58 protein-coding genes and 1 pseudogene (2 of these 59 cut by a window edge) are annotated in these 55,728 nt (G+C 64.6%); 37 read left to right on the forward strand and 22 right to left on the reverse strand.

Going from position 1 to position 55,728, the window contains the following annotated elements:
- The 14 genes from IQ35_RS14380 to IQ35_RS14445 all read left to right on the forward strand — a co-directional run.
- On the forward strand, window positions 1-1,466 hold the 3' portion of the coding sequence (locus tag IQ35_RS14380) for a relaxase/mobilization nuclease domain-containing protein (protein ID WP_145074307.1). 295 nt of this gene lie to the left of the window's left edge; the window shows 1,466 of its 1,761 coding nt (coding positions 296-1,761); its start codon lies beyond the left edge, outside the window; its stop codon occupies window positions 1,464-1,466.
- Window positions 1,467-1,481: 15 nt separating this feature from the next.
- On the forward strand, window positions 1,482-3,455 hold the full coding sequence (locus IQ35_RS14385) for a conjugal transfer protein TraG (RefSeq protein WP_145074310.1): 1,974 nt from the start codon (window positions 1,482-1,484) through the stop codon (window positions 3,453-3,455).
- 9 nt (window positions 3,456-3,464) lie between these two features.
- Window positions 3,465-3,890: a ribbon-helix-helix domain-containing protein gene (locus IQ35_RS14390; protein WP_145074313.1), complete on the forward strand. Its 426-nt coding sequence runs from the start codon at window positions 3,465-3,467 to the stop codon at window positions 3,888-3,890.
- Window positions 3,891-4,060: 170 nt separating this feature from the next.
- Complete coding sequence (gene trbB / locus IQ35_RS14395; protein ID WP_145074316.1) at window positions 4,061-5,047, forward strand: P-type conjugative transfer ATPase TrbB; 987 nt, start codon at window positions 4,061-4,063, stop codon at window positions 5,045-5,047.
- Window positions 5,044-5,376, forward strand: a complete 333-nt coding sequence (locus tag IQ35_RS14400; RefSeq protein WP_047866824.1) for a TrbC/VirB2 family type IV secretion system protein — start codon at window positions 5,044-5,046, stop codon at window positions 5,374-5,376. Before trbB ends, IQ35_RS14400 begins: the two co-directional genes overlap by 4 nt.
- Window positions 5,376-5,645, forward strand: a complete 270-nt coding sequence (locus IQ35_RS14405) for a VirB3 family type IV secretion system protein (protein ID WP_133494663.1) — start codon at window positions 5,376-5,378, stop codon at window positions 5,643-5,645. Before IQ35_RS14400 ends, IQ35_RS14405 begins: the two co-directional genes overlap by 1 nt.
- Window positions 5,642-8,131, forward strand: coding sequence for a conjugal transfer protein TrbE (gene trbE / locus IQ35_RS14410; protein WP_145074318.1), 2,490 nt, complete (start codon window positions 5,642-5,644; stop codon window positions 8,129-8,131). The genes IQ35_RS14405 and trbE overlap by 4 nt, the downstream gene beginning before the upstream one ends.
- Window positions 8,128-8,886: a P-type conjugative transfer protein TrbJ gene (gene trbJ / locus IQ35_RS14415; protein ID WP_145074321.1), complete on the forward strand. Its 759-nt coding sequence runs from the start codon at window positions 8,128-8,130 to the stop codon at window positions 8,884-8,886. Before trbE ends, trbJ begins: the two co-directional genes overlap by 4 nt.
- Window positions 8,887-8,891: 5 nt before the next feature.
- Entirely contained in the window at window positions 8,892-9,194 is a 303-nt protein-coding gene (gene trbK-alt, locus IQ35_RS14420; RefSeq protein WP_145074324.1) for a putative entry exclusion protein TrbK-alt, read from the forward strand.
- A gap of 1 nt (window position 9,195) precedes the next feature.
- Window positions 9,196-10,506, forward strand: coding sequence for a P-type conjugative transfer protein TrbL (gene trbL / locus IQ35_RS14425; protein WP_145074327.1), 1,311 nt, complete (start codon window positions 9,196-9,198; stop codon window positions 10,504-10,506).
- Between the two features lie 3 nt (window positions 10,507-10,509).
- Entirely contained in the window at window positions 10,510-11,193 is a 684-nt protein-coding gene (trbF, locus tag IQ35_RS14430) for a conjugal transfer protein TrbF (RefSeq protein WP_145074330.1), read from the forward strand.
- Window positions 11,190-12,206 carry a P-type conjugative transfer protein TrbG gene (gene trbG / locus IQ35_RS14435; protein WP_145074333.1) on the forward strand — a complete coding sequence of 339 codons (1,017 nt, stop codon included), beginning with the start codon at window positions 11,190-11,192 and terminating at the stop codon, window positions 12,204-12,206. Before trbF ends, trbG begins: the two co-directional genes overlap by 4 nt.
- Window positions 12,203-13,414, forward strand: coding sequence for a TraB/TrbI/VirB10 family type IV secretion system protein (locus IQ35_RS14440; RefSeq protein WP_145074336.1), 1,212 nt, complete (start codon window positions 12,203-12,205; stop codon window positions 13,412-13,414). Before trbG ends, IQ35_RS14440 begins: the two co-directional genes overlap by 4 nt.
- The gene (locus IQ35_RS14445) at window positions 13,411-13,635 is read left to right on the forward strand and encodes a DUF2274 domain-containing protein (protein ID WP_145074337.1); all 225 of its coding nucleotides are present in this window, start codon (window positions 13,411-13,413) and stop codon (window positions 13,633-13,635) included. Before IQ35_RS14440 ends, IQ35_RS14445 begins: the two co-directional genes overlap by 4 nt.
- Window positions 13,636-13,649: 14 nt before the next feature.
- Here IQ35_RS14445 and IQ35_RS14450 read toward each other — a convergent pair whose 3' ends face one another.
- From IQ35_RS14450 to IQ35_RS14515, 14 genes are all read right to left on the reverse strand, one after another.
- Window positions 13,650-13,958: a hypothetical protein gene (locus IQ35_RS14450; protein ID WP_145074340.1), complete on the reverse strand. Its 309-nt coding sequence runs from the start codon at window positions 13,956-13,958 to the stop codon at window positions 13,650-13,652.
- A 30-nt stretch (window positions 13,959-13,988) separates the two neighbouring features.
- Window positions 13,989-14,912 carry a LysR family transcriptional regulator gene (locus IQ35_RS14455; RefSeq protein ID WP_145074343.1) on the reverse strand — a complete coding sequence of 308 codons (924 nt, stop codon included), beginning with the start codon at window positions 14,910-14,912 and terminating at the stop codon, window positions 13,989-13,991.
- A gap of 4 nt (window positions 14,913-14,916) precedes the next feature.
- Window positions 14,917-16,251 carry an MFS transporter gene (locus IQ35_RS14460; protein ID WP_145074346.1) on the reverse strand — a complete coding sequence of 445 codons (1,335 nt, stop codon included), beginning with the start codon at window positions 16,249-16,251 and terminating at the stop codon, window positions 14,917-14,919.
- Window positions 16,252-16,307: 56 nt separating this feature from the next.
- On the reverse strand, window positions 16,308-16,961 hold the full coding sequence (locus IQ35_RS14465) for a transmembrane anchor protein (RefSeq protein ID WP_145074349.1): 654 nt from the start codon (window positions 16,959-16,961) through the stop codon (window positions 16,308-16,310).
- Between the two features lie 18 nt (window positions 16,962-16,979).
- A complete protein-coding gene (locus tag IQ35_RS14470; protein WP_446539670.1) occupies window positions 16,980-17,654 on the reverse strand; it encodes a HupE/UreJ family protein in 675 nt (224 codons plus the stop codon).
- Between the two features lie 107 nt (window positions 17,655-17,761).
- The gene (locus IQ35_RS14475) at window positions 17,762-20,968 is read right to left on the reverse strand and encodes an efflux RND transporter permease subunit (RefSeq protein WP_145074355.1); all 3,207 of its coding nucleotides are present in this window, start codon (window positions 20,966-20,968) and stop codon (window positions 17,762-17,764) included.
- Window positions 20,958-22,211, reverse strand: a complete 1,254-nt coding sequence (locus tag IQ35_RS14480; RefSeq protein WP_145074358.1) for an efflux RND transporter periplasmic adaptor subunit — start codon at window positions 22,209-22,211, stop codon at window positions 20,958-20,960. The genes IQ35_RS14475 and IQ35_RS14480 overlap by 11 nt, the downstream gene beginning before the upstream one ends.
- Window positions 22,211-23,491, reverse strand: coding sequence for a TolC family protein (locus tag IQ35_RS14485; RefSeq protein ID WP_145074361.1), 1,281 nt, complete (start codon window positions 23,489-23,491; stop codon window positions 22,211-22,213). Before IQ35_RS14485 ends, IQ35_RS14480 begins: the two co-directional genes overlap by 1 nt.
- Window positions 23,492-23,549: 58 nt before the next feature.
- Window positions 23,550-24,056 (reverse strand): hypothetical protein, encoded by a 507-nt coding sequence (locus IQ35_RS14490; RefSeq protein WP_145074363.1) that lies wholly within the window; start codon window positions 24,054-24,056, stop codon window positions 23,550-23,552.
- Window positions 24,053-24,247 (reverse strand): DUF1289 domain-containing protein, encoded by a 195-nt coding sequence (locus IQ35_RS14495; protein ID WP_145074366.1) that lies wholly within the window; start codon window positions 24,245-24,247, stop codon window positions 24,053-24,055. Before IQ35_RS14495 ends, IQ35_RS14490 begins: the two co-directional genes overlap by 4 nt.
- Window positions 24,244-25,218, reverse strand: a complete 975-nt coding sequence (dmeF, locus tag IQ35_RS14500) for a CDF family Co(II)/Ni(II) efflux transporter DmeF (protein WP_145074369.1) — start codon at window positions 25,216-25,218, stop codon at window positions 24,244-24,246. The genes IQ35_RS14495 and dmeF overlap by 4 nt, the downstream gene beginning before the upstream one ends.
- An 8-nt stretch (window positions 25,219-25,226) precedes the next feature.
- On the reverse strand, window positions 25,227-25,502 hold the full coding sequence (locus IQ35_RS14505; RefSeq protein ID WP_145074373.1) for a metal/formaldehyde-sensitive transcriptional repressor: 276 nt from the start codon (window positions 25,500-25,502) through the stop codon (window positions 25,227-25,229).
- A gap of 309 nt (window positions 25,503-25,811) precedes the next feature.
- Window positions 25,812-26,147, reverse strand: a complete 336-nt coding sequence (locus tag IQ35_RS14510; protein WP_199739963.1) for a recombinase family protein — start codon at window positions 26,145-26,147, stop codon at window positions 25,812-25,814.
- 202 nt (window positions 26,148-26,349) lie between these two features.
- Window positions 26,350-26,832: a hypothetical protein gene (locus tag IQ35_RS14515; RefSeq protein ID WP_145074376.1), complete on the reverse strand. Its 483-nt coding sequence runs from the start codon at window positions 26,830-26,832 to the stop codon at window positions 26,350-26,352.
- Window positions 26,833-26,929: 97 nt separating this feature from the next.
- Between IQ35_RS14515 and IQ35_RS14520 the strand changes: the two genes are divergently transcribed.
- Together IQ35_RS14520 and IQ35_RS14525 are read left to right on the forward strand one after the other, a co-directional pair.
- Entirely contained in the window at window positions 26,930-29,032 is a 2,103-nt protein-coding gene (locus tag IQ35_RS14520) for a TonB-dependent receptor (RefSeq protein WP_235600765.1), read from the forward strand.
- 16 nt (window positions 29,033-29,048) lie between these two features.
- Window positions 29,049-29,549, forward strand: coding sequence for a DUF1440 domain-containing protein (locus tag IQ35_RS14525; RefSeq protein ID WP_066551370.1), 501 nt, complete (start codon window positions 29,049-29,051; stop codon window positions 29,547-29,549).
- A gap of 98 nt (window positions 29,550-29,647) precedes the next feature.
- Here IQ35_RS14525 and IQ35_RS14530 read toward each other — a convergent pair whose 3' ends face one another.
- Window positions 29,648-29,977: a hypothetical protein gene (locus IQ35_RS14530; RefSeq protein WP_125458964.1), complete on the reverse strand. Its 330-nt coding sequence runs from the start codon at window positions 29,975-29,977 to the stop codon at window positions 29,648-29,650.
- A 587-nt stretch (window positions 29,978-30,564) separates the two neighbouring features.
- Between IQ35_RS14530 and IQ35_RS14535 the strand changes: the two genes are divergently transcribed.
- From IQ35_RS14535 to IQ35_RS14575, 9 genes are all read left to right on the forward strand, one after another.
- Window positions 30,565-31,230 carry a DUF1345 domain-containing protein gene (locus IQ35_RS14535; protein WP_145074379.1) on the forward strand — a complete coding sequence of 222 codons (666 nt, stop codon included), beginning with the start codon at window positions 30,565-30,567 and terminating at the stop codon, window positions 31,228-31,230.
- 543 nt (window positions 31,231-31,773) lie between these two features.
- Window positions 31,774-32,058, forward strand: coding sequence for a hypothetical protein (locus IQ35_RS14540; protein WP_030541564.1), 285 nt, complete (start codon window positions 31,774-31,776; stop codon window positions 32,056-32,058).
- Window positions 32,059-32,078: 20 nt separating this feature from the next.
- Complete coding sequence (locus IQ35_RS14545) at window positions 32,079-32,498, forward strand: periplasmic heavy metal sensor (protein ID WP_030541565.1); 420 nt, start codon at window positions 32,079-32,081, stop codon at window positions 32,496-32,498.
- The gene (locus IQ35_RS14550) at window positions 32,495-33,067 is read left to right on the forward strand and encodes an RNA polymerase sigma factor (RefSeq protein WP_004212943.1); all 573 of its coding nucleotides are present in this window, start codon (window positions 32,495-32,497) and stop codon (window positions 33,065-33,067) included. Before IQ35_RS14545 ends, IQ35_RS14550 begins: the two co-directional genes overlap by 4 nt.
- Window positions 33,068-33,162: 95 nt before the next feature.
- Window positions 33,163-35,169, forward strand: coding sequence for a copper resistance system multicopper oxidase (locus IQ35_RS14555; RefSeq protein WP_145074382.1), 2,007 nt, complete (start codon window positions 33,163-33,165; stop codon window positions 35,167-35,169).
- Window positions 35,159-36,457 carry a copper resistance protein B gene (locus IQ35_RS14560; protein WP_145074385.1) on the forward strand — a complete coding sequence of 433 codons (1,299 nt, stop codon included), beginning with the start codon at window positions 35,159-35,161 and terminating at the stop codon, window positions 36,455-36,457. The genes IQ35_RS14555 and IQ35_RS14560 overlap by 11 nt, the downstream gene beginning before the upstream one ends.
- Window positions 36,458-36,544: 87 nt before the next feature.
- Window positions 36,545-36,934 carry a DUF305 domain-containing protein gene (locus IQ35_RS14565; protein ID WP_184204962.1) on the forward strand — a complete coding sequence of 130 codons (390 nt, stop codon included), beginning with the start codon at window positions 36,545-36,547 and terminating at the stop codon, window positions 36,932-36,934.
- A gap of 61 nt (window positions 36,935-36,995) precedes the next feature.
- Window positions 36,996-37,445: a DUF411 domain-containing protein gene (locus IQ35_RS14570; protein WP_004212951.1), complete on the forward strand. Its 450-nt coding sequence runs from the start codon at window positions 36,996-36,998 to the stop codon at window positions 37,443-37,445.
- A 367-nt stretch (window positions 37,446-37,812) separates the two neighbouring features.
- Window positions 37,813-38,349 carry a DUF2231 domain-containing protein gene (locus IQ35_RS14575; RefSeq protein ID WP_030541569.1) on the forward strand — a complete coding sequence of 179 codons (537 nt, stop codon included), beginning with the start codon at window positions 37,813-37,815 and terminating at the stop codon, window positions 38,347-38,349.
- 212 nt (window positions 38,350-38,561) lie between these two features.
- Here IQ35_RS14575 and IQ35_RS21565 read toward each other — a convergent pair.
- Window positions 38,562-38,687, reverse strand: a pseudogene (locus IQ35_RS21565) (DUF305 domain-containing protein); the annotation flags it as partial.
- A 24-nt stretch (window positions 38,688-38,711) separates the two neighbouring features.
- Window positions 38,712-39,695, reverse strand: coding sequence for an NAD(P)/FAD-dependent oxidoreductase (locus tag IQ35_RS14585; RefSeq protein WP_004212954.1), 984 nt, complete (start codon window positions 39,693-39,695; stop codon window positions 38,712-38,714).
- Between the two features lie 227 nt (window positions 39,696-39,922).
- Here IQ35_RS14585 and copC point away from each other — a divergent pair, with 227 nt between their 5' ends.
- From copC to IQ35_RS14605, 4 genes are all read left to right on the forward strand, one after another.
- The gene (copC, locus tag IQ35_RS14590; RefSeq protein ID WP_145074388.1) at window positions 39,923-40,291 is read left to right on the forward strand and encodes a copper homeostasis periplasmic binding protein CopC; all 369 of its coding nucleotides are present in this window, start codon (window positions 39,923-39,925) and stop codon (window positions 40,289-40,291) included.
- Window positions 40,292-40,295: 4 nt separating this feature from the next.
- The gene (gene copD, locus IQ35_RS14595) at window positions 40,296-41,222 is read left to right on the forward strand and encodes a copper homeostasis membrane protein CopD (RefSeq protein WP_145074391.1); all 927 of its coding nucleotides are present in this window, start codon (window positions 40,296-40,298) and stop codon (window positions 41,220-41,222) included.
- 249 nt (window positions 41,223-41,471) lie between these two features.
- A complete protein-coding gene (locus IQ35_RS14600) occupies window positions 41,472-44,156 on the forward strand; it encodes a vitamin K epoxide reductase family protein (RefSeq protein ID WP_037471820.1) in 2,685 nt (894 codons plus the stop codon).
- A 264-nt stretch (window positions 44,157-44,420) separates the two neighbouring features.
- Window positions 44,421-46,355: a cytochrome c/FTR1 family iron permease gene (locus IQ35_RS14605; protein ID WP_058818219.1), complete on the forward strand. Its 1,935-nt coding sequence runs from the start codon at window positions 44,421-44,423 to the stop codon at window positions 46,353-46,355.
- 126 nt (window positions 46,356-46,481) lie between these two features.
- Here the strand turns inward: IQ35_RS14605 and IQ35_RS14610 are convergent, their stop codons facing one another.
- The 3 genes from IQ35_RS14610 to IQ35_RS21930 form a co-directional block, all read right to left on the reverse strand.
- Window positions 46,482-46,817, reverse strand: coding sequence for a four-helix bundle copper-binding protein (locus IQ35_RS14610; RefSeq protein WP_231735705.1), 336 nt, complete (start codon window positions 46,815-46,817; stop codon window positions 46,482-46,484).
- A gap of 69 nt (window positions 46,818-46,886) precedes the next feature.
- Window positions 46,887-48,200 carry a hypothetical protein gene (locus IQ35_RS14615; RefSeq protein WP_004212961.1) on the reverse strand — a complete coding sequence of 438 codons (1,314 nt, stop codon included), beginning with the start codon at window positions 48,198-48,200 and terminating at the stop codon, window positions 46,887-46,889.
- Between the two features lie 108 nt (window positions 48,201-48,308).
- A complete protein-coding gene (locus IQ35_RS21930) occupies window positions 48,309-48,590 on the reverse strand; it encodes an integrase core domain-containing protein (protein ID WP_137405594.1) in 282 nt (93 codons plus the stop codon).
- Window positions 48,591-48,764: 174 nt separating this feature from the next.
- On the opposite strand from IQ35_RS21930, the gene IQ35_RS14625 reads away from it, so the two are divergent.
- The gene (locus tag IQ35_RS14625; protein WP_058818195.1) at window positions 48,765-48,962 is read left to right on the forward strand and encodes a hypothetical protein; all 198 of its coding nucleotides are present in this window, start codon (window positions 48,765-48,767) and stop codon (window positions 48,960-48,962) included.
- 192 nt (window positions 48,963-49,154) lie between these two features.
- On the opposite strand, the gene IQ35_RS14635 is transcribed toward IQ35_RS14625, so the two are convergent.
- The gene (locus IQ35_RS14635; RefSeq protein WP_054725922.1) at window positions 49,155-50,627 is read right to left on the reverse strand and encodes a multicopper oxidase family protein; all 1,473 of its coding nucleotides are present in this window, start codon (window positions 50,625-50,627) and stop codon (window positions 49,155-49,157) included.
- Between the two features lie 224 nt (window positions 50,628-50,851).
- Here IQ35_RS14635 and IQ35_RS14640 point away from each other — a divergent pair, with 224 nt between their 5' ends.
- From IQ35_RS14640 to lgt, 7 genes are read left to right on the forward strand one after another with little or no spacing between them, the layout of a single operon-like run.
- Window positions 50,852-51,193, forward strand: coding sequence for an ArsR/SmtB family transcription factor (locus tag IQ35_RS14640; protein WP_235600759.1), 342 nt, complete (start codon window positions 50,852-50,854; stop codon window positions 51,191-51,193).
- 2 nt (window positions 51,194-51,195) lie between these two features.
- The gene (locus tag IQ35_RS14645; RefSeq protein WP_054725925.1) at window positions 51,196-51,621 is read left to right on the forward strand and encodes a YeeE/YedE family protein; all 426 of its coding nucleotides are present in this window, start codon (window positions 51,196-51,198) and stop codon (window positions 51,619-51,621) included.
- Between the two features lie 4 nt (window positions 51,622-51,625).
- Window positions 51,626-52,069, forward strand: a complete 444-nt coding sequence (locus tag IQ35_RS14650) for a DUF6691 family protein (protein WP_054725928.1) — start codon at window positions 51,626-51,628, stop codon at window positions 52,067-52,069.
- Window positions 52,066-52,845: a sulfite exporter TauE/SafE family protein gene (locus tag IQ35_RS14655; RefSeq protein ID WP_089216930.1), complete on the forward strand. Its 780-nt coding sequence runs from the start codon at window positions 52,066-52,068 to the stop codon at window positions 52,843-52,845. The genes IQ35_RS14650 and IQ35_RS14655 overlap by 4 nt, the downstream gene beginning before the upstream one ends.
- A 19-nt stretch (window positions 52,846-52,864) precedes the next feature.
- Window positions 52,865-53,614 (forward strand): MBL fold metallo-hydrolase, encoded by a 750-nt coding sequence (locus IQ35_RS14660; protein ID WP_054725930.1) that lies wholly within the window; start codon window positions 52,865-52,867, stop codon window positions 53,612-53,614.
- 36 nt (window positions 53,615-53,650) lie between these two features.
- Window positions 53,651-54,037, forward strand: coding sequence for a rhodanese-like domain-containing protein (locus IQ35_RS14665; RefSeq protein ID WP_054725933.1), 387 nt, complete (start codon window positions 53,651-53,653; stop codon window positions 54,035-54,037).
- Between the two features lie 47 nt (window positions 54,038-54,084).
- Window positions 54,085-54,924, forward strand: coding sequence for a prolipoprotein diacylglyceryl transferase (gene lgt, locus IQ35_RS14670; RefSeq protein ID WP_082395462.1), 840 nt, complete (start codon window positions 54,085-54,087; stop codon window positions 54,922-54,924).
- Between the two features lie 391 nt (window positions 54,925-55,315).
- Here lgt and IQ35_RS14675 read toward each other — a convergent pair whose 3' ends face one another.
- Window positions 55,316-55,728, reverse strand: the 3' end of a protein-coding gene (locus IQ35_RS14675) for a recombinase family protein (RefSeq protein WP_158636671.1). The gene runs 445 nt beyond the window's last position; only the last 413 of its 858 coding nucleotides appear in the window; its start codon lies beyond the right edge, outside the window; the stop codon is at window positions 55,316-55,318.

Raw genomic sequence — 55,728 nt, forward strand, 5'->3', positions numbered from 1 at the left:
ACGTCGCTTATTTGAAGCGCGAAGGCGTCACCCGCGACGGCTCGCCTACCCGAATGTTCGACGCGGCCGGCGACAACGCCGACGATCGCGGTTTCGCCGAGCGGTGCAAGGATGACCGGCATCATTTCCGGGTCATCGTGTCGCCCGAGGACGCCGCCGAGCTGACCGACCTGCGCGAATACACGCGCGACCTCATGTGCCAGATGGAGGCGGACCTTGGGACGCGGCTCGATTGGGTCGCGGTCGATCACTGGAACACCGACAATCCGCACGTCCATCTGCTCGTGCGCGGCGTTACCGATCAGGGCGCCGATCTCGTCATCTCCCGCGACTACATCAGCCACAATCTCCGCTCGCGCGCGCAAGACCTGGCCTTCGCCGAGCTTGGGCCGAAGCCCGAACATGAGGTGCAGCGCGCCCTCGACCGTGAGGTGACGGCGGAACGCTGGACCCGGCTCGATACCGAGATCCAGCGTTCCGCCGACGAGCTGGGCGTGATCGACCTGCGCCCCGAGCGCTCCGGCCCGGACGATCCGCGGCTCCGCCGTCTGATGGTCGGGCGCTTGCAGCACCTCGAAACGATGGGGCTCGCAGCCGAAGGGGATACCGGCCAATGGGCGGTCGCGGAAGGTGCGGCGGCGAAGGTGCGCGAGCTGGGCGCGCGCGGCGACATCATCCGCACGATCGGCGCGGCGCTCAAGGACCGCGGGCAGGACCGGCCGCTCGACAGCTACGCCGTCGTGGGCAGCGCGCCCGAGAAGCCGATCGCCGGCCGGCTGATCGACAAGGGGTTGCACGACGAGCTGACCGGCACCGCCTATGCCGTGATCGACGGCACGGACGGGCGCACCCACCATGTTCGCCTGCCGGGCATCGAGTCGCTGGAGCATAGCCCCAAGCTCGGCGGCATCGTCGAGCTGCGCGGCGTCGGCCGGCCCGGCCAGGAGAAGCCGACGCTGGTGCTCGCCACGCGGTCGGACATAGACCTTGCCGCGCAGGTGAAAGCGCCCGGCGCGACCTGGCTTGACCATCGCCTGATCGAGCGTGGCGCCAGCGTTGCGGACGGCGGGTTCGGCGCCGAGGTGCGCCGCGCGATGGACGCGCGCACCGACCATCTTGTCCACGAAGGGCTGGCGCGCCGCTTCGGCGAGCGGACGGTGTTCGAGCGCGGGATGCTCGACACGCTCCGCAAGCGCGAGCTGGACGCGGTTGGGGCGAAGATCGCGGGGGAGACCGGGCTTGCCTATCGCCCCGCCGCGTCCGGCGAGAAGATCGCCGGCGTCGTTCGCCAGCGCCTCGCGCTCGCGTCCGGCCGCTTCGCCATGATCGACGATGGCCTGGGTTTCCGCCTCGTCCCCTGGGCCAGCACCCTCGAACAGCAGCTCGGCCGTCGGGTGTCCGGCGTCGTCCGCGCTGGCGGCGGCATCGACTGGACGCTTGGCCGCAAGCGCGGCCTCGGCATCTGACTCAGGAGAGAACCCATGTCCGCGACCAAGATTTTATGGGGCCAGGTCATTATCGTGTTCCTGATCGTGCTCGCCGGCATATGGGGCGCGACGCAGTGGACCGCCGCCGCGCTCGCCTACCAGCCCGAGTTGGGGCCGCCGTGGATTATGCTCGGCGACTGGCGCATCTATCCGCCGCCGGCCTTCTTCTGGTGGTGGTTCAGCTTCGACGCCTACGCGCCTGACATCTTCAAGACCGGCGCGTTCATCGCCGCGTCGGGCGGGTTCGTGTCGATCGCCGTCGCCATCGGCATGTCGGTGTGGCGTGCGCGCGAGCTGAAGAACGCCGAGACCTACGGTTCGGCGCGCTGGGCGAGCGAGCGGGAGGTGCGCGCGGCCGGGCTGCTCGGGCCGAACGGCGTCGTGCTCGGCAGGCTCGCACGCGACTATCTGCGCCACGATGGCCCCGAGCATGTGCTGTGCTTCGCGCCGACCCGGAGCGGCAAGGGCGTCGGGTTGGTGGTGCCGTCGCTGCTGACCTGGCCGGGAAGCTGTATTGTCCATGACATCAAGGGCGAGAACTGGACGCTGACCGCGGGCTTCCGGGCGCGGCACGGCCGCGTGCTGCTGTTCGATCCGACCAACGCTGCGTCGGCGGCCTATAACCCGCTGTTGGAGGTGCGGCGCGGTCAGTGGGAAGTGCGCGACGTGCAGAATGTCGCCGACGTGCTTGTCGATCCCGAGGGCTCGCTGGAGCGTCGCAATCATTGGGAGAAGACATCCCACTCGCTGCTGGTCGGCGCGATCCTCCACGTCCTCTATGCGGAGACTGACAAGACTTTGGCCGGCGTTGCGGGATTTCTTTCCGATCCGACGCGCACGATCGAGCAGACGTTGGCGGCGATGATGGCGACGCCGCACCTTGGCGAAGCCGGCGTGCATCCGGTCGTCGCTTCGGCCGCGCGCGAGTTGCTGAACAAGTCGGACAACGAGCGATCCGGCGTGCTTTCCACCGCCATGTCGTTCCTTGGCCTCTACCGCGATCCGGTCGTGGCGGAGGTCACGCGCGCCTGCCAGTGGCGCATATCGGATCTGGTTGATGGCGATCGGCCGGCGACGCTCTATCTGGTCGTGCCGCCCAGCGACATATCGCGCACCAAGCCGCTGATCCGCCTCATCCTCAATCAGATCGGTCGCCGGCTGACCGAGGAGCTGACGCCGAACGGCAATCGCCATCGCGTGCTCTTGATGCTCGACGAGTTTCCGGCGCTCGGTCGCCTCGACTTCTTCGAGTCCGCGCTGGCCTTCATGGCCGGCTATGGTCTCAAGGCATTCCTGATCGCGCAATCGCTCAACCAGATCGAGAAGGCTTACGGCCCGAACAACGCGATCCTCGACAATTGCCATGTGCGCGTGAGCTTCGCCACCAACGACGAGCGCACCGCCAAGCGCGTCTCGGACGCGCTCGGCACCGCGACCGAACTGCGCGCGATGAAGAACTATGCGGGTCACAGGCTTTCGCCCTGGCTCGGGCATCTGATGGTGTCGCGGTCAGAGACCGCCCGCCAGCTCCTCACGCCAGGCGAGGTGATGCAGCTCCCGCCTGATGACGAGATCGTCATGGTGGCTGGCGTCCATCCGATCCGGGCGAAGAAAGCGCGTTACTACCGCGACGCGCGGTTCGCCGAGCGGATCATGCCCGCGCCCACCCCGGACGCCGGCCCGGTGCGGCCCGATGACTGGACGGGCCGCGCCGTCGTCGCCGACCCCGCCGCCGTGGCGCGGATCGTCCGTTCGGCAGAGGACGCGGCCAACGGCGGATTGCGCCGCGAACCCGAACTGCCGGAGCATGTCGCCATCGCGCCGGAGACCTCACCGCCGCCCGCGCAGGAGTTTGCGATCGTGGACGACGAACCCGACGATGCCGCGCGACAGGCGGCCCTGCGGCGCCGGATGCAGGGGCTCGCGCGGCAAGCGTCGCTCGACCCCGGCGACGGTATCGAGCTGTAGGCGGCGATCATGCGCGTCCGGCTCAATGTCTATTTTCCGCCAGCGCTCGCCAAGCAGGTCGACGAGCTGGCGATCCGACGCCGAATCTCACGCTCCGCGATCGTGGAGGCAGCGGTGGCGTCCTACCTGTCGCCCGATGGTGCCGATCGTATGGAGGCGGCGTTCGCTCGCCGGCTCGACCGGCTGTCGCGCCAAGTGCAGCGGTTGGAGCGGAACACCGGGCTCTCGACCGAGGCGTTGGCATTGTTCGTCCGCTTCTGGCTATCGGTGACGCCGCCGCTGCCCGACGAGGATCAGGCCGCAGCGCAGGTGAAGGGACGCAAGCGCTACGAAGGGTTCATCGAAACGCTTGGTCGGCGCTACGCCAGCGGCAAGAGCCTTCTCGACGAAATCCCCGAAGATATATGGCCGACCAACCGGCCCGATTCGGTATAATCGGCTCCATGCACGACGTGTTGACAATCGGCTGATCCGCACCCTGCAAGTATATACCGCCGCCTCTACTACGCCCCCAACCAACTGTTGCAGCGGCTGATTTTCTGGCTCTCTTGATGTGCTCCTGACGCCGGGCGGCGGTTCGCCCGGTCCATTGCAGGGGCCAAGTCTTGACCGTCCAGCCAACCCAATCCGAGGCGAGGTCACGCGGCGCGCGGATGCTGCGCACGGCGCTCGGATCGTCGATCGCCGCGTGGCTGGACGATCCCACCGTCATCGAAGTGATGCTGAATCCCGATGGCCGGCTGTGGCTCGATCGGCTCGGCGAGGGGATCAGCGATACGGGCTTGTCGCTCGCGGCGGCCGATGGCGAGCGCATCGTCCGCCTGGTCGCGCATCACGTCGGCGTCGAAGTTCATGCCCGGTCTCCGCGCGTCTCGGCCGAGCTGCCCGATAGCGGAGAGCGGTTCGAGGGGCTGCTGCCGCCCGTCGTCACCGCGCCGGCCTTCGCCATCCGCAAGCCCGCTGTCGCCGTCTTCACGCTTGATCACTATGCGGCGGCGGGCATCATGCGACCGGATGCGGCGATAGCGCTGCGTCAGGGTGTCGAAGCCCGCGCCAACATCCTCGTGGCGGGCGGGACCGGCAGTGGCAAGACCACGCTCGTCAACGCGCTTTTGGCCGAAGTCGCCAAGACGACCGACCGCATCGTCCTGATCGAAGACACGCGCGAACTGCAATGCGCCGCGCCGAACCTCGTCGCCATGCGGACCAAGGATGGCGTCGTTTCGCTCTCCGATCTCGTCCGGTCCTCGCTGCGGCTGCGCCCCGATCGCATCCCCATCGGCGAGGTGCGTGGCGCCGAGGCGCTCGACCTCCTCAAAGCCTGGGGCACCGGACATCCCGGCGGGATCGGCACTATCCACGCCGGAACCGCGCTCGGCGCGCTGCGCCGCATGGAGCAGCTCATTCAGGAGGCCGTCGTGACGGTCCCTCGTGCGCTGCTGGCCGAGACCATCGACATCATCGCCGTCCTGGTCCGCGACGGACACGGCCGCCGCCTCGCCGAGCTGGCCCGCGTCGAAGGGCTCGACGCCGCGACCGGCGACTACCGCCTCACGCCACTGACCACCCCCCAACCCGGAGACCTGCCATGATCCATGCCCTTCGGCATGGCGCACGCCGCGCCATGCTTACCGCCACCGCCAGCGTTATCGCGCTGAGCATTTCCGTTCCGGCCCACGCAGGCGGTTCGTCGATGCCGTGGGAAGCCCCGCTGCAAAGCATCCTCGAATCCATTGAGGGGCCGGTGGCGAAAATCGTCGCGGTCATCATCATCATCGTGACCGGCCTGACGCTGGCGTTCGGCGATACGAGCGGCGGCTTCCGCCGGTTGATCCAGATCGTGTTCGGCCTGTCGATCGCGTTCGCGGCCAGTTCCTTCTTCCTGTCGTTCTTCAGCTTCGGCGGCGGGGCGCTGGTCTGATGGAGAGCGCCGAGCCGATCGCGGGCTTCTATGCCCCCGTCCACCGGGCGTTGACCGAGCCGATCCTGCTCGGCGGTGCCCCGCGCTCGCTCGCCATCGTCAACGGGACGCTGGCGGGCGCGATCGGCCTCGGCCTGCGCCTCTGGATCGCCGGGCTGGTCATCTGGGCCATCGGCCATGCGCTGTCCGTCTGGGCCGCTCGCCGCGACCCGCAATTCGTGGACGTGGCCCGCCGTCACCTCCGTTACCCGAGCTGGATGCAGCCATGATGAGCCTTCGCGAATACCGCAACAAAGCGGCGCATCTCGCCGACTTCCTGCCCTGGGCCGCGCTGGTCGGTGAAGGCGTCGTGCTCAACAAGGACGGTTCGTTCCAGCGCACCGCCCGGTTCCGCGGCCCCGATCTCGACAGCGCGACGCCGGCCGAACTGGTGGCGACCACATCGCGGCTCAACAATTCACTTCGCCGGCTCGGTTCGGGCTGGGCGATCTTCGTCGAAGCGCAGCGGACGCCCGCGCTCGACTATCCCGAGGATGACTTTCCCGATCCCGTGTCGGCGCTGGTCGATATGGAACGGCGCGAACAGTTCCGCGAGGAAGGCGCGCATTTCGAGAGCGCCTATTATCTGACGCTGCTGTGGATGCCGCCCGCCGAGGAAGCCGCGCGGGCTGAAGGTTGGCTCTACGAGGGTCGCTCCACCACCGGCGTCGATCCGTGGGAGCTGCTCAAGGGCTTCACCGACCGCAGCGACCGCGTTCTCAACCTGGTCGAAGGCTTCGTGCCCGAGGTCCGCTGGCTCGATGACGGCGAGACGCTGACCTACCTCCATTCGACAATTTCGACGCGCCGCCAGCGCGTGCGCGTCCCCGAGACGCCGATGCACCTCGACGCGCTGCTGGCCGATGAGCCGCTGACGGGCGGGCTTGAGCCGCGCCTGGGCGACCATCATCTACGGACGCTGACGATCACGGGATTCCCGAGCGTCACATTCCCCGGCCTGCTCGACGAACTGAACCGGCTCGCCTTCGAGTATCGCTGGTCCACCCGCGCGATCATGCTCGACAAGACCGATGCGACCAAGCTGCTGACCAAGATCAGGCGGCAATGGTTCGCCAAACGCAAATCGGTCGCCGCCATCTTGAAAGAGGTGATGACGAACGAGGCGAGCACGTTGCTCGACAGCGATGCCTCGAACAAGGCGGCCGACGCTGACACTGCCTTGCAGGAACTGGGCGCCGACTATGCCGGCATGGCCTATGTCACCGCCAGCGTGACGGTGTGGGACCGCGATCCCGCCATTGCCGCCGAGAAGCTGCGGCTGGTCGAGAAGATCATCCAGGGCCGCGACCTCACCGTCATTCCAGAGGGCATGAACGCGATCGAGGCGTGGCTTGGGAGTCTCCCCGGCCACACCTACGCCAACGTCCGCCAGCCCCCGATTTCCACCCTCAATCTCGCCCACCTGATCCCCCTGTCAGCGGTATGGGCGGGGCCGGAACGGGACGAGCATTTCGGCGCTCCCCCCTTGCTGTATGGCAAGACCGAAGGCTCGACCCCGTTCCGGTTTTCCCTTCACGTCGGCGATGTCGGCCACACGCTGATCGTCGGCCCGACCGGCTCCGGCAAATCGGTGTTGCTCGCACTCATGGCGATGCAGTTCCGCCGCTACGAGAATGCACAGGTCTTCGCCTTCGACTTCGGCGGCAGCATCCGCGCCGCCGCGATCGGCATGGGCGGTGACTGGCAAGATCTCGGCGGGATGCTCGCCGACGAGTCCGGCGATGGCGTGCAGCTCCAGCCGCTCGCCCATATCGACGATCCGGCCGAACGCGCCTGGGCCGCCGAATGGCTGGCGGCCATCCTCGCATCCGAGAATGTGACCGTCGATCCACAGGCCAAGGAGCATATCTGGTCGGCGCTGACATCGCTCGCCACCGCGCCGATCGCGGAACGGACCCTGACTGGCCTCGCCGTCCTGCTCCAGAGTCAACAGCTCAAGCAGGCGCTCGCGCCCTGGTGCGTCGGCGGCGCATGGGGCCGGCTGCTTGATGCCGAAACCGAGCGGCTTGGCGAGGCCACCGTTCAGGTGTTCGAGACCGAAGGCTTGATGGAAAGCGGTGCGGCGCCCGCCGTCCTGTCCTACCTGTTTTACCGCATCGCGGGGCGGCTCGACGGAAGCCCGACGCTCATCATCATCGACGAAGGTTGGCTGGCGCTCGGATCGCCCGCGTTCGCCAAGCAGCTTTCGGAATGGCTGGTGACGCTCCGCAAGAAGAACGCGAGCGTCATCTTCGCCACGCAGTCGCTCGCCCAAATCGAGGGCAGCACCATCGCGCCCGCTATCGTCGAGAGCTGCCCGACGCGGATATTCCTGCCCAACGAACGCGCAGTCGAACCGCAGATCGCAGTGATCTACGAGCGGTTCGGGCTCAACGCTCGCCAGATCGAAATCCTCAGCCGGGCAACGCCCAAGCGCGACTATTATTGTCAATCGCGGCGCGGCAACCGCCTGTTCGAGCTGGGGCTGGGCGAGGTCGCGCTGGCCTTCGCCGCCGCATCTTCCAAGACCGATCAGCGCCAGATCGCGGAGTTGGTGGAGGCGCATGGCGCATCCGCCTTCGCGGCCGAATGGCTGCGCCATCGCGGCTGCGCCTGGGCGGTCGAGCTTCTTCCCGAACCCCAACCCGATCCGCTGGCCGGAGGCCGGGAAGATGCCGGCCAGCTCCCCCTTGCCTTGAAGGACACGACCCCATGAAAACCTCCATCCTGCGCCGCGCCATGCTCGCCGGTGCGATCGCCACGTCGAGCATGATCGGCATCGCCGCCGCGACGCCGGCCCACGCCCAGCTCGGAGGGATCGTCTATGACCCGACCAACTACGCCCAAAATGTGCTGACGGCGGCTCGGTCGCTCCAGCAGATCAACAACCAGATTCAGCAAATCCAGCAAGCAGCGACGAGCCTCACCAACGAGGCGCGCAATCTCGCCTCGCTGCCGTTCAGTTCGCTCCAGCAGCTCCAGCAGCAGGTGCAGCGCACCCAGCAGCTTCTCGGCGAGGCGCAGCGGATCGCCTACGACGTGCAGAACGTCCAGCAGGCGTTCAACGGCCGCTACAAGGGCGTCGCGCTCACCGGCACCCACGCGCAGATGGTCGCCAACGCCAATGCGCGCTGGGAGGATAGCGTCGGCGCGTTCGAGGACGCGCTGCGTGTTCAGGCCGGAGTCGTCGGCAATATCGACGGCGCGCGCACGGCGATGAACGGCCTCGTTTCGTCGAGCCAGTCCGCGACCGGCGCCCTTCAGGCCGCGCAGGCCGGGAACCAGCTTCTCGCCCTGCAATCGCAGCAGATCGCCGACCTCACGGCCCTGGTCGCGGCGCAGGGCCGCGCGCAGGCGCTGGATGCGGCTCGCCATACGGCGGCGGAGGAGGAAGGGCGTGAGCGGCGTCGGCGCTTCCTGACGCCATCCACCGGCTATCAGCCGGGCAATGCCCGCATGTTCCGCGACTAACGCCCGTGGACAGCAAGCTCCTCGCTCGGATCGGTGCAATCGTGTTCGTCCCCATCGCACTCACGATGACCGCGATCGAAATGGCGCGCGCACCCGAGCCGATGCGCGAGGCGCCGGCGTCCGTCGCCGAAACCCCGGCGACGGACCCCCTGCTGATCGAGCTGCGCCGTTGCCAGTCACTTGGGGCTTCCGGTGCCAGCGATCCCGATTGCCTCCGCGCATGGGCGGAAAATCGCCGCCGCTTCCTCGCGCCTGGTGCGCGTCCCGCCGCCCGCCTCGCCGATGGGGCGACCCCGCAGGAGAACTGACATGGGCGGCACCGGCGTCGTCGATCGTTTTCTGGACGTTTTCACCCGCTACATCGACAGCGGATTCGGTCTGCTCGGCGGAGAGGTGGCGTTCATCGCCACGACGCTGATCGTCATCGACGTGACGCTTGCCGCGCTGTTCTGGACGTGGGGCGAAGGCGACGACATCCTTGCGCGGCTTATCAAGAAGACCCTGTTCGTCGGCGTCTTTGCTTACATCATCGGCAACTGGAACAGCCTGGCGCGGATCGTCTTCGAGAGCTTCGCCGGCTTGGGACTGAAAGCGTCCGGCACCGGCTTCACTGCCGCCGAGTTGCTCCAGCCCGGCCGCGTCGCTCAGGTCGGCCTCGAGGCGGGTCAGCCCATCCTCGAATCAATCTCCGACCTGATGGGTTGGATCGCCTTCTTCGAGAATTTCATCCAGATCGCGTGCCTGCTGTTCGCCTGGGTGCTGGTCATCCTCGCCTTCTTCATCCTGGCGATCCAGCTTTTCATCACGCTGATCGAGTTCAAGCTGGCGACGCTCGCGGGCTTCGTGCTCATCCCGTTCGGCCTGTTCGGCAAGACCGCCTTCATGGCCGAGCGCGTGCTGGGGCTGGTCATCTCGTCGGGCGTCAAGGTGCTGGTACTCGCCGTCATCGTCGGCATCGGCTCCACCCTGTTCGACGAGTTCCGCGCCGGCTTTGGCGGCGCGCAACCGACCATCGAGGACGCGATGGCGGTCGCGCTTGCCTCGCTCTGTCTGCTCGGCCTTGGCATCTTCGGCCCGTCGATCGCCAACGGCATCGTCTCCGGCGGTCCCGCGCTTGGCGCTGGCGCCGCGGCCGGAACCGCACTCGCCGCCGGTGGCGCGCTGGTCGGTGGCGCTGCCGCCGCTCGCCTCGGTGCCGGCGCAGTCGCCAGTGGCGTTGGCGGCGCGGCCCGTGGCGCGGCGTTCACCTCCGGCGCGGCAAACAGCGCCTATGCGCTCGGTTCTGCCGGAAAGTCCGACGCAGCCGCCGCAGCGGGCGGCGCAGCCGGCGTTGGGCGGGCCGCTGTGGGCGCCGCGCTTTCGCCGCTCAGGAAGGCCGCCGCCTCCCTCAAGGATAGCTATCGCTCGGGCGGCCGCGCCGCCGTTACCGCCACCGGCGGGGCCATCTCGGGCGGTGCGCCCAGCCCGTCGCCGGAGGCGTCCAGCGGTCCGCCATCTTGGGCCGCCGCCATGAAGCGCCGCCAAACCATGACCCACGGCGCGACAGTCGCCGCCCATACGCTGCGCTCGGGCGACGGCGGCGGCGGCGGCGCGTCGGTCGATGTCAGCCAGAAGGATTGATCCATGTTCAAACGCCCCAGCCTCCGCTACGGCCAAACGCCGGAACCGACGACCCCTTACCAGCGCGCCGCGCAAGCCTGGGATGACCGGATTGGATCGTCCCGCGTGCAGGCGAACAACTGGCGCGTCGCCTTCTTCGGCGCGTTGGCGCTGTCGGGCGGTCTGACCGGTGGCCTCATTTGGCAATCGGCGCGCGGCCATATCGTGCCCTGGGTTGTCCAGGTCGATCGGCTCGGCGAAGCGCAGGCGGTCGCCCCGGCCGAGGCCGGCTATCGCCCGACCGATCCGCAGATCGCGTTCCACCTCGCGCGCTTCATCGAGCAGGTTCGCTCGATCCCGGCCGACCCCGTGATCGTCCGCCAGAACTGGCTGCGCGCTTATGACTTCACCACCGATCGCGGCGCGGTGGCGCTCAACGACTATGCCCGCGCCAATGATCCGTTCGCCAATGTTGGAAGGGTGCAGGTCGCGGTGGACGTGTCGAGCGTCATCCGGGCTTCGCCCGACAGCTTCCGCGTCGCCTGGACCGAGCGCCGCTATCAGGACGGCAGCCTGGCAGCGACCGAGCGCTGGTCCGCGATCCTCACCGTCGTCGTACAGCCCCCGCGCACACCCGACGCCCTGCGGAAGAATCCGCTCGGCGTCTTCGTCAATGCCCTCAACTGGTCGAAGGAGCTGTCGCAATGACCGCCAATCCGTATCGCCGCGCCGCATCGACGGCGCTGCTCGTTTCCGCCACCGCGCTCGCCGGATGCGCCACCACATCGGCGAGGCCGCCTGCCATCACCTATGACGATCCGCCGGCCGAGATCGCTGCGACGCTCGCGCCGGAGCCGCCGCGTGCTGTCGAGGTGGTGGCGATCCCCGAGCCGCTGCCGCTGCCTGGCCAGTTGATGCCCGCGCCTGACACACACCGTACACCGGAGCCGACCGATCCTCGCCAGCGTGTCGGTGCGGCGAACGCGGCCGCCCGCGTCCAGCCGGTGCGCGATGGCTTCCTCAACGCCATCCAGCAATATCCGTGGACCGACGGCGCGCTCTATCAGGTCTATACCGCGCCGGGTCAGGTGACGGACATCGCCTTACAGGAAGGCGAGCAGCTCGTAGGGCCAGGGCCGGTCGCGGCCGGCGATACCGTGCGCTGGATCATCGGCGACACCATCAGCGGCAGCGGTCCCACGGCGCGCGTCCACATCCTCGTCAAGCCAACCCGGCCTGATCTCACCACCAATCTCGTCATCAACACCGATCGGCGCACCTATCACCTGGAACTGCGCGCCACGTCCTCGACCTACATGGCGTCGGTGAGCTGGACCTATCCACACGACGCATTGATCGCATTGCGGGGCCGCAACGCGGCGGCCGCAGCCGCCGCGCCTGTGGCGAGCGGCATCGACCTGTCCACGCTTAATTTCCGCTATCGCATCGACGGCGATCGTGCGCCGTGGCGACCGGCGCGCGCGTTCGACGATGGACGGCAGGTGCTCATCGAGTTTCCGGCCGGGGTCTCGCAGGGCGAAATGCCGCCGCTGTTCGTAAGTGGCGCATCGGGCGAAGCCGCGCTGGTCAATTACCGGGTGCAGGGCCGCTACATGGTCGTGGACCGCCTGTTCGCCGCCGCCGAACTGCGGCTGGGCGACCGGCGCAGCGCGCAGCGTGTCCGCATCGTCCGCACCGATGGACGGGAGCGGCGGCCGTGAGCGATCCTACCGTCACCGCAGAACCCGCCGCATCGACGGCGCCGACCAATCCCAACGTCTTTCAGCTACGCGGGCCGCCTCCGCGCGTCATGCGCCTGTCGCGCAAGGCGCTCGCCGTCGTCGGTGTCGCCGCCGGCCTCGGCATCGGCGGCTCGCTGATCTACGCGCTGCGACCGCCCAGCGAGCGGCAGGCGCAGGAACTCTACAACACCGACAGCCGGACCACAGCCGAGACCATCACGTCGGGACCGCGCGACTATGCTCAGGCGCCGCGCCTCGGCCCGCCGCTTCCCGGCGATCTCGGCGGTCCGATCGTGTCGGCGCAGCAGCGCGGCGAAAATGTGCCGGTTCCGCCGATCGGCGCGGGGGCCGGGCCGCCCGATCCGCGCGCGCAGGCCGAGGAAGCCGCCCGCCAGCGCGCCGCCCAGGAACGCGACGCTGCGCGCACCAGCTCGGTCTTTCTTGGCAGCAGCGTGGGCGCGGCATCGTCAGCCGAACCGCCGATGCGAGCTCCGACCGCCCCGGCACCAGCGACACCGGCGGACGCGGCACCGCAAGGGAATCAAGCAGGCAGGCGCGCCTTCATGGCTCAAGCGTCCAACCAGCGCACCGTCAGCGTCGAACGGCTGACAGCTCCGGCCTCGGCGAACATCGTCCAGGCGGGCAGCGTCATCCCTGCCGCACTCATCACCGGCATCCGCTCCGACCTGCCCGGCCAGATCACCGCGCAGGTGACGGCCAATGTCTACGACAGCCCGACCGGGCGCATCCTGCTCATTCCGCAGGGCTCGCGCCTGATCGGCGAATACGACAGTGAGATCGCCGCAGGGCAGACCCGCGTTCTGCTCGCCTGGGATCGGCTCATCATGCCGGACGGCCGCTCGATCGTTCTCGAGCGCCAGCCGGGCACGGACGGCGCTGGCTTCGCGGGGCTACAGGACCGCGTGAACCAGCATTGGGGCAATCTGTTGAAGGCGGCTGCGGTCTCGACGCTCCTCGGCGTGGGCGCCGAGCTGGGCGCGGACAGCGAGGACGACCTGACCCGCGCGCTGCGGCGCGGCTCGCAGGACACCATCAACCAGACCGGTCAGCAGATCGTTCGGCGGCAGCTCAATGTGCCGCCGACGCTCACCGTCCGGCCGGGCCATCCGCTGCGCGTGGTCCTGACCCGCGACCTGGTGCTTGAGCCGATGGGAGCAACAGGATGACGAAGTTGAAGCTGGGGCCGCTCGCCGATGACCGGCCGGTAAAGCTCACCCTGGAACTGCCCGCCGCCGTCCACCGCGATCTTGCTGCCTATGCCGCCGCATTGGCGGCAGAGACCGGCGGCGAGGCCGTGACGCCGGAAAAACTGGTTGCGCCGATGCTTGCGCGGTTCATGGCGAGCGACCGTGGCTTCGCGCGCGGTCGGCGTAGCGGGAAGAGTTGAACGCCGCGCCAGGATCAGTTGCCGAGGAAACGCTTGCGGCGTTCCGCGGCATCGACCTTGATGATCGCTTCCTCGGCTGTGGCGCATTCGCCGCCACGGACCGAGCCGTCGCGGCATCCGGCCACGACCTGTCGCGCCTCGTCGATATTCGCCACGAAGTACTGCGTGCCGCGCGCCTCGGTTGGCACCGGAGCGACGGGCGACGGGCTGGCGGCGGCAACTGCCTGCTGCGGCGGCGCGGTGACGGGCCGCAAGATGAATCCACCCGCGAAGCCGATCGCCAAAGTGACGATCACAACGATGATTGTCTTGCTTTTCCACATAGCGGTAACTCCAAGAACTTGTCGCCTAATTTACTGCAATCTCTGCGAGCAATCAAAAGGGAGAGCATAGCGCGCCTTGATGAATTCCAAGAAACGCCGCAGTGCTGGATTACCATTGTCTTCGCGCCAGTAACCCGAATAACAGATCAGCGCTGGTCCCTGTTCGCCGTGGATCGGACGGTAAACAACATCGGGATAGCGCGCGCCGCTGGCGCCTTCGCAGACGATTGATACGCCAAGTCCTCCACCCAGGACGCTCAAGATCGACTCGCGGCTGGACCTGTGCATCCTGATATCTGGTGTCGCGCCCGATCCCGCCAATCGGCCAAGCAACATATCGCGGATTTCGGAGCCAGGATCGGCGGCGGTCAGCAAGAACCGCTCGCCGAGCAGATCGGTCCAGTGGACAATTTCGCGCTCGGCCAACGGATGATCGGAGGGGAGGGCAGCTAGGACACGCTCACTCCAGAAGGATTCATGCCGATGGCCATCATGGTTTGCTTCACCCATCAAAATTGCAATGTCGATCTCCCGCGTGTCGAGCCCGGCGATGAGCGCGCTTCGGTCAGCCTCCACGCCGTCAACATCGACGTCGGGGTGCGCAGCGCGCCATGCCAGGACGGTCGCCCGCAGATTGCCGGCGGACACCGAGCTATTGTAACCAATCATCAGCCCACCGGCATGGCCTTGCCCGGTCGCCCGCATCAGAGCCACCAGCTTGTCTGCATTGGCAAGCATCGGCTTCGCGCTGCGGATAAACGTGCTGCCGGCGATCGTCATGGTGACGCCTGCGCGCGAACGCTCGAAGATCTTCACCCCAATCGTCCGCTCCAGTTTCAGGATGTTGCGGCTCAGCGTCGATTGCTCAACCTCGAGTGCGCGGGCCGCACGGTAAAAGCTTCCATGATCGGCAGCGGCGATAGCGTAGCGAAGCTGGCGGATGTCGAAGGGCATATAGTTATCGAAGCGGCCGATGCGGATGCAGCTCGTCGATTACGAAGGCATGGCGCGTGCGGCCGTCAGGGTGCCCCTCGACAAGATGTGGATGATCCGGTGGCAAGTCGTCATGCGTATGCGCCACCACTTCGGGGTCTTCTTTCGGCCAGATTCTGAATGCAATCAGCGTGCCTGTCAGCGCTAGCACGGCGGATGCGCCGAAGGCGATTCCCATGCTGCCGAGGGCGCCGGCCTGCCCTGTGAGTGGATAGGCGACTAGCCAGCAGACGTGGCTGAGCGCGAACTGAGCGGCGAACAATGCCGGCCGGTCTACCTCGCCCGATGATCGCCGCAGCAGGCGTCCGCCCGGTGTAATGCTTGCCGAATAGGCGATACCGAGTATCAGCCACCCAGCGAGGATCACTCCCCAATAATCGGGCGAAGCATGACCGCGCCAAGACAGCGCGAGCGCGGCAAGTGTGATCGTCATGGCCGACGCGGCCGAGAGCATGACGATCCGATCGGACACCCGTTCGAGCAGACGCGGCAGCAGCAGCGCGGCGAGCATCGAACCGCCGCCGAATGCGGCGAGCGTAATTGCCACTGCGCTCTGCCCACGCCCAAGCATGGCCTGGATCAGCACAGGCGTATTGACGATGACCACCGCGCTGGCCGCTGCGGCGGCAAGCGTGACTGCCAATAGTCCACGCAGCCGCGGTGTCTTTAGATAGAGCCGCGCACCGCGTGTCGTATTGTCATAGATTCCTCCGCCGGGTTTGCGAGCGGCAGCACGCGGAAGAACCGTCGTCAGCACCAGCAGCGCCGAGCAAACAAAGCCGATTGCCGTGCCCGAGAAAAGCCAGTGAAAGTTCATCACCGTCAGCAGAGCGGCGGCGAGCATCGGGCTGGTCAGGCTCTCCATGTCATACGCGAGCCGTGAAAGCGACAGCGCCTTGGTATAATCCTTCTCTTCCGGCAATACGTCGGGAATGGTCGCCTGGAAAGTCGGAGTGAAGCCGGCTGAGGCCGATTGCAGCACGAAGATCAGCACATAAATCTGCCAAATCTGATCGACGAGCGGCAGGGCGAGGACGATGAGCGCGCGGATCACGTCCATCGCCACGAGGAAGGCGCGACGCGGCAGACGGTTTGCATAGGCGCCGACGATGGGTGCGACGCCGATATAGGCGACCATCTTGATCGCCATCGCGGTGCCGAGGACCGCGCCGGCGTCGGCTCCGGCGAGGTCATAGGCAAGCAAGCCCAGCGCCACCGTAGCAAGGCCGGTTCCGACCAGCGCGATGATCTGCGCCAGGAACAGATGACGATAGGTTCGATTGGCGAGAACCGAGAGCATCGCTACCTCATTCGATTCGCGGATTTGGAGAGGGTCTCAGGTGAAGGGCGGGGGTGTCAGACAATCCGTTTGACCTCGCCATATTCGCCCCGAGTGCGCAGCGTGATCGTGACCGGCGCCCCGGAGCGGTTGCGCCAGAACCAACCGTGGCTTCCATCGAACGCCGCGACAAGCTCGCCTTGCTCGCCCGTCGATTCCCGACCCTTGCCATAGCCATGATAGGAGATGCCCGGCGCGTCGGCGTGCGTGTCATAGTTGACGTGCCCGCCTTCAACCGACCAGTCGAAGGTGATCCGTGCGCCTCTTGCCGCCGTCACCTTGATCTCGGCGCCCTCTCCCGGTGCCAGCGTCAGACGGGTCGAATCGCTGCGGCCGAGAGCCGCGCTCGGGGCGGCCGGCTGTGCCGAGGGCGATGGCGGTCGTGCGCTGCCGCTGCCTGGTTGCGCAACGGTCGCGCGGGCGCCTTCCGCCGATGCTGCGGCATCCGCAGCAGCGTCCAGCGCCGCTTCCTCGGCGAGTTGCATCTTGATCTCGCCCATTTGGGTCAGCCCCAGCGCACGGCCAATGGCGGTCGGATCAACCCCATATTCCGAAGGGAGGACGACAGTGACGAGGAGGCCGCCGGCCGCGGCGGCGGCAATGAGCGTGGCCCGAACCAATTGCCCGGTGGTCGGCAGGTCTTCAAGGTTGGGGCGTTGTGCGTTGAACATGATTGAGACTCCCTGAAATCAGGCGACGGCGAAGCCGACGAGCTGGTAGCCGACCAGCACGAAGCCGGCGGCCATGAGGATAGTGTTGGCGGCGAAGGCGTGGCGCATGAAACTGCTCGTTCGGCGCCAGAAGCCCATCAGGATCAGGATGGCGGCAAGCGCGAGAAGCTGTCCGATCTCGACGCCGATGTTGAATGCGATGAGGTTCGCAAGAAGGCCGTCCGGCGAAATCTCGAACTCGATGATCTTGGTGGCGAGCCCGAAGCCGTGGAAGAAGCCGAACACCAGCGTCGCCGCCTTGGTGTTCGGTTGAACGCCGAACCAGCGTTGGAATGCGCCCAGGTTGTCGAGCGCCTTGTAAACCACCGACAGGCCGATGATCGCGTCGATGATATAGGCGTTCGCGCTGATCCCGGTCAGCACCCCGAACAGCATCGTTGTCGAGTGTCCGACCGCGAACAGCGTGACGTAGATGGCGATGTGCTTCATCCGGTAGAGGAAGAAGATCACGCCGAACAGGAACAGCAGATGGTCGTAGCCAGTGACCATGTGCTTCGCGCCAAGATATACGAACGGGAAGAATAGGACGCCGCTGCTCTCCTGGATGTAGCCTTTGTCGCCCTCGGCGACGTTGTGGGCGAAGGCGTCAACGCCGAAACAGAATGAGAGCGCGAGCAACCCGAAAACAAGCATCAGCCTGTTTCGGGGAACACGCTGCATGGTGCCAAAGAAACTCATCAAGAAACTCCTTTCCAGTCTCCCACGCGCCGGGGGGCATATGGCGCGTGGGAGTGGCTGACTCAGGCTTGCGCCGGAGCCGTGTCGGGTGATGGATGTTCGTCTTCCGAGCGCGTTTCGCGCCCGTGGACGAGGCGATAGAGCGCGGGCAGGACAAGGAGCGTCAGCAGCGTCGAGGAGATGATGCCGCCGATCACCACTGTTGCGAGCGGCCTTTGAACCTCCGCGCCCGCGCCGACGTTGAACGCCATCGGCACGAAGCCGAGGCTTGCCACCAGCGCCGTCATCAGCACTGGTCGCAGCCTTGTAAGCGCGCCTTCGCGGATCGAGTCCTCAAGACCGCTGCCGTTGGCGCGGAGTTGGCGGATGAAGCTCAGCATCACCACGCCGTTCAGCACCGCCACGCCCGACAATGCGATGAACCCGACGCCTGCCGAGATCGACAGCGGCATTCCCCGAATCAATAGCGCCGCCACACCGCCGGTTAGCGCCAGCGGTACCCCCGAAAAGACGATGGCGGAGTCCCTGGCGGATCGGAACAGCCCGTAGAGGAGCCCGAAGATCAGCAGCAGCGCGGCGGGCACGACCAAGCGCAGCCGTTCGGCCGCCGAGATCAATTGCTCGAACGTGCCGCCATAGCTCACCCAATAGCCGGACGGGACTTCAACCTCCGCATCGACCTTCTGCCGCAGCTCCTCGATGAAGGAACCGAGATCGCGGCCTCGGACATTGGAGGTCACGACCACGCGCCGCTTGCCGTCCTCGCGGCTGATCTGGTTCGGGCCGATCACCACCTCGACCTTGGCCACATCGGCAAGCGGCACAAACCCGCGCGGATCGGCGCCATCGCCTGGCAGCGGAATCCGCAACCTGCCGATCTCGTCGGCCTTGCTCCTGATGTCCTCGGGCAATCGCACGATCACCGGAAAGCGACGATCGCCCTCGAATATCCGGCCGGCTTCCCGGCCGCCGATCGAGACGGCCACCACATCCTGAATGTCGCCGATGTTGAGACCAAGCCGCGCCAGCGCCGGCCGGTCGGGCGTGATCTGGAGGACAGGCAGGCCCGTCACCTGTTCGACGCTCACATCCTGAGCGCCCTCGATCCCACTCACCACGCCTTCAATCGACCGCCCGACCTCCAGAAGCCGGTCGAGATCATCTCCGAACACTTTGATCGCCACATCGGCCCGGACGCCCGACAGCAGTTCGTTGAACCGCATCTGGATGGGTTGAGTGAACTCATAATTATTGCCGGGGATGGCAGCGGCCGCTTCCTGCATCTCGCGGACCAGCTCCGCGCGGGGTTTGCGTGGGTCCGGCCATTCACTGCGATCCTTGAGCATGATGAAGGTGTCGGCGACCGAAGGTGGCATCGGGTCGGTGGCGACCTCTGCGGTGCCGATCTTGGCGACGATCCGCTCGACCTCGGGGAACCGCTTCAATCGCGCTTCGAGCGTTGTCTGCATCTGGATCGCCTGGCTGAGGCTGGTGCCTGGGATGCGCAGTGCGTGAAGCGCGATGTCGCCCTCATCGAGATTGGGAACGAACTCCGATCCCATGCGCGTCGCGGCAAAGCCTGCGATGGCGACCAGCGCCACCGCACCCGCGATGAATGCAACCCGCAGCCGCAAGGCGGTATCGAGCGCGGGCGCATAGAGTTTGCGCGCCCAGCCCATGAGGCGGCTTTCCTTCTCCTCGACCTTGCCGGTGACGAACAGCGCCACCGCTGCCGGCACGAAGCTCAATGACAGGATCAGCGCGAAGGTGAGCGCCATGACGACGGTGATCGCCATCGGGTGGAACATCTTCCCTTCGACGCCAGTGAGCGCGAAGATCGGCACATAGACCAACGCGATGATGAGCATCCCGAACAGGGACGGCCGAATGACCTCGGACGTGGCCGACGCCGCTAGACTGAAGCGTTCCTGACGTTCGAGAAGACGCCCTAACCGGTGCTGCGCCTCGCCGAATCGGCGCAGGCAGTTCTCGACGATGATGACCGCCCCATCGACGATGAGGCCAAAGTCGAGCGCGCCCAGGCTCATGAGGTTGCCCGAGACGCCTGCACGAAGCATCCCGGTGATCGTCATCAGCATGGTGATCGGGATGACCGCCGCCGTGATGAGCGCCGCGCGGATATTGCCCAGCAGCAGGAACAGCACGACTATGACGAGCAGCGCGCCTTCGAGCAAGTTCTTCTCGACAGTCCAGACCGCCCGTTCGACAAGATCGGTGCGGTCATAGATCGCCACGGCCTTCACACCCGCCGGGAGTGCCTTGGCCGCTTCCTCAAGCCGCGCAGCTGCCGCGCGCGCGACGATCCGGCTGTTCTCGCCGGCCAGCATGAACACGGTGCCCAGCACCACTTCCTGCCCGTTTTCAGTCGCAGCGCCGGTCCGCAACTCCTCGCCCATCCCGACGTCGGCCACATCGGCGATGCGGATCGGCACGCCGCCGCGATTGGTGACAATGATCGACTTGAGATCGTCGATGCCCGAAGCCTGACCCGGCACGCGGACCAGATATTGCTCGCCATAGCGCTCGACATAGCCTGCGCCGACATTGGCATTGTTGCGACCGAGTGCCTCGACCACATCATTTAGCGTCAGGCCATAGGCCGAGAGCCGGTCGGGCAGCGGCGTCACATGATATTGCCGTTCATAGCCGCCGATACTGTTGACCTCGGTGACACCTGGCGTGTTGCGGAGTTGCGGCCGGATCACCCAATCCTGAAGCGTGCGCAAATCCTCTGGCGTATAACGGCTGCCATCTGCCTTGCGGGCGTTCGGCGCCGCCTCCAGCGTGTACATGAAGATTTCGCCCAGCCCGGTCGCGATCGGCCCCATTTCCGGGATGACGCCTTCGGGAAGCTGGTCACGCGCGGTCTGGAGCCGCTCGTTGATGAGCTGGCGCGCGAAATAGATGTTGGTGCCATCCTCGAACACCGCAGTTACCTGGGAAAGTCCGTAGCGTGACACCGAGCGGGTATATTGGAGACCCGGCAGGCCGGCGATCGCCGTCTCGACCGGAAAGGTTACGCGCTGCTCTGCTTCGAGCGGCGAGAAGCCGGCCGCCTCGCTGTTGATCTGAACCTGGACATTGGTGATGTCGGGCGTGGCGTCGATCGGCAGCCGCTGGAAGGCCCAGACGCCGATTCCGCACAGTAGCACGACGATGGCGAGCACCGCCCAGCGGAAGCGGATCGCATTGGAGATGAGGCGTTCGAGAAGCTCGGAACGCACAGGCGTTTCGTTCTCAATGGTCATGGCTGGCCCCCGACTTGTCGATGTCAGCGCGGATAAGGAAAGCGCCGTCGGTTACATATTCGGTGCCCGGCTCAAGGCCGCCCAGCACCTCAGTCCATTCGGGCGTGCGCCGCCCGACCTCCAGCATTCGCACTTCATAGGTGTCGCCGACCTTGGCATAGACCACCTCGAAATCGCGGAAGCGCTGGATAGCCTTCGTCCGAACCGCAAGGGGTACTTGCGCCTCGGCAACGGCAAACGATCCCTCGACTCCCATTCCAGGCCGGAAGCCGCGACTGAGGGACGCCGGCACTTCGACATGCGCCATAACCGTCTGGCTCGCCACGTCCGCCGTTGGCAGCACCGCTTCCACCCTGCTCTGAAAGCTGTTGTCGCCAGCGAGGTTGCGCACACGCACGCTTTGCCCGACGCGGACGCGTTCCGCATCGCGCGGATACACGAAGAACTCGGCATGAAGTTTGGTGGGATCGGCGATCACAAATACTGCGCGGTCGCCGGTGGTATCGCCGACATTCGCGTTTTTTTCGACGATGACGCCGCTGATCGGAGCGGACACCGTGTAGGTTTGCAGCGAATGACTGGATTCAACCCGGAACAGGGTTTGTCCGCGTTGGATCGGCTGTCCCAACTGGCCCGACATCGACACTATTTGTCCGGGCAGGCGCGCTCGCACCTCGGCCCGGCCTTCCGGTGTGGTTTCGATCCTGCCGGCCATGTCGATCAGCTCGGCAACGGTCGCCGGCCCCGCACGTTCAGAGCGAACACCGCCAGCCTGAGCGGCTTGCGCCGATATGGTGGTTCGGCCCTCATAGGAAGCATAGGACCAGTTGTGGGTTCGCCCGCCTTCGGCAGCGCGCACCTTCACATCGAAGGAGTGCGGTTCGGTGACGACGCCATTGCCGCGCAGGAAATCTTCCTGCGGCCGGAAAGCGAAACGGTCCACCTTGCCGCCAAGACGCTCCTGCTCGATCGTGAGGTGGACTTCGTCGGGAGCAAGCGGCTTGCCGTCCCGATAGGGATAGATTCGATACTCCGGCTCGACACCATCTTCGAAGATGGTGATCTCCACCGCGAAATCGCCATCGCGCAGCATTCGCCCGCGATGCGGCCCGCGCTCATAGTCCGCGTCGGCTGCTTGTGCCGTTTCGGCTTCCGTCGTTTCGTTGGTCGTGGGCGAGCCGCCGCATCCGGCGAGCAGCACGCAAGCGAGCAAGGTGCCCGCCGAGAGAAGGGATCGTGTCATCAGCGAATCTCCGCGCTGGCAAGGAGAGGGGTATGGCGGCCGGTCAGCCGGTCGAGCCGGGCGCCCGCCAGATGGAATTGGCGCAGCAACTCGACGCGACGGGATCGCGCGTCGGTCACTGCTTGTTGAGCCTGGCTCACTTCGAGGAAGGTGAAGGCGGTGCCGCCACGCGCGAAACCGTCTCGGACCAGCACCACCGCGCGCTCGGCGCTGGGCAGAACCTCCCGGTCAATACGAGAGACCTCGGTTAAGATTGCGGCGCGTTGGGCTTCGAGTCGGCTGATCTCGCGTTCGACCTGCACCCGCATCACCGCGATTTCGGCTTCGGCTGCTTGTGCGTCGGCCTGAGCACGAGCGACATTGCCGCGATTTGCTGCGCGGCTGCCGAGCGGAATCGAAGCGCCGACTATAATCGCCACATCATTCCCTTGCCCGAAGTGCCGCAGCCCCACGCGTCCGGTTGGATCACCGACATTGCCCGTTTCGGCGAGGCGCAACCGCGCGCCCGCTGCTTCCCGCTCCGCCGAGAGGGCCGCCAGATCAGGGCTGCTTTCAGCTTGAACTGTGGTTGGATCAAGGATGCCGAAGGAAGCCGTTTGGAGGCTGTAATCGGCGGTTCCGCCCCAATAGGAGGCGAGCGCGGCCCGAGCGATGCGGGCGGTCTCGCGGGCCTGATCCAGAGCGATCTCGGCTTGCGCCACGGCTGTTCTTGCCCGCTCTGCAGCGAACAACGGATCAAGTGCACGCCCGACCCGCCGGCCGACCTCTGCCTCGATGCGCTGCGCTTCGGCAAGACGTTGCTCTGCGATCGGGATTGTAGCCTGGGCGGCCAGCGCTTCGACCCATGCAGCCTGCACCTGCGCCAGCAGGTCCAGCATTCGCAGGCGATTGCGCTCGGTGGCGACCCCAAGCTGTGACCGGGCTGCACCTACACGCGCCTCTCGCTTGCCACCGCGTTCCCAGGTCCGCTCATACCAAGCGGTGGTCTGTGATCGCTCGATTGGCGAGTAAGGGCCGGTTCCCGCGAAGTCCTCGACATCGATACCGACGACATCGCGCGGCCGCACATCGGCTTGGTTGATTCCAGCCTCAGCCGCTTGGAGCCGAGCAGCATTCGCCGCCACGACGGGATCGCCGCTGGCAACCCTGAATAGAGCGTCTGATAAACTCAGGTCTTGCGCCGTTCCGATGGACGGAGCGGACAGAGCGGCGAGCGCCGCGCCTATCGCAAGCGCGCGCCGCACGCGCGCCGACGGGCGCGCAACAAATATAGAAAACATGACAAATCGGCCTCACGAGCAGGCGTGGCGAAAGCCGCGCCTCAAGTGACGCGGCGGTTCAGATGCGGATCGCGACGCCCTTTGGAGGTCGTTCAGGCCCGTGGCTTAGGAAGCCGGGCATACGGTCATCGACGGTCGGGCGCCAAGGTGAGGCCCCCGAAAACAACCAAGATGCTTGGTGCGACACAGGAGTAAACAGCCCTGAGCCGCCATCGACGTGATGATGATGCCCGGTTCCCGGCTGACCGTCGGGAGCATCGTCGATATCATCGGGGTTTGATGCTTGTGTGTCGTGGTGGTGGTCGTCGACCTCGAAGGCGATCTTGCTGAATGCAAGGTGGTCATGCTCGCTGGCTGCACTCGATTGATGCTGAATGCGATCGACCACATTTGCCATGCTGGCGCTGGCAAAGACGAGCATCAGCGCTACGCACAGCGCAGAGCAAAGTTTAGAAGCCAGATGTCCAGTCAATTTAGCCACGATGAACGAGCATAACCGGCCGGCAAGATAAGGCAAGGCTGCATGATTGCCGCCACGCAGGGCTTTCCCCAACCAAGCAGTCATTCGCCCAATTTCCGGACTTTGCCGCTTGCCGCGAGCTTAGCAAGCCGTCTCGGAAGATCCGAGGCGATCCGGGGCCGCTGATGCGGCTGCGCCCTTTTCCGACCCCGGATTTCCCCGGTGGTTCGACCGCAGCCCCGGCACCAGCCTGTGCGGCCGTCAAAACTGCACCTCCCAATGCAGGGCGAGTTCATATCGACTGCACCTCAATGGTGAGATGGCGAAGTTCGTGAACTGGCTTGAGCCGCTTTTGAACCGCAGCGCGATCCACCGTGTCGTCGGCTACCACGCTAACAATGCCGGCGCGGGCATCGGGGCCGACGCGCCAGACGTGCAGGTCGGCAATTCGTGCATCGCCGGGTGTTTCAACCAACGCTCGGATTTCCTCGGCGATATGCTCGTCAGTGCGGTCAAGCAGCACCCACGCGGTCTCAAGCATCAGCGACCATGACCAGCGCGCGATCACGAGGGCGCCGACAATCCCCATGACCGGATCGAGCCACACCCAGCCCAAAAAGCGTCCCGAAAGGAGCGCGATGATCGCCAGCACCGAGGTCAGCGCGTCGGCGAGGACGTGGACATAGGCGGCGCGAAGATTGTTGTCCTGGCTGCGCATCCCCGCCACCGGATGTTCACGGTGATCGTCATGCGCGTGATCGTGGTGCCCGTGGCCATGAGAATGGCCATGCCCGTGACCGTGGGAATGGTCTCCCGCGAGCAGGAAGGCGCTGACTACATTCACCGCGAGGCCGATGACAGCCACGATCGCCGCTTCGGTGAACGCCACTGTAATTGGCTGAAACAGCCGGACAACCGATTCGACGCCGATGCCAATCGCAATGACTGCTAGGACCAATGCCGAGGCGAACCCTGCTAAATCGCCGACTTTACCCGTCCCGAAGCTGAACCGGCGATCGGAGGCATGTCGTTTAGCATAGGAATAGGCGATGGCCGCGACGCTCAGTGCTCCGGCGTGCGTCGCCATATGAAAGCCGTCCGCAAGGAGCGCCATCGAGCCGGTCAGATAGCCGGTGATAATTTCCCCGACCATCATCGTCGCCGTGAGCGCTACCACCCAAAGTGTGCGGCGCGCATTTGCGTCGTGAGACGCTCCAAGAAAGATGTGATCGTGGGCGAAACGGGTTGCTTGAGAGGCGACAGTCATTAACGAACCTACTTCGAGTAACGGCGAATAACGGTTTTCAATTCCTCCGCCGCGTGAAGACGGTCGGCATCGTTCAGCCCCGGCTTTGCAACATGCTGATCGAGGTGCTCCACAATGATCTCGTCGAGAAGTCCATTCACCGCGCCGCGCACGGCCGCGACGAGGTGAAGAACCTCGCCGCACGAAGCGCTACGCTCCAGCCCGCGCTCGACCGCGCCGACCTGCCCCGCGATGCGCCGGACCCTCGCAATCAACTCGGAGCTATTTGCCTGCGTGTGAGCCATAGCCTATCCCCCTATCCTATAGTCGCTTCGAGTGCAAGCGAGCTGCCAAGTTCGGGGAAGGTCACCAGTGCGGGCTCACCGGCAAAGCGCGAACGGCGTTTAGCGGAGGCAATGGCTTGCTCGTTTCGGCGTTCGGCGGCGCTAGGGTAGTGGGAACGGCGAGAGGTATTCGTTATGTTTATCCGGTGCGGGGCGCCAAATACCGCCGCTTGCCGCCATTTCATCTCAGCCACCGCCCAGAGTACCCTGACGTAGTGCAGGCGGCGGCACATTGCGGGCATCTGAGCGGCGTTGATAAACTAGCCAACCTCACCTCCGCCCGTCGCCGTGGAACACGAGCCGCCCGCCGGGGCTGGTGGTGTCGATCGCCCGGGTGAGCCCCCGAAGACCGCTCTCGCGCTTGGCGAAATCTTCGTCCGTCTCAACGAACTGTCGGACGGAGCGCGCCAGCCGGTCGAGCTTCCACAACGCCAGCTTCTCGCCGGCACGGAGATAGTCAAGGGCGCCTTTCAACTCCGGGCTGTCGCGTTGCGCTCCCGACGGCGTCTCCATGAACACCCACCCGCACCCGGCTTCCCGGAGCGCGTCTCGTTGGGGGGGCAGGGACTGATCCCTGGTGGACACGCGCACATAGCCGACGAGCAAAGGCCTTCTCCTGAACCTTGCCAGAACCTAGCCGGATTTCGGAGACTGAACCGAGGGACTGTTTTCGGAGGCTGAAGGGCCATTTCCAGAGCCTTCCGCCGCCATCGGTGCGGCTCTCCCGCGAACGAGCGTTCGCGGGAGACGGGAGATAGGACATTATCACATGCTAGACAGGGGGGAAATCGTGGCTGGACCCTTCATGTCATCTTGCGGAGGTACACGTTGCCATTGAAGGCTGGCTGGCGCCATTCATCCGCTCTGGAAACGATGGATTGAGAAGCCGGCGTGCGCTCGCAACAGCCCAGACAAGCGCACCTGGCAAACCCTGCGGTATATCTGAGCTGCCCAAAGCCGGCTCAGCGTACGTTCGCGTAAGAAGCAGCAACAGCGCGCGCTCGTCCGCGCTGAGCATTGGATTACAACAGCATTCGGCAACCAATGCCCGGCCAAGGCATCCTTCAGTGAGTTGAAAAACGCTGGCCAGGGCGACCACCGCAGGAGCCGGAATCCCGAACTCGCCCCCTAGTCTGGTGAGCGGCGGCAGGGGTTGCTCACCGAGTTGCCGGCACGCCGCGTAGCGGCGCAGCAGCCGCACCACGATCCGCTCGGCGTCCCCTGCATTGGGGTCTATGCGCACCATCACCGTCATCGCCCATATTTCATCAGAGTCGCTATTGCGATGCATTCGTATCTAGCATAGGGCGCGTCAATGATTGAGAACGATTCGCAAAGGGGGTGAAATGAGGAAAAGTAGATTATGCGGTGCGCTAGGCCTTGGAATGATGGCCGTGCCCGCAGCGGCTCAGGATCAGCCAGCCATCCCGGCTACGGACGCCCGCCAAACAATCATCGTCACCGGCGTCCGGGACGGCTACCAAGTCGACGCGACCAGCACCGCCACCCGCACACCGACCAGTCTCAAGGACGTTCCGCAGGCGGCGTCGATCATCACCGAGGCGCAGATTGACGACCAGGCGATGCGCTCGATCGCCGACGTGCTTCGCTATGTCCCCGGCGCGGTGATCTCTCAGGGCGAGGGCCACCGCGATCAGATCATCCTGCGCGGCAATAACAGCACCGCGGACTTCTTCGTCGACGGCCTGCGTGACGATGTGCAATATTACCGCGGCCTCTACAATGCAGAGCGGATCGAGGTCCTGAAAGGCCCCAACGCGATGATCTTCGGGCGCGGCGGTGGGGGTGGGATCGTCAACCGCGTCACCAAGCGCCCCGTTGCCAACGCCTTCATCAGCGGCAGCGGCTCGGCGGACACATATGGCGCATGGTATGTCGACACCGACATCAACCAGCCGATCGGCGAATCCGCCTCCGCTCGGCTGAACGCCGTTTACGAGGAGTTCAACAGCAACCGCGATTTCTACGACGGACGCCGGATTGCGATCAATCCGACCTTTGCCCTATCCCTCGGTGGCACCACCCGGATCGACCTGGGGTTCGAATATAACAATGACAAGCGCACGATCGATCGAGGCGTCCCCTCGGCTGCGCAGGGCTCTCTGACGAGCCCGTCACGCCCCCTCACCGGCTTCCGCGACACCTTCTTCGGTGTTCCGGGTTTCAACGTCAGCGATTTCGAGGCCAAGGTCCTGAGCGGGCGCATCGAGCATCGGTTCAGCGACAACCTGACCCTGACCAGTCGGGTCCTGTACGGCGACTATGACAAGCTCTATCGGAACGCCTTTGCGGTGACCCCGGTCACGCCGCGCGTCGGCATCCAAAGCGTCGGCATCGAAGCCTATAGCGATCCCACGACGCGCAAGAACTTCTTCAACCAGAACGACCTTGTCTGGACCGTCACCACCGGCCCCGTCCGCCACGTGCTGCTCGCCGGCTTTGAAGTTGGTGATCAGCGCACGCGCAACCAGCGGATCAACGGCTTTTTCGGAAGCGGCGATATCGTCAATGGAGGGCGGCGTGTCTTTGTGGGGTTGGCCGACCGGATCACGGTGCCGCCGGTGACGCTGCGCACCACCGCCAATACCGGCTACCGGTCGATCCGGACAAATGCCGACGCCACTGCCTTCTATGTGCAGGACCAGATTTCGATCGGCGAACATGTCGATGTCATCGGCGGCGTTCGCCGCGACCGCTTCAAGCTCAGCGTCGACGACCTGGTCGCCGGGCAGAGCTATAGCCGGACGGACACTCTCTGGTCTCCCCGTCTGGGGGTGGTGCTGAAGCCGGTGCAACCCGTCTCGATCTACGCCAGCTATAGCCGGTCCTTCCTGCCCCAGTCGGGCGATCAGTTTTCATCGCTCGACATTACAAGCGCCGCGCTGGAGCCGGAGAAGTTCGACAATTACGAACTTGGCCTCAAATGGGATATCTTTCCAACGCTGAACCTGACCGCTGCTGTCTACCGCCTCGACCGTACCAACACCCGCGCGACCGACCCCAACGACGCCACGCGGACGGTGCTTACGGGCGCGCAGCGCAGCAAAGGGCTTGAGCTCGGCCTGAGCGGCGCGATCACACCCCAATGGCAGGTCAGTGCGGGCTATGCACTGCAGGACGCGAAGATTCGCAAGACGACGAGCGCGGCCCCGGCCGGGCGCGAGGTACCGCTGGTTCCCAAACAGCAGGCTTCGCTCTGGACCCGCTACGACTTCACCCCTCGCTTCGGGGCCGGCGTCGGCGTCTACCACCAGTCGAAGAGCTTCACTTCCATCAGCAACACCGCCGTCCTGCCCGCCTTCACCCGTGTGGATGCTGCCGCATTCTTCAAGCTCACCCCCCAGATCGAGGCGCAAATCAACGTCGAGAACCTCCTCAACAGCAACTATTTCTCGTCCGCCTACAACGACAACAACATCATGCCTGGTGCGCCGACGACGGCGCGAGCTACGGTTAGAATGAGCTTTTAGACAAGGCGCCGGAGAGATGGATGTGAACACAGAGCGCGTAATCGAAGGCGCTGTGACGGGCGCGGCGGCGGGGTTGGTGGCCTCGTGGGTAATGTCCGAGTTCCACGAAGCCTGGAAAGCCGCTTCGGGCGATAGGGATGTCGGAGACGAGCCCAACACCGTCAAGGTGGCCGACGCTGTAACGGAAGCTACCGTAGGGAAACCGGTACCGGAGGGATATCGTGAGCCTGCGGGAGCAGCTGTTCATTACGGCTTTGGGGTGTTTCTCGGCGCTCTCTACGGAGCCGCGGTGGAGGTTCGCCCAGAGACCAGCGCTGGGTTCGGAACCGCCTACGGAGCGGCGGTGTCGCTGGTCGCCGACGAGATGGCGATGCCGGCGTTGGGCTTTAGTCCCCCCGCTTCGGAGGTCGCGGCTTCGACGCACCTGCGCGGCTTTGTCTCGCACCTAGTTTTCGGCGTGGCTCTCGAAGTGGCGCGGAGGCTCCTAATTGCGGGTGTCAGAGCAAAGATTGCCTAAAGCCGCACGCCCGCGACCTTCTCCGTACTCTTGCGTGTCAGACGCGTTGTCACTCTTCAGAAGTGACAACGGCGCGGTGGCCCGCGCCGTTGTGCATCCTAGTGGTTGTAACCATGCTCGTTGTACCGGCGCGCGTCGCGACGCGCATGACGTACTTCCCGGCGGTAGTCCCGACGGGCGTGCCGGTTCGAGGCGTAGCCATAGTTGCCGTAATTGGAATAACCGTTACCGTAACTGCTATGCCCTTGGCCTTGGTAAGAGCCGTAACTTCGGCCGTGACCCTGCGGTTCAACATAGCCATAGCCTTGGCTGTAGTAGCTCTGGTTCTGATACCCATGGCCGTTGGATTGGCCGGCATGGGCCGGCGGTTCGGCGAGGGCCGGTGCGGCTACGATGAGTGCCAATCCGGCGATCGCGAGCTTGAACATGTTCCTTCTCCACAACTACGCTCGTCGTACCGCGAGTGGCCGATCGGGCTGGAGAGATGTGTGCGCCGAACGTGCTGAACCGGGTTTGAATAGTCTCGGCAGCTCGCGTGAAGACGGGACGGAAGCACCTTACGCCGGGAACTCGTCTCAGCTCGGAAGTCGAAGCTTACCAGGCGCGCGGAGCCGTCCGCGGCACCCTTTTGCCCCTTTCCCCCATATCCTAAGCCGTTTCCCTCTCGCTGTCCTGCGGGCTTAAAGTCGGCTCCGCGGTCCGGCTTATGTACCTGATCCGGTGGCGGGCACCGGACGGGCTTTCCAGAGTCTTCGGGACAAACCCAGGCTGAGCACGACGGCGAATGCCGCCAGAACGCCGGGAAAGACGAACGACGCGACCCTCACCGTCAGGCCGGACTCTAGCTCCAGCTGGAGGAAAAGACGGCGGTCAGGGCATTTGAAATGTGGGGCGTCAAGGATTGCTCGGGCGCTTTTCGCAGGGTAAGTGCCGTCCCCTCAACGAGCCACCAGGCTCGACTCGGTGACGCGCTCATCCGTGCCCGCGCAATTTCATCGAAATAGCAAACTATCGATTGGCTGAAGATTTTGTCACCGCGACAATCAACCGAAGCATGATTGGCAGGCTTCCGCCACAGCATGTAGCTTTTCTCGTCAGCTTCGTGTCGGGTGTCCTGCTGCTCGTTGGGAGCTATGGCTTCGCCACAGCAACACTCGGGGGCTTCGTTGCCGCCGCGACTTTGTTCATCGCCTTCACCACGGTGTTGATGCGGCAAGACTCCGCCGAGCGCCTGCAAATACACGCCGTGCGATATGACGCGTCCCGACCGCTGCTGCTGTTTATCGCAGCGCTAGTGTTCAGCGTCGTCATCCTCGCTCTCGTCATCGAACTCGCTCGCAACACGCCGCACAGTGATAGCCAAATTCTCCTTGCCATTACGGCTCTTCTGCTTGCCTGGATATTCGGCAATCTCACCCTACCGACGCACTACGCGCATCTCTACTACCAAAGCGCAGGGGAGAAACGGCGTGGCGGTCTCGACTTTCCAGGTGCGGACGACCCCGACTTTTGGGATTTCTGCTATTTTTCATTCGTTGTTGGGATGACGTTCCAGGTGTCAGACGTCGTGGTCAACGACCAGGGGCTGCGCAGGCTGGTCATGCTGCACGGGCTCATTGCCTTCGTCTTCAACATCGGCGCAGTCGCGCTGACCGTCAACGTCGTCGGCAGCATTAACTGAACGATCGTCCAGTGCGCAACTGGCATGTTTCCGGTCTCAACGTAATGACGCGTGATTTTGTGCTACGTCGAGTAGCCGAGCTTTTTAGGATAAGGCCAAATACATTGGGAGTGGCACCTCACGCGCAATCTTCGCGTCCCGAGCGGGCGCGGCATGTCGAACAGCGCCTGCTAGCCTATCATCGCGCCGTCGCCCCAGCCCGTTCACCGGCCTCAGGCCGGCCTTGGGGTGGGTTGAGATCAAGGCGTGGCCGCCCGATTGGGCCGCCCTCATCGTTCTGAACGGGGGTTCTGCGACGGCGAGGCCGCGGAACCGCATCGATTGCCGGTCTGCGTGTCATCCGACCGGTTTTGACCTCCCATAAAACAGGGAATTCGAACAGCGGGACGCGTGTGCCCGGCCTGTCTAGCGAGCTGCGAGCGATTGGACGCAATGGAAGAGTGCGCAGCCGCGTCCGGGGGGTGTGTGACATTCGCTCGCTTCGGACTCGAGGGGTGTTCACCGGCCGTGCGTAATGGATGTGAGGACGGCGGAGGAATGAACATGGACATGAATTTAGACAGCGCGTTGCGCCGCCTTGCCGAGCAACCGCTTCATCCACGGCTTGCTGAACTGGAAGGCGATGTCATGCGGTTGATCGCGGCGGAGCGGCGCGCGGGCGGCGGAGTTACGCTGCGATCCGGCATGCTGGCAGCGCTAGGCGCAGTCGCCTTGGGAGTGGTGGGCGGCGGATTGTCGTCCGCAGCGACGACTGCGCAGGTGCCGACGCTAACACCCTTCGGGCCTGCCATGCCGCTAGCGCCTTCGACCTTACTCGCGTTCCAGTGACGAGCGGCGCCCGGAGGACGATGCTGATCGCCATCGTCGCGTTCGTGGCGGCGGTCGCAGGCGTGTGGGCTGGACGTGAGTTATTCCCCTCCCCGCCAAGCCCGGGCGTTGAGCTTCACAGCTTGCTCCACGACGGGCTCGAGCTGGACGAAGCTCAACAGACCAAGCTCCAGATGCTGGAGTCTCACTTCACCGTTCGAAGGCGTGCCTTGGAGCTGGAACTCAGAGCCGACAACGCCCGGCTCGCCGCCGCCATCGAGGCCGAACACGGTAACGGGCCGCAGGTCGCGGCCGCCGTCGATCGTTCGCACGGCGCGATGGGTGAGCTCCAGAAGGAGACGTTGAACCATATGTTCGCGATGCGGCAGATCCTGCGGCCCGACCAGGCGAGGACGTTTGACCGCGCGGTGGTGAAGGCGCTGACCGCAGACGCGCGGTGAGCCTTGATCTCGCGGCCTGCACGGACGGCGAACTCGCCGCCTTGACGCTCGCCGGACGTCAGGCTGCGTTCGCTGAGATCATGCGGCGGCACCAAAGACCGGTCTACCGCCTGATCCGCTCGCATATCGGCGACGCCGAAGAGGCGCTTGACCTCACTCAGGAATGCTTCGTGGCCGCCTTTCAGAACTTGCGAAAGTATGACGGAGATCGGCCGCTCGCTGCGTGGCTGACCCGCGTGGCGATCAACAAGAGCCGCGACTGGCACAGGCGGCGGCGCATACGCCAGATACTATCGTTCGCCTCTTCGCTGCCGCCCGACACCATGGAGAGTGAGCGGGACGAGGCGCCGGGTGCCGACGCCATCACCTTCGATCGCGCAGAGCTTGCGCGGCTTTCGCGCGCGGTGTCCGAGCTGCCGGCCACGCTCAAGGAGACGCTTTTGCTGCGGACCGTGGAGGGCTTGTCCCAGGCGGAAACCGCCGCCGCGCTGGGGATCAGCGGAAAGGCCGTGGAGACGCGGCTCCGGCGTGCGCGTGAAAGATTATCGAAAATTCTCGACTTCGCGTGAGGGGATGAGCCTATTTGCGCGTAATGAAAGGTAAGGTCGGCGGCCCTCCCCCGGGTCGCCGGCCGCAAGCCATGAACTTGGAGCGAAGGAACGGCATGAGCCGCAAACTGAACCGGCGCGACGTAATGCGCGGAACCGCCGCGCTCGGCGGCACCTTGGCCATGTCGGCCTACTTGCCAGCTTGGGCGCAACCTGTGTCGCGCGGTATCGCCAAACCCCTGCCGACCGTGTCGGGCACAAACATCGCGCTGACCATCGACCGAATGAAGCTGGTCATGGACGGGATCACCACGCCCGCGATCGGGGTAAACGGCACGGTCCCGGCACCACTCGTCCGCCTCAAAGAGGGCCAGAAGGTCCGCCTTGCGGTGACCAACAACCTCGACGAAGATAGCTCGATCCACTGGCACGGGCTCATTCTGCCGTTCCAAATGGACGGCGTACCCGGGATCAGCTTCCCCGGCATCAAGGCGCGTTCGACCTTTGTGTACGAGTTCCCGATCTTGCAGTCCGGCACCTACTGGTATCACAGCCACTCGGGCGAGCAGGAGCAGGCAGGGCTCTACGGACCCATCGTGATTGATCCGGCGGGTGCCGACCCGGTCGCGTTCGACCGCGAGCATGTGATCGTGCTGTCCGATCATAGCGAAATGACGGGCGAGGAAATTTTCCGCAAGCTCAAGCAGATGGGCGGCGCCTATTTCAACTATCAGCGCCCGACGCTGAGCGGGCTGCTCGCCGGCCGCGAGATGCGCCTCAAGGATCGGATGGAATGGGGCAAGATGCGCATGGACCCGGCCGATATTGCGGATGTTACGGGGTCGACCTACACCTTCCTCGTCAATGGCTTTGGCCCTTACGACAACTGGACGGGCCTCTTCCGACCGGGCGAGCGGGTTCGGCTGCGCATCGTCAATGCTGCGGCGCAAACCAACTTCAACGTGCGCATCCCTGACTTGCCGATGACGGTGGTGCAGGCCGACGGCCAGAACGTCCGGCCGGTAACCGTGGACGAATTCCAGATCGGCGTCGCGGAAACCTTCGACGTGATCGTGACGCCCGAGGACCGCGCCTACAGCTTCGTTTCCGAGGCGATCGACCGATCCGGCATGGGGCGCGCGACACTGGCCCCGCGCGAGGGCATGATCGCCCCGGTCCCGCCGCTCCGCCCGCGCACGTTGCTGACCATGACCGACATGGGCATGGACATGAGCGGGATGGAGGGGATGTCCGGTATGGCGGACGAGAACCCGGTCGCAAAGCGCGGGCCGGATCCCACGTTGATGCAGAATGCCTCGCGCAACCTGTGGAAGCTCACCGGGTGGAAAGAGCCCACCGATCACGGAACGAAGGCGGTAGGCGCTGCGATGGCCGGCATGGCTGGGATGGGGGGCGACCAGATGAGCGGCGCTATGCCAGGGATGGACCATAGCCAAATGGCGGCGGGCGCTGCCGGGATGGCGGGCATGGACCATGGTCAGATGAGCAGCGGCGGCATGGCCGGGATGGATCATGGGTCAGGCGGCAGCATGGACATGAACATGCGCAACCCCAAGAACGCGCCCGGCGTCAAGATGGGGCCGGGAGTGCAGACCATCTCGCCGATGCCGAAGGACCGCACGGGCGAGCCGCCGCAGGGGCTGGAGGACGCGGATCATCGCGTGCTCACTTATCGCGATCTTGTCGCGCTCGACCGCAACCCGGACGTTCGCGCCCCGTCGCGTCAGTTGGAGATCCACCTGACGGGCAATATGGAGCGCTACATGTGGGGCTTTGACGGCCAGAAGATGAGCGACCCTGCCGACCCCATCCCGTTCCGCAAGGACGAGCGCGCGCGCGTCACCCTGGTCAATGACACGATGATGCCGCACCCGATCCATTTGCACGGCCACTTCTTCGAGCTGGTAACCGGACATGGCGACTTCGCGCCTCGCAAGCACACGGTGAATGTGGCGCCCGGCGGTAAGATGACGTTCGACGTAACGGCCGACGCGGCTGGCGACTGGGCGTTCCACTGCCACAATCTCTATCACATGACCGCGGGGATGATGCGTGTCGTGACCGTTCGCCCGATGGGCGAGGAGAATCGCGATGCAGCTTAAGTTCCTCCTGATGGCTGGCGGCGCCGCGCTTGGCCTCGCAACGCCCGCGGCCGCGCAGATGGACCATTCAAACATGCCCGGCATGAAGATGCCGCCGCCAAAGACGCAAGCGGTGAAAAAGCCTGTCGCCAAGAAGCCCGCGGCGACCAAGCCCGCCGCGCGCAAGGAATCTGGGAGGCCTGCTGCTAGGTCTACCCCGCGCGCAAAGGCGGGATCGGCGGCCAAGCCCGCCGCAAGTCGGTCCGCCAAACCTCCGGTCGGCGAACCCGTCGTTGCCGATCCTCACGCCGGTCATGACATGTCCGCCATGCCGGGTATGAATATGCCTGAAGCCAAACCTGATTCCAGTTCGGGGCACGACATGTCCGCGATGCCAGGTGCGTCCGGCGGCACCAACCCCGCCGAGCCAGGTGCTATGCAGGGCATGGATCATGGATCGATGCAGGGAATGGGCCAGAGTTCGGGCGCGATGCAAGGCATGTCGGGACACGACATGGGAAGCATGCCCTCAGCCACGGGCGCGGCGATGGTCGGCACCAACCTGCCGGCCGGCACCGCTCCGCCGCCGCCCATCCCGACGGATCGGGCCGCGGACCAGGTCTACTCTGCCGCCGCCATGGCGCATTCGCAGCAGCATCTGCGGTCGATGCACGGCGGGCAGAATTTCTCGCAGGTCATATTCAATCTGGCTGAAGTCCAGATCCGGGATGGTCGCGATGCTTATCGGTGGGATGGCGGCGCCTGGTACGGTGGCGACATTAATCGCCTGGTTCTTAAAACCGAAGGCGAAGGGAACTTTGGGAGAAGCTTGGAAAGGGCGGAGCTGCAGGCGCTCTACGCACGGGCGATCGGACCCTACACCGACTTTCAGGCGGGGATCCGGTACGACTTCAAGCCTAATCCCTCGCGTGTCTACGCGACAGTCGGGTTTGAGAGCCTGGCCCCGGGTTTCTTCGACGTCGAGGGCGCACTCTTCTTGTCTAACAAGGGCGACGTGCTGGGCCGCGTTGAAGGGTATTACGATCAGCGCATCACCCAGCGGCTGATCCTCCAGCCTCGTGTCGAAGCTGAGTTTGCGGCGCAGGACGTTCCGGCAGACCGGATCGGCTCGGGCTTGTCGGATATCGAGCTTGGCTTGCGGCTGCGCTACGAGGTGAAGCGCGAGTTCGCCCCTTATATCGGTGTTTCGTATGAGCGCAGAGTGGGCCGCTCCGCTCGTTTTGCACGCGAGGATGGCGAGGATGCGGTATCGACGAGCCTGGTTCTAGGCGTGAGGACATGGTTTTGAAGATGGTCCGTTCTTTGCCGGAGACATGATCACCCCCATCGAATCGCACGGAGCGGGTTCTTGGCACGCATTGTAAGGAGAAAAGTGATGTTAAGGCTTACTAAATGGGCGGCTGCGGCCAGTTTGCTGATGGCGGTGCCCGCGATTGCTCAGCAAGGCGGCATGCAGGGCATGGACCACTCGAAAATGCAAGGCATGAACCACGACAACATGCCTGGCATGAACACGCCTTTCATGCCCGCCGAAATGGCGATGCATGAAAAGATGATGAAGGCCAAGGGCGCTAATGCGAGCGAGACGTGGGTCCGCAAGATGATCGAGCATCACCGCGGTGCGATCGCCATGTCGCAGATCGTTCTCCGCCAGGCGCCAGATGCGAAGACCCGGCAAATGGCTCAGAAATCGATTGCCGAGCAGAACAACAGCATCGGTGAGCTCCAGGCGATGCTTCGATCGATGGGCAAGCGTCCTCAGTAATAAGCCTCGTTCCTCCCGCCCCCAGCGAGGAGACGGGAGGAACGACCAAGGAGATTTTTCCATGAAGTCAGCGTTGCGATTTGCGCTTACTGCCGCAGCCTTGTTGGTTCCGGTTGCCGCCAGCGCGGCTACCCCGATCGTTATGCACCGCGACCCCGGCTGCGGCTGTTGCGCCAAGTGGGCGGCGCAGGTGCAGCAGCAGCTCGGCCGTCAGGTGCGCGTCGTCGATGATTCTAACCGCCCGGCGCTGCAGAAGCGCGCGGGCGTTCCCGCGGACCTCTCGTCCTGCCACACCGCGATCGCCGATGGCATGGCTTTCGAGGGCCACGTGCCGATCGCCGACATGAAGCGGGCTCTCGCGACCCGGCCCAAGGGCGTGCGGGGCCTCGCGGTCGGCGGTATGCCGCTCGGCTCGCCTGGAATGGAAGTGCCGGGCGTCAAGGCGCAGGCCTATGACGTGGTCGCCTTCGGCACCGGCGGACGCCGCTTGTTCGCCCGCCACGGCAGCTGATCGGCCGATGTTTTTTGGCGGAGTGGCATGACGCGGTCGCCGCAGCCAGCGTAGCTGTGGCGTCCAGTCCGTCTTGAAGAGCAGACGGAAAGTTTCACAAAGGAAGCTGGGCAGGTGAGGGAAGAAGGCGCGGCGTGCGTAAACTGGATTGAAACAACACGGTTCAAGGGGTTGGGTGATGGGCGGTAAACGAGGCGGGGCTTTCGCTCTACTCCTTGCGGTTGCAATCTCGGTAAGCACGTCGGCATCGGCGCACGAAGATCACGATGCGCTCGGGGCCGGTCCCGGGCCGGCCGCTAGCAGCGCAGCCGAGACGCAGAAAGCAGATGGGGCGGACGCTGGCGACGGCCACATGGGCATGGGCTCTATGTCGACCGTGGACATGAACATGGGCGGCCGCGACATCGCCGGCGACGACATGGACATGGGCGGCATGCACGAGGAGACCGCCAACAAGAACAAGACTTTCGGCGAACGGCTTGTGAGCTGGCTGGGGCGGGTGCATACCATGGTCATTCATTTTCCCATCGCCCTGTTCATCGGTGCGTTCGGGGTGGAGCTGTTCGGGTTGTGGCGCCGCAACCGGGATTATCAGCATGTCGCACACATAATGCTGGTCGTCGGCGCGCTGGGAGCGATCGTGGCGGCGTTCCTGGGCTGGTTCGCAGGCGGGTTCTACCTGACCGACCGCAACCCTATCCTGATGACGCATCGCTGGCTCGGGACATCGATCGCGGTCTTCGGCGTCGCGCTGGCTTGGATGGCAGCGCGCCACCGCAAGGGTCCCGAGCGGTCGCGGTCGTTGTACTGGGCGGTGCTTGGCCTGATGACACTCGCGATCTCAATCCAGGGGTTCCTCGGCGGAACCTTCATGCACGGCGGAATAAACCACTTGGCGTTCTGAGGGGCCCCGACGCTTAGTAGCCGGTCGCGTGTTGGCGCGCTGCGAAGGAGAATGCGACAAAATGCGGCAGCGCCGACCTTCGTGCCGTAGGCCTTTTCAAGCATAGCGTCGGATGCCGCCGGCGAGCCCGGCCCCGCTAGGGCGTGTCGAGCAACCCCCGACGCTGGTAATAGCACACTGTCTCGATGCACTCCCGCGCAAGCCTCGGGATCGTGGTGCGGGATCATCGAACGGAGGAAGGCCGTGTCGCCGATCGTCGTGTGGATACGAATAAGCGCGAAGCAGCCGAAGAAGATGACAAGCGAGCCGGCGATCAGCGCTTTGTTGGCGGCTTTCGCTCGGTGCACCGCCAGTGGCTCCCACTACGTCGGCGGTACGCTCCGAGCGGGATACAGCCCGGCGATGGCGGACGACAATCCACTGTCGCGGTCGCGCAACATGTTATGAATTGCGGTCGCAGCGATCGCCGCTTGTCCGGCTGCGACGCTGATCTGATCGAGCCCTTCCACGGCGTCGCCGACTGCGTAGAGACCCTTAACCGAGGTTTGTTGATGGGCATTGGTCAGCACGCACCCCGATTCGCTGAGCTGTGCTCCGAGCAAAGAGGCAAGCCGCGTCCGAGGCGACGAGCCGAGCGCGGGGTAAAGCGTGTCGAATTGTAGCTCCAGGCCATTGGCCAGCCTCACCTCGACACAGTCGCCAAGACGCAACTGCTCGACAGGCGAGGGGGCGACATCAATGCCCTGCTGGTCCAGCTTGGCAAGTTCGGTCGGCCCAAGATCGAGCGAGTGTTCCGCCAGAAGCGTGACCTTGGCTCCATAAGCCCTCAGGAATTCGGCTTCTTCAGCGCCGTGACCACTGCCGCCGAGCACCGCCACGTTCATCCGCCGGGCCTCATAACCATCGCAGATCGGACAATAGCGGAGAAGCCCACGCGCCACGCCGATGTCATGCATCGCATCAGGCATCTCGGGACGCCGATTGACGACGCCCGTCGCAAGGACAACGGTCCGCGCATACAGGACGTTCAGTTCGCAGCTTGCCGAGAAGTGGTCGCCTGACGCGACGATTGCGTCGATCTCACCTCTCTGGATCGTCCCGCCATATTCGCGCAGCTGAGCCTGCAGGCGGGCAAGAAACGCGACGCCGGAAATGCCGCCGGGAAATCCTGGCAGGTTGTGCGAGCGCGGGATGGACGCGGCGCGCCCTGCCGCCGCATCGTAGACGACGCAGCTCCTGAGAAACCGCGACAGATAGATCGCGGTCATGAGGCCCGCTGGACCGCCGCCCACTATCAGACAGTCGATGACCTCCTCAGGATCTCCAGTCCAGCCCTGATCGGTCAACCGCAACCTCATCATTACCCCGCGCATTCGCCTGTCAGGCCCGCGGCCACAGCTCGTTTCAGGGGAGACGCAGTGAAAAAGCGCTCCATGCTCCTTCTGAATACGCGCCGACGCCGCCGACCCCTCATCGAGAGTTCGAGCGTCGGCACGGAAAAAAAGATCGTGAGGGGTGACCCGCCCGGCTGCGTAATAACAGGTGAGCCCAATTGAAATGGAGATTATCCTAAATGCGCCGCTTGTTCATCACGACTGCCGCCGCCGCCCTGTTCTTCGCAGGCGGCGTGGCGAACGCGCATCCGAAGCTGGTGTCCGCCAGCCCCGCCGCCAACGCGGCCGTCGCGACCCCCGAGAAGATCAGCCTTCAGTTCAGCGAGAAACTCGTGCCGGCTTTCTCCAAGGCCGACCTTACCATGGCAGCGATGCCGGGCATGGCGGCCATGAAAATGGCCAGCAGCGCCGCAGTCGGCGCCGATGGCCGGACGCTCACGATCACCCCGAAGCAGCGTCTCCCGCGTGGGCGCTACAGCGTCGACTGGCAGGTCGTCTCTAGCGACACACACAAAATCACCGGCAGCTACAACTTCACGGTGAAGTGAGCGAATGCTCGACTGGCCGACCGTTGCCATCCGCTTGGCGTTGTATCTGGTCCTGGCGGCGCTGTTCGGCCTGTCGGCCTTCAGCCTCTATGGCCTTCGCCTTGGCGAGCGCGATGATGCAATCGCGCTGCGGCCTTGGCTCTCCGGAAGTGCGGTGCTCGGGTTGCTGCTCTCAGCCGCTGGCCTGATCCTCATGGCCTCGGCGATGGCCGGTTCTCCATTCTGGCCGGTCGACCAGGCAGCGGTGGCCGCGCTGCTCGGGGGGCCGCCGGTTGGCACCGCCTGGAAGGTGCGGATGGTGGCGCTGGTCATCGCCGGCGGTGCAGCCCTGCTGGCGCGAGGCAGAGCATCGTGGCTGGCTATCGCCATGATTGCCGCCGCCGCGGCATTGGCGACACTCGCGTGGAACGGGCATGGCGCCATGGACGAGGGAAGCACCGGATGGCTTCACCTCGGTGCGGACATCCTCCACCTCCTCGCCGCCGGTCTGTGGGTCGGCGCGCTGTTCGGATTGCTTCTCCTGATGACGCGTCGCACCGAGGAGATCGATGCCGCGCACCTTCGACTGACCCATCGCGCGCTGCACGGCTTCGGCGCCGTCGGCACGCTCGTGGTTGTTACCCTGGTGGTCACCGGCTTGATCAACAGCTGGCTGCTCGTCGGCCCAGCCAATTTCACGGCCTTGGGGACGACACTCTACGGCCTGCTGCTGCTCGCCAAACTGGTCTTGTTCGCAGCGATGCTGGGGCTCGCTTCACTCAATCGTTTCCGCCTCACGCCGGCCTTCGAGCGCTCGATTGCCATGAACGACCATGGCGGGGCGCTTACGGCGCTGCGGGCCAGCCTTGCGGTCGAGACAGCCTGCGTGATCGGCATCCTGGCGCTCGTGGCATGGCTCGGCACCCTCGCGCCGCCCGCGTCGGGCATGTAAGCGCTATGGACCAACCGTCCACGCAAGCGCCGCTCAGGCCTTCCACCTTCTTTTACCCACTTACGCGGCTTAACCCTCGCCTCCCAAGACACCCCCCGCTTGGACTGAGCTTACGTGTCCGACGCCCTAAGTCGCCCACAGGCGCTTGCGGGAAGGCCGCGTCGCGCTGCAAAGCTGGGCGTGCGAGAGGGTTGGTCCGGGTGGGCCTGTCAGTGTTTTCAGAGATGAATGAACAAGGGTGGCAAAGTCATGACCGATGGCAAACGCAGTGAAGCCGGCAGCGGCCAGGGTGGCGAAGTCGTCCTCATCACGGGTGCGAGCGGTTTTATCGCCGCAGCGCTGATTGCCCAGCTCGGCGAGCGCTACACGGTCGTCGGCCTTGATCGCGCCGGCCCTCCCGACCCACCGCCGCCCGCGGCGGCGATCGACATAGACCTCGGGTCAGACGAAGCGGTCCGAGTTGCGCTTGACGAGGTGCGCGCACGGTACGGCAACCGCATCGCCTCGGTGATCCACCTCGCCGCCTATTATGATATCACGGGTGACCCCAATCCGCTCTACGACAAGGTCACCGTGCAGGGCACCCGCCGGCTGATTGACGGGCTGCAATCGTTCGAAGTCGGACAATTCGTCTTCGCCAGCACGATGCTCGTTCATAAGCCGACCCCCACACCCGACGAGCGCATCAACGAGGACTCGCCGATCGGCGCGTCCTGGGCCTATCCGCAGTCCAAGGTCGACGCCGAGACATTGCTGCATGAGCGCCACGGAAACATCCCCGTCGTTTATATGCGCGCCGCCGGAGTTTACGACGACGACGGACGCTCGGCTTTTCTCGCGCAGCAGATATCGCAGATTTACGAGCACCGCCTGATTTCGCATTTTTATCCCGGCATGCTGTGTGCGGCGCAGTCATCGGTGCACCGCGACGACTTGGCTGACGCCGTGCTGCGTCTGGTCGATCGGCGGCACGAACTGCCGTCAGAACTGCCGCTGCTCATCGGCGAGCCCGACGCACCCGGCTATGCCGAGATCCAGGACATCGTCGGCGAGGCGCTCCACGGCGAGGGCTGGAAGACGATCCGGATTCCGCAGCCGCTCGCGAAAGCCGGGATCATCCTGCAGAACGAAGCGCTCGGCAGCGACGACTTCATCCAGCCCTGGATGATCGACAGCAGCAACGACCACTATATCCTCGATATTTCACGCGCCCGCTTGCTGCTCGGTTGGGAACCGAAGCATCGCCTCCGGGACACGCTGCCGACGATCGTCGCCGCGCTGAAGCGCCACCCGCGGGCCTGGTATCGGAACAACAAGCTTAACGAGAATCTGGTTGCCTGGCACGATAAGCTAAAGGCCGAACCTGTAGCGCCGGGCCAACAACCCGCAGCGGCAGGCGGTGGAATGGCCGACATGGATCACGGGGCTGCGGACCATAGCAGCATGGACCATGCTGCCATGGGGCACCGACCTGGCGCGGCGGACATGGCGATGACCGGTCACGGTGCACACGGCGATCACATGGCCATAATGGACCGCGACGAGCGCCGTGCGCGCTGGGCTCTTTACGCAAACATCGGTCTTGGGCTGTGGCTCGCCTCCAGCCCGCTTATCTACGACTCCGTGACCACTCACAGTGTCGGCGAGGCGGCGCGCTTCGTAACTATTGATCGCGGGCTGCCGTCGATCGAGTGGCGGGCGAACGCGCTGGCCATCAGCGATGTCGTCAGCGGCCTCGCCATCGTGCTGTTCGGCGCGCTGTCGCTCGTTCCGCGCACCAAGACATGGGCGCAGTGGGCGGTCGCGTTCGTCGGCATCTGGCTGTTCTTCGCCCCGCTGATCTTCTGGAGCCCGAGCGCCGCTCAGTACAACAACAACCTGCTCATCGGCTCGGCCGTGATCGCCCTGTCGGTGCTCGTGCCGATGATGCCGGGCATGAGCATGGCGGGCATGATGGACCCCAAGAACATCCCGCCCGGCTGGACCTATTCGCCATCCACCGACGCACAGCGGCTGCCGATCGTCGCCATGGGTCTGATCGGCCTTCTCACCTCGCGCATCCTCACCGCCTACCAACTGGGGCATATTGACGGCGTTTGGGAGCCGTTTTTCGCCGGCTCCCTGAGCGATCCACGCAACGGCACCGAGGAGATCATCACCTCGGACATGTCCAAGGCCTGGCCGATTCCCGATGGTGGGCTCGGCACGGTCAGCTATGTCCTCGAGATCCTGATGGCGGTAATGGGCACCCGCGACCGCTGGCGGACCATGCCGTGGATGGTGACCTTCTTCGGCATCCTTGTCATCCCGCTCGGCGTCATCAGCATCTATTTCATCATCAGTCAGCCCATCGTCATCGGCACATGGAGCACGCTGGCGCTGATCGCCGCGCTCGCCATGCTGATCATGATCCCCTTCGCGCTCGACGAGGTGATTGCGATGGGTCAGTTCCTTCTCTGGGCGCGCCGGCAAGGCAAACCGCTGATCCGCACCTTCTTCCAGGGTGACGCGATAGAGGCGGGAGCGGTGGACGCGTCGGACGCGATGGCCTCGCCAAGCACCTTCTGGGCGGACGCAAAGAAGGGACTGACCCTGCCATGGACGCTGACTGCGAGCATCGTCATCGGCGTCCTGCTGATGCTGACCCGAATACTGTTCGGCACGGAAGGCGGTATGGCGAACAGCGATCACGTTGTGGGTGCGCTGGTCATCACGGTCGCGATCATCGCCACCGCAGAAGTTGCCCGCGCGCTGCGGCTGATCAACGTCGCGTTCGGAGCCTGGCTTGTGGCCGCGCCTTTCCTCCTCGACGGCGTTGGTCACCTTGGGGCCGTGGCCTCGGTCGTAGCCGGCATTGCGCTCGTCGGCCTCAGCTTTCCAAGGGGAAAGCGCAGCGCCGAGCATTATGCAAGCTGGGACAAGTACGTGATCTGAAAGTATCTTCAATCACTGCTTAGCCTCATCGAAAACCTTGATCGTGCATCGCACACCGTCACGCGCCTTCGCTGCCGCTTTTCTACCCCCCCGATCGTCTCCGGGTTCGCGGTCACGATCTTGTCGCCGGAGACGATCGCCCGCCAGCTCTCCGGCGGCGATGTTCATCATCCTGCCATTGGTGGTCGCGCACGCTGCCCAATACTGCTAATGAGAGTTGTTCGCATAGTCCGCGACGAGTGAAGCTTGGAATCGATCACCCATATGCCGTCACCTCTGGTCGCGCTGGTCGCGTCGCTTATGCTGCTGTTGATCCCCGCTGCGGCGATGGCCGATACCCGCGATGTTCAAACTGCTTGGCGTCTGCTCGACTATATGGCGGTCGATTATGGCGGTGCGGTCGCCAACGGCGCGGTCATAAGCGCGTCCGAATACGCGGAGATGACGGAGTTCGCCGCTGGGGTGTCGACGCGCCTCCGCGCACTTCCCGCGACGCCTGAGCGGCAATCTCTAATCCAAAGCGCTTCGCAGCTCGAAGCCGTGATCGGCCGCAAGGGATCGTCCCGAGAGGTCGCGACACTCGCGCATGGCCTCGCCGCCGATCTGCTCAAGGCCTATCCGGTGCCGCTCGCTCCCGCCAAGGCACCCGACCCCGCCATGGGAACAAGGCTATACGTCCAAAGCTGCTCGTCCTGCCACGGCCTCACCGGCGACGGACATGGGCCTGACGCTGCCAGACTCGACCCGCCGCCGATCGCGTTCACCGACGCCGAACGGGCGCGCCAGCGCAGCGTGTTCGCGCTCTATCAGGTGATAAGCCAAGGCATCGACGGGACCGCGATGCAGAGCTTCGCCGATCTGCCGAACGATCAACGCTGGGCGCTGGCGTTCCGCGCTGGCAGCTTCGCCCTGACCGACGCGCAAGCGGTCGAAGGCGAACGGCTGTGGAAGTCCCAGCCGAGCTTGCGGGCGCGGATCCCCGATTTGAAAACCCTGGTCGCGCTCACCCCCGCCGCGCTTGCGGGCAGCATCGGGCAGGCGAAAGCCGACGCGGTGCTCGCCTATCTGCGGCGCCACCCCGATCAGGTGATGCAACAAGCCCCGGGCTCGCTCGCGGTCGCTCGCTCCAAGCTTGCGCAAAGCCTCGCCGCGTTCCGGCGCGGCGACCGGCGCGGCGCAAAGGAACTGGCGCTGTCCGCCTATCTCGACGGGTTCGAGCCGATCGAACCGACGCTCTCGGCGCGCGACCCGACGCTCATGTCCAGGATCGAAGGCGCGATGGGAGAATATCGCGCCGCTGTGGAGAGCAGCACGTCGGCCGATGATGTGGCCGAACGAGTGGCAGTGCTGGGCGGCCTGTTCGATGATGCCGAGGCGGCGCTCGCGCCCGACGCCGCGACGCAGGCGTCCACCTTCTTGGGGGCCTTTACGATCCTGCTGCGTGAGGGGCTGGAAGCTCTTTTGATCGTGGTCGCCATGATCGCGTTCCTCCGCAAAGCGGAACGGCCAGAAGCCTTGCGCTATGTGCATGGCGGGTGGATCGGGGCGCTCATCGCGGGCGGGCTTACCTGGGCCGTCGCCACCTATGCGATCGGGATCAGCGGCGCGAGCCGGGAGCTGACCGAAGGGTTCGGCTCGCTGTTCGCCGCGATCGTGCTGCTCTCGGTCGGAATCTGGATGCACGGCAAGGCCCAAGCCGATCAGTGGCAACGCTATATCCGGGAGAAAATGTCACGGGCGCTATCGAGCGGGTCGGGATGGTTCCTGTTCGGGCTCGCATTCCTGGTGGTCTATCGGGAGGTCTTTGAAACGATCCTTTTCTACGCCGCGCTCTCGACACAGGGTAACACCGCGATGCTGCTGGCCGGCGCCGGCGCAGCGATCAGCCTTCTCGCCGTCATCGCCTGGGCCATGCTCCGCTACAGCCGGACGCTGCCGATTACGCAGTTCTTCCGCTACAGCTCGTGGCTGATGGCCGCTCTGACGGTCGTGCTGGCCGGTAAGGGAGTCGCTGCCCTCCAAGAGGCGGGGATCATCGACATAGCGCCGCTCGCCAGCGTGCCACGTATCTCGATGTTGGGCCTGTTCCCGACATTTCAGTCGGTGCTGGCACAACTCCTGATGCTTGCCGTGATCGTGATCGGGTTTGCCTGGAACCGCCGCGCCAAGCCGCGGGCGGGCGGGCCGCTAGCCTACTAGTGGCAGGGCAGACAACGCCCCTCTCTAAAGCGTTGCCGCAACCCTGACCGTGCATCGCACCGTCTCACGCGCCTTGGCTCGCAATGTAACGGGAGGGCGGCGGGGAAAGCGCCGCCCTCGGGCCATTTACGCGGCCATCTTGTCGCAAGCCTCGGCGCACTTGCGACACGCGGCGACGCAATCCTCCATGCCGTCCAGCCCTTCGCAGCTCGACGCGCACGCCCGGCAAATCTCGGCGCACTCGCGGCAGATATGCCGGTGATGCTCAGATTTCCGCGCCATGAAGTCGATCGCGACCGCGCAAATCTGCGCACAATCGGCCATGATCTTCATGTGCTGCGGCTCGGCATGTCGGCCTCCCGCCTCAAGGCAATGGTTCATCGCCATGTGGAGGCAGGTGACATGGCATTCGTGGCAGGCGTCCATGCACGCCTTCATCTCGGGATCGATCTGATGCATCATTCATCTCCAGCTGAGCCCCCGCCCATTTGAAAATACGCGGCGCGCGCGCGTACCCCTTACCTCTCTCGATCAAGCCAGCTTGCTGGAGATGGCTTTGATCGCTTTAAGCCCCGATCCGAACCTGGCGATTGCCTCGCGGTTTCTCTCCAGCTCGCCGTAGGGAAGATACGATATGTCGAGATCGGCGACGCGGCTGAACGCGGGACGCTGTAACTGCGCGCGGACATCCGCCTCGCGGGCGTCGGGTGCGACCAGAAACAGCCCTGCGGTCGCGTGGAGGGCGCTGCCGCTCAGCGCCAAGTCGAGCATGCGCACAATGCCCGAGTAGATCGACGTCGAATGCTCGACCTCGAACGCTGCCGCGACGTGATCGCCGCCGCGCTCAAGCCACAGCACGTCGATTAGACGGATGGAATCCGCCCCCTTCGAGGTTGCGATGGAGGCGGGCAGGTGCTCAAGGCACCCATGTCCCAACGGCGATCCATTGAAGGCACGGCTGCGGTCGTTCGATGCGATCCACACGTCATAGCCGAGCGCGAGTCCTAGATCGCGAAGCCATGCTTGGATTTCAGTATGGGTGCGCTCGTTCTCGCCTTCGCGTAGCGCCGCCTTGCTGAGCGTGCGCGCCTCCTCGCGCGCCGTCTCAAGCCGTTGTCCCCAACTTGCCAGCGCCTCGCCGCTAACATCGAGAGGAGGGGCCGGGTAGCGATCGAAGCCGATGTCGAACAGCAAGCCGCCAATCGCACCCAGGTCGTTCGATAGCAGGTCGCGGTGGCGATCGTTCAAGTCGAGTACACCCGACCGCATCGCCAGAAAATGCTCCCAGCTCCCGAGCTTCACCTTCGAGCCGGTCAGCGCGTTGTAGCCTTTGACGATCGCGGTGTTGAAGGGCGGCACCAGCGTCGGGTGAAGAAAATAGAGCAGGTTGGCGACCGCGGGCCCGAGCCCCTTGATCTTCAAGCGATCGATCGTGTGGATATGGCCAATAATTTCCTCGGCCGTGTCGCAACACGAACAGGCGTCGAGCAAGCGACCGAACGCCCGCTGGTTCTCCGGGTTTTCGTAGATATCGGGTATGCGGAGCTTCGGCTTCCAGAGAAAGGCATGGTCAGCGCCTTTGAAAATTTGACGCTGCTCGGCGACGGAATGAACGACCGTTTCGAGCGACGATCCCCGGTAGGCGACGCCGAACGTGCCGCGCTCGATCTCACCAACGACCTGGCCAATACCACGCCGGATCGAGCGGAAGTTTTTCAACCGTTCGTCCCACAGAAACCAGCTTCGGTAGGTTGCGCCAGGATCGTCACGCCAACGGGCAATAAGACGACGAACGAGGCCACCGTGATCCTCTCCGGTAGTAATTTGGTCGGGTTGCGTGGCCATATTGTCGGTGTGATCCCCATTCGCTGAACCAAGACCTAAGCCCCTGGTCGGTGACCGTCGAGCTTCTTGATTCAGCATATCGGACCGCGAATGACGTGCTCCCCGTTTTCAGGCCGCTGATAAGTTAGCTTCGGTGTCCTCATTCCCCTGACGGGGGCGGTTGGTGAACTCGGCGGGTGCCATGCCGCCGAGGCTGCTGTGGGGACGCACGGTGTTGTACAACGAGACGACGGAACGCCCATGAGACCGACGTTCGCGAAGTTCTTTATCAGTGGCATCCCTGGACCGGGCTTCAGGTTTACATTCATGAAGTAGTCGAGCGCGCGGGGTGCGGCGTTTTCCGTTGCAGCATCGCAGGATCGGCGGCCGATCGCTGGCTCGAGATCCCAGCCTGGATGTTCGACCGCGCGGTTTGCAGCATGATGCGTGTCGACCACGCTCCCCGCGTCAATATTGGCGCTCTGGTTGCCTTGGTGAAGCTGCTGCAGGCGACGCGGCCGGTTTCGGCTTCATTGGTTTCAGGCGCAGCATCGGGCTCTCACGACTTACATCGGGGAGGTCTCCATGCCGCGCAAGTCCATGACGTTTCAGTTCGATCTGTTCTCCAGGCCCCACGGTTCCGGGATCGCGCAGACACCGCGTTGGCAGACTCTGCCCGCGCCGACGCGGCAGACGCTGACGCCATTGATCGTGCGCCTGCTTCTCGCCCATGCCGACGGCGGCCCCGTCGCGGAGCTGCAGGAGATGCGCGATGATCTTTGAGAAGATCGGGGCTCAGCATCTCGAGCGCAAGGCGATCCTGTATGTGCAGCAGTCATCGGCCTGCCGCTAGCGAGGTGCCGCCCATCAGCATCGTTACCGCGATTAGAAATACGGCAAAAGCTCTTTTGGCAACGTTGCTCTCCTGTTGAACGGTAGACGCTGCATAAACTCTTCAGAAGTGGGAGCCTCCGCCTACGCAACACTGAACTGGCCCATCATTCCATTATCCTCATGTTCAAGGATATGGCAGTGATACATGAAAGGAGCGCTCTTGGCCGGCTGATCAAATCGGATGAGAAGCTCCACCGGCTCCTTGACGACGACAGTGTCGCGCGGCCCCTGGTCGAGAACGTCAGGCTGACCGCCCCCACGGGTGAGAACATCAAAGTGGACGCCGTGAATATGGATCGGGTGGCGCATCATTTCGCCAGACACCTCCCATATTTCGGTGGAGCCTAACTTCACCGTCTCATCGATGCGATTAATGTCGAATGGCTTGCCGTTGATCGTCAGGCCGCCACCGCCGTTTCCTGAGCCCATCATGCCGCCCATGCCCATGTTGAGGATCAGTCGGCGACGGCGCACCGCCTTGCTGGCATCGGGCCGAGTTCGTGATGCCAGAAGGGTCGGCACGGCGCCGCTGGCACGAGCCTGTCCCGACGGCCGCGGCTCAAACCGCAGCACGGTCGCTGGCGCCGCGGCATCGGTCCTCCCGGCGCCACGCCCCATCATGCCCATGCCGCCCATCATCGCGCTGTTGGTATCAGCCGCCGTTACCAGCGAGGCGGGCCTGCCGTCCGTGAAGTCCACGAGAAGCTCGCCGCGCTGGCCCGGCGCCAAGGTTATGGATTCCAATGCCACTGCTCGTTCGAGCAGCCCCCCTTCGGTTCCGATCCAGTAAAAGCTTCGTTGATCGGAAAACGACAGCTCATAGATCCGGGCATTCGATGCGTTGACGAGCCGCAGGCGAACCAACCGGTTTGGCACTGCCGCCAGCGGGTTTACCGCTCCGTTCACAAGGGTCGTGTCGCCGCGCCGGCCCTGCATGGCGACCATCATGCCGCCTGGCATGACGAGGCGACCATTTTCGAATTGGCGATCCTGGATGAGCAGGGGCAGGTCGTCCACGCCATATTCTGACGGGAGGCCCAAGCCCTGCTCTTCGTCATCGGTTACCAGCAACGCCCCTGCCAGACCTGAATAGACTTGCTCGGCCGTCAACCCATGGACGTGTGAGTGATAAAGGAGGGTCGCTGCCGGCTGCCGGATCGGAAGCGTCGGTCGCCAGGTCGCGCCCGGCGCGATGATCTGATGGGGGCCGCCATCCAGCTCTCCAGGGATCAGAAGCCCGTGCCAGTGCACAGTCGTGTCCGCCTTGAGCCGGTTGGTCACGGCAACCGCCACATCGTCGCCGCGACGCACTCTGATCGTCGGTCCGAGATAGCTGCCGTTATACCCTAGCGTGTCGCTCGGACGGCCCGGATAGAATGAAGTCGTTCCGGACTGGACCTGTAGCGCGAATGATCGTCCAGGCTGCGCATCCAAGAGCGGTGGTATCGGGAGGGGGTTTGCACCGCCCCCGCCGAGGGAAGACGTGGAGCGCGAGCAAGCGGCGGTGGCGAACAGTGCCGCTCCGCCGGCCAACAGTGAACGTCGATCGAGCATCTAAATCTGGCCCTGCGCGCAGCGCAGCTTGGAAGCGCCACCGGCAGCCTTGTCGATCGGCATTGGTCGCCCACGCTCTAGCGCTTCAATAGCGCGCAGGACCACTTTCCTCGAAGGATGCCGCGATAGTCTGGCGAAATAGTAGCGCACGGGAAATCTCCTAAGCTGGCTTGATCGAACGCTCATCCATCATATATGTTGCATATAAGATGTCTGGAGCAATCGTGCGACCTTCTCTCGTTAAGATGTCCCCAGAACTTCTGGAGGAAAAGGCCGGCGAAGCGGAAGCGTTCCTCCGTTCGCTGGCGAGCCGGCACCGTCTGATGATCCTGTGCAGCTTGCTCGGCGGGGAGCTGTCGGTAACCGAACTGGGCGAACGCCTCGGGCTGACACAATCCAATTTGTCCCGCCACCTTGCCACGCTGCGCGACGAGGGCCTGGTCGGCACGCGGCGGGAGAAAACAACGATCTTCTACCGCATCACGTCCGAACGCGTGCTGCCGATCCTGACGGAACTCTACGCACTCTTTTGTGCTGGCGCCGATCCTGAACAAGGAGAATCCTGACGATGGAGGGGTTCACCCCATTTTCGGCCATCGTGGGCGGCGCGCTCATCGGCCTCTCGGCATCCCTCCTGTGGATCGCCAACGGGCGCATTGCTGGAGTCAGTGGCATCGTCGGGGGCGTGCTTGCGCCCGTCCGCGGCGATGTGGCGTGGCGCGGAATGTTCCTGGTCGGCCTGCTCGCTGCGCCCTTGCTTTACCGGGCGGCGGGCGGCGTGCTGCCGGACCTCACGTCGCCGGCCCCAGTCGCCGGCGTGATCGCAGCCGGCCTTCTGGTGGGATTTGGGACTCGGCTTGGGAGTGGTTGCACCAGCGGGCATGGTGTCTGCGGGATAGCGAGGCTTTCGCCCCGCTCGCTTGCCGCGACCGGCGTCTTCCTCATCACGGCGGCTGCGACTGTGTACGTTGCCCGGCACGTCGTGGAGCTTTGAGACAATGAGGAAGCTGCTCATTGCGCTGGCCTCGGGGCTCATTTTCGGCTTCGGCCTGATCGTTTCCGCCATGATTAGCCCAGGCAAGGTGCTGGCGTTTCTTGATGTCGCCGCGCCGTCGTGGGACCCGAGCCTGGCCCTGGTACTGGCCTCAGCCGTCATCGTTTCCGCCTTGGGATTTGCACTCGGCCGAAGGCGCGAGGCTCCGCTTTTCGCAGCCACGTTTAATGGGCCATCGTCCCGGTCCCTGGACAAGAAGCTTCTCTCCGGCGCGGCTTTGTTCGGCGTTGGATGGGGCCTCGTCGGCTATTGCCCTGGCCCAGCCCTCGTTGCTTTGAGCCTCGGGGCGCCGGCGGCGCTGGTGTTCATCGTGGCGATGCTGGTGGGCATGGGCCTCTTCGCCATTCAGGAACACTATCGTGCGGCTAGGGCCGGAGCTGCACTATGACACTGGTCGACATCCTCACGCTCATATCCGGTGTCCTCGTTGGCTTCACCCTCGGGGTGATCGGCGGCGGCGGCTCGATCCTGGCCCTACCATTGCTGCTGTATGTCGTGGGCATGAAGGACCCGCACGTCGCGATCGGTACGAGCGCGCTGGCGGTCGCTGCCAACGCCTTCGCCAACCTGATCCAACACGCCCGGGCCGGAACCGTGAAGTGGCCCTGTGCCCTCGTCTTCGGGGCATCGGGTGTCGTCGGCGCTCTGGTCGGCTCCACCCTGGGCAAGATGGTGGCGGGTCAGCACCTCCTGGTGCTGTTTGCGGGCGTGATGATCGTGGTCGGGGTTTCGATGCTGCGGGGCAAGTCGGGCGGCGGCGATCCGGACGTGCGGATCACGCGGCCAATCGCTGTCCGGCTCGTGGTGATCGGCCTTCTCGCCGGCCTGCTGTCAGGGTTCTTCGGCATCGGCGGCGGCTTCCTGATTGTGCCCGGCATCATGCTCGGCAGCGGCATGCCCATCCTCAACGCGGTCGGATCGTCGCTGTTTTCGGTGGGAGCGTTCGGCTCGGCGACCGCCTTCAACTATGCCCTGTCAGGCCTCGTGGACTGGCGCGTGGCCGGCTTCTTCATCGCTGGCGGGGTCGCTGGCGGCATGGCCGGCATGCAAACGGCCATCCGGCTCGCCGATCATAAGGGCCTGCTCACCCGCATCTTCGCTTTCGTCCTGCTGGCCGTGGCCGCCTACATGCTGTTCCGCAGCCTGGGCGGGATCGGCAGCTAAGCACCATTGGAGGCCGATCATGATCTTTCGTCAGTTGTTCGAACCCGAGTCCTCGACATACACCTACCTCCTCGGCTGCCCGGAAACGCGCAAAGCCGTCCTCATCGATCCTGTCCTCGAAACGATCGAACGCGACCTTGCCGCACTTCAGGAACTGGATCTCGAACTGGCCTATACGTTGGAGACGCATGTGCATGCGGACCATGTCACCTCGGCCTGCTATCTGCGCAGCCTTACCGGCTCCAAGATCGCGTACCCCGCCATGGACAGCCTTCCGTGTGCTGACGTCGGCGTCGCCGAGGACCAGCCCCTGACCGTCGGCGCGCTCAAGCTTCAGCCGCTGTTTACGCCGGGGCACACCGATGCCCACCATACCTACCTGGTCGATCAGCCCGATGGTCTTCGCGCCTTCACCGGCGACGCCCTGCTGATCGACGGCTGTGGGCGGACCGATTTCCAGAACGGTGACGCCGCCACGCTCTATCACTCGGTCACGCAGAAGATTTTCACGCTGCCGGGCGACGGTCTGATCTTCCCCGCTCACGACTACAATCATCGCCACATCACGACAGTGGCGCAGGAGCGTGAGCGAAACCCGCGCCTTGCCGGCAAGACCGTTCAGGAATTTGTCGCGATCATGGCGGCTCTCGATCTTCCCTACCCGAAGAAGATCGACGTTGCCGTTCCGGCAAACAAGCTTTGCGGTGATTGCCCAACAGATTTGCCGGAGCGGCTACGCCAAATAGGCGGCAAGTCCGAGCAGGGCTGAGCGATCCGCTACAGGTTCATTTACAGGAGAAAGTCGATGCCAACACGCACCTCGAAGCAGCTCGTTTCTGAAGCGAATGCCCTTGTCGAAACTATCGCGCCTGAGGATGCAGCCAAACTTGTCGGCAATCCCGAGGTACGGTTCGTTGACATCCGCGAGCCAGGTGAAGTCGCGAAGTCAGGGCTGGTGTCTGGTGCGGTACATGTCCCGCGCGGCCTTCTGGAATTCCAGGTCGATCCTCAAAGCCCCACCCACAATCCCAAACTCGCCGCCGGATCGCGGTTGGTGCTCTATTGTGGGTCCGGCGCCCGCTCAGCGCTTGCCGCAAAATCACTCAAGGATATGGGCGTGGAGAATGTCGCCCACGTCCCCGGCGGGTTCGCGGCGCTCAAGGATGCCGGCGCTTCAATCGCACCGGAGTAATCCCATGGCGCGCTCGAGCACCCGTCCTCGCTGGCAGGATACAATCCTTGGATAGCCATATCGCATTTGCCAGCCTCGGATTGAGCCCGATTGCCATCTCCATAGGCCCGCTAGACATCCGCTGGTACTCGCTCGCCTATATCGCCGGCATTATTGCCGGATGGTGGTATCTGTTGCGGCTGCTGGCCCAACCCGCGGCCCCGATGAACCGCCAGCAGGCTGATGATCTCGTATTCTATGCGACGCTCGGCGTCATCCTGGGTGGCCGCCTTGGCTATGTAATCTTCTACGGTCCCGAGATGATCCTCCACCCCCTGCAAATCCTCAAGCTGTGGGATGGCGGCATGTCGTTCCACGGGGGTGCCGCCGGCGTCTCGCTCGCGCTGATCCTGTTCGCGCGACGACACGGCCTCGAATGGCTGCGGGTCCATGATTATGTCGCCTGCACCGTGCCGATCGGCCTGTTCTTCGGTCGTCTCGCCAATTTCGTGAATGGCGAGCTTTGGGGAAAGCCCACCGATGTGCCCTGGGCGATTGTGTTCCCCGGAAGCCATGATGGTCTCGCCCGCCATCCCAGCCAGCTTTACGAAGCCGGGCTGGAAGGGTTGGTCCTGTTCGCCGTGCTCGCCTTCCTGTTCTGGTTCACCGACGCGCGGCGCAAGCCGGGGATGCTCGTCGGGGTGTTTCTCATCGGCTATGGTCTGGCCCGATTTACGGTCGAGTTCTTCCGAGAACCCGATGCCCAGCTTGTCGGCTTCGCAGCCAGAACAGGGCTTCACATGGGTCAGTGGCTCACGGTGCCTATGATTGCGGCAGGGATCTACCTCGTTGCCGCAGCATGGCAGCGGTCAGTCGATCACCCGGCTCAAGTTACCCGAAGCCAGTGACGTGCTCGCATCGGGCAGATCTGCGCTCCGCTGGAATGGCAGCGATCAACCTACGCGATTGAACATCGATCGATTCAACCGTAGCTCCGCCCCCCGAACATTAGGTCCCTAGCGGCCAGATATCTCGCCTAAGCAGTAGCGCCAATGGCTGTGGGAGACGGCGCCAGGCTGGCGTCGGCGGCGTCCGCCCGCTCTAAGGTAGTGCAAACGGCGACACATATTCGTTATGTTTATCCTGCACGGGGCGCCATTCTCGAACAAAAGAGAGAACTGCGGGCGTGGTTTTGGCCACGCCCCCGGCGGCGCTCCGTGCCAGCACGGCTTTGGAGCCGCTGATGCGGATTTCCCTATCGTTCACGCGCACCTCGCTGAGCAGCAGCCGGGCATAAGCCTAGCGCAGATCAGGCGGGCCGTGATGGAGCTTGTCGCGCAGGAGCAGCGCCAGCTTCTCGATCTTGGCGGGCGTGATCACTGGCTCGGCCATGGCGAGGCGACGGGTGAGGTCGGATACTTGATCGGCGAGTTCATCGCGCCGGAACCGCAGATTGACCAGCCGCTCGCGCATCGAAGCGTCCTCGGCGTCCATCAGGCCCTTTTCGACCAGTTCCAGCAGTCGGGCGATGCCTGCCTCGGCTTCCTTGTGGTCCTGGCGCATCTGACGCAGTCGATCACGATTGCGGTCCTCGCGTTCGAGCGCCGTGCGCAGATAGTCGCTGAGCAGGCCAACGAGATGTTCGGGCTGCAATATCTGCTTCGTCACCTCGCCGATGACGATTCCGTCGAGCTTGTCCATCGGCATGCGCA

The sequence above is a fragment of the Sphingobium wenxiniae genome (assembly GCF_007830065.1).
Classification (GTDB): domain Bacteria; phylum Pseudomonadota; class Alphaproteobacteria; order Sphingomonadales; family Sphingomonadaceae; genus Sphingobium; species Sphingobium wenxiniae.

What these genes read in the sequence shown, in the direction of transcription:
- IQ35_RS14385 (WP_145074310.1), top strand. Translation starts at nt 1,482, where the DNA reads ATGTCCGCGACCAAGATTTTATGGGGCCAGGTCATTATCGTGTTCCTG.
- IQ35_RS14390 (WP_145074313.1), top strand. Translation starts at nt 3,465, where the DNA reads ATGCGCGTCCGGCTCAATGTCTATTTTCCGCCAGCGCTCGCCAAGCAG.
- IQ35_RS14400 (WP_047866824.1), top strand. Translation starts at nt 5,044, where the DNA reads ATGATCCATGCCCTTCGGCATGGCGCACGCCGCGCCATGCTTACCGCC.
- IQ35_RS14405 (WP_133494663.1), top strand. Translation starts at nt 5,376, where the DNA reads ATGGAGAGCGCCGAGCCGATCGCGGGCTTCTATGCCCCCGTCCACCGG.
- trbE (WP_145074318.1), top strand. Translation starts at nt 5,642, where the DNA reads ATGATGAGCCTTCGCGAATACCGCAACAAAGCGGCGCATCTCGCCGAC.
- trbJ (WP_145074321.1), top strand. Translation starts at nt 8,128, where the DNA reads ATGAAAACCTCCATCCTGCGCCGCGCCATGCTCGCCGGTGCGATCGCC.
- trbL (WP_145074327.1), top strand. Translation starts at nt 9,196, where the DNA reads ATGGGCGGCACCGGCGTCGTCGATCGTTTTCTGGACGTTTTCACCCGC.
- trbF (WP_145074330.1), top strand. Translation starts at nt 10,510, where the DNA reads ATGTTCAAACGCCCCAGCCTCCGCTACGGCCAAACGCCGGAACCGACG.
- trbG (WP_145074333.1), top strand. Translation starts at nt 11,190, where the DNA reads ATGACCGCCAATCCGTATCGCCGCGCCGCATCGACGGCGCTGCTCGTT.
- IQ35_RS14445 (WP_145074337.1), top strand. Translation starts at nt 13,411, where the DNA reads ATGACGAAGTTGAAGCTGGGGCCGCTCGCCGATGACCGGCCGGTAAAG.
- IQ35_RS14450 (WP_145074340.1), bottom strand. Translation starts at nt 13,958, where the DNA reads ATGTGGAAAAGCAAGACAATCATCGTTGTGATCGTCACTTTGGCGATC.
- IQ35_RS14455 (WP_145074343.1), bottom strand. Translation starts at nt 14,912, where the DNA reads ATGCCCTTCGACATCCGCCAGCTTCGCTACGCTATCGCCGCTGCCGAT.
- IQ35_RS14460 (WP_145074346.1), bottom strand. Translation starts at nt 16,251, where the DNA reads ATGCTCTCGGTTCTCGCCAATCGAACCTATCGTCATCTGTTCCTGGCG.
- IQ35_RS14465 (WP_145074349.1), bottom strand. Translation starts at nt 16,961, where the DNA reads ATGTTCAACGCACAACGCCCCAACCTTGAAGACCTGCCGACCACCGGG.
- IQ35_RS14470 (WP_446539670.1), bottom strand. Translation starts at nt 17,654, where the DNA reads ATGCTTGTTTTCGGGTTGCTCGCGCTCTCATTCTGTTTCGGCGTTGAC.
- IQ35_RS14475 (WP_145074355.1), bottom strand. Translation starts at nt 20,968, where the DNA reads ATGACCATTGAGAACGAAACGCCTGTGCGTTCCGAGCTTCTCGAACGC.
- IQ35_RS14480 (WP_145074358.1), bottom strand. Translation starts at nt 22,211, where the DNA reads ATGACACGATCCCTTCTCTCGGCGGGCACCTTGCTCGCTTGCGTGCTG.
- IQ35_RS14485 (WP_145074361.1), bottom strand. Translation starts at nt 23,491, where the DNA reads ATGTTTTCTATATTTGTTGCGCGCCCGTCGGCGCGCGTGCGGCGCGCG.
- IQ35_RS14490 (WP_145074363.1), bottom strand. Translation starts at nt 24,056, where the DNA reads ATGACTGCTTGGTTGGGGAAAGCCCTGCGTGGCGGCAATCATGCAGCC.
- IQ35_RS14495 (WP_145074366.1), bottom strand. Translation starts at nt 24,247, where the DNA reads ATGAACTCGCCCTGCATTGGGAGGTGCAGTTTTGACGGCCGCACAGGC.
- dmeF (WP_145074369.1), bottom strand. Translation starts at nt 25,218, where the DNA reads ATGACTGTCGCCTCTCAAGCAACCCGTTTCGCCCACGATCACATCTTT.
- IQ35_RS14505 (WP_145074373.1), bottom strand. Translation starts at nt 25,502, where the DNA reads ATGGCTCACACGCAGGCAAATAGCTCCGAGTTGATTGCGAGGGTCCGG.
- IQ35_RS14515 (WP_145074376.1), bottom strand. Translation starts at nt 26,832, where the DNA reads ATGCATCGCAATAGCGACTCTGATGAAATATGGGCGATGACGGTGATG.
- IQ35_RS14520 (WP_235600765.1), top strand. Translation starts at nt 26,930, where the DNA reads ATGGCCGTGCCCGCAGCGGCTCAGGATCAGCCAGCCATCCCGGCTACG.
- IQ35_RS14525 (WP_066551370.1), top strand. Translation starts at nt 29,049, where the DNA reads ATGGATGTGAACACAGAGCGCGTAATCGAAGGCGCTGTGACGGGCGCG.
- IQ35_RS14530 (WP_125458964.1), bottom strand. Translation starts at nt 29,977, where the DNA reads ATGTTCAAGCTCGCGATCGCCGGATTGGCACTCATCGTAGCCGCACCG.
- IQ35_RS14540 (WP_030541564.1), top strand. Translation starts at nt 31,774, where the DNA reads ATGGACATGAATTTAGACAGCGCGTTGCGCCGCCTTGCCGAGCAACCG.
- IQ35_RS14545 (WP_030541565.1), top strand. Translation starts at nt 32,079, where the DNA reads ATGCTGATCGCCATCGTCGCGTTCGTGGCGGCGGTCGCAGGCGTGTGG.
- IQ35_RS14555 (WP_145074382.1), top strand. Translation starts at nt 33,163, where the DNA reads ATGAGCCGCAAACTGAACCGGCGCGACGTAATGCGCGGAACCGCCGCG.
- IQ35_RS14560 (WP_145074385.1), top strand. Translation starts at nt 35,159, where the DNA reads ATGCAGCTTAAGTTCCTCCTGATGGCTGGCGGCGCCGCGCTTGGCCTC.
- IQ35_RS14565 (WP_184204962.1), top strand. Translation starts at nt 36,545, where the DNA reads ATGTTAAGGCTTACTAAATGGGCGGCTGCGGCCAGTTTGCTGATGGCG.
- IQ35_RS14570 (WP_004212951.1), top strand. Translation starts at nt 36,996, where the DNA reads ATGAAGTCAGCGTTGCGATTTGCGCTTACTGCCGCAGCCTTGTTGGTT.
- IQ35_RS14575 (WP_030541569.1), top strand. Translation starts at nt 37,813, where the DNA reads ATGTCGACCGTGGACATGAACATGGGCGGCCGCGACATCGCCGGCGAC.
- copC (WP_145074388.1), top strand. Translation starts at nt 39,923, where the DNA reads ATGCGCCGCTTGTTCATCACGACTGCCGCCGCCGCCCTGTTCTTCGCA.
- copD (WP_145074391.1), top strand. Translation starts at nt 40,296, where the DNA reads ATGCTCGACTGGCCGACCGTTGCCATCCGCTTGGCGTTGTATCTGGTC.
- IQ35_RS14600 (WP_037471820.1), top strand. Translation starts at nt 41,472, where the DNA reads ATGACCGATGGCAAACGCAGTGAAGCCGGCAGCGGCCAGGGTGGCGAA.
- IQ35_RS14605 (WP_058818219.1), top strand. Translation starts at nt 44,421, where the DNA reads ATGCCGTCACCTCTGGTCGCGCTGGTCGCGTCGCTTATGCTGCTGTTG.
- IQ35_RS14610 (WP_231735705.1), bottom strand. Translation starts at nt 46,817, where the DNA reads ATGATGCATCAGATCGATCCCGAGATGAAGGCGTGCATGGACGCCTGC.
- IQ35_RS14615 (WP_004212961.1), bottom strand. Translation starts at nt 48,200, where the DNA reads ATGGCCACGCAACCCGACCAAATTACTACCGGAGAGGATCACGGTGGC.
- IQ35_RS14625 (WP_058818195.1), top strand. Translation starts at nt 48,765, where the DNA reads ATGCCGCGCAAGTCCATGACGTTTCAGTTCGATCTGTTCTCCAGGCCC.
- IQ35_RS14635 (WP_054725922.1), bottom strand. Translation starts at nt 50,627, where the DNA reads ATGCTCGATCGACGTTCACTGTTGGCCGGCGGAGCGGCACTGTTCGCC.
- IQ35_RS14645 (WP_054725925.1), top strand. Translation starts at nt 51,196, where the DNA reads ATGGAGGGGTTCACCCCATTTTCGGCCATCGTGGGCGGCGCGCTCATC.
- IQ35_RS14650 (WP_054725928.1), top strand. Translation starts at nt 51,626, where the DNA reads ATGAGGAAGCTGCTCATTGCGCTGGCCTCGGGGCTCATTTTCGGCTTC.
- IQ35_RS14655 (WP_089216930.1), top strand. Translation starts at nt 52,066, where the DNA reads ATGACACTGGTCGACATCCTCACGCTCATATCCGGTGTCCTCGTTGGC.
- IQ35_RS14660 (WP_054725930.1), top strand. Translation starts at nt 52,865, where the DNA reads ATGATCTTTCGTCAGTTGTTCGAACCCGAGTCCTCGACATACACCTAC.
- IQ35_RS14665 (WP_054725933.1), top strand. Translation starts at nt 53,651, where the DNA reads ATGCCAACACGCACCTCGAAGCAGCTCGTTTCTGAAGCGAATGCCCTT.